At 69.5% G+C, this 57,671-nt stretch carries 47 protein-coding genes and 2 pseudogenes (1 of these 49 running past the window's edge); 28 read left to right on the forward strand and 21 right to left on the reverse strand.

The window, feature by feature from the left end; genetic code table 11:
* On the reverse strand, positions 1 to 520 hold a 520-nt coding region (locus I004_RS0127795; RefSeq protein ID WP_037978254.1), incomplete at its 3' end, for a hypothetical protein.
* 719 nt (positions 521 to 1,239) lie between these two features.
* On the opposite strand from I004_RS0127795, the gene I004_RS0127800 reads away from it, so the two are divergent.
* Positions 1,240 to 2,862, forward strand: a complete 1,623-nt coding sequence (locus tag I004_RS0127800) for a protein kinase domain-containing protein (protein WP_486580495.1) — start codon at positions 1,240 to 1,242, stop codon at positions 2,860 to 2,862.
* Between the two features lie 21 nt (positions 2,863 to 2,883).
* On the opposite strand, the pseudogene I004_RS38665 reads toward I004_RS0127800, so the two are convergent.
* The 4 genes and pseudogenes from I004_RS38665 to I004_RS0127820 all read right to left on the reverse strand — a co-directional run.
* Positions 2,884 to 3,164, reverse strand: a pseudogene (locus tag I004_RS38665) (DUF4246 family protein); the annotation flags it as partial.
* A 271-nt stretch (positions 3,165 to 3,435) separates the two neighbouring features.
* Entirely contained in the window at positions 3,436 to 3,939 is a 504-nt protein-coding gene (locus I004_RS0127810; RefSeq protein WP_028438162.1) for a roadblock/LC7 domain-containing protein, read from the reverse strand.
* Positions 3,940 to 4,282: 343 nt separating this feature from the next.
* Entirely contained in the window at positions 4,283 to 5,749 is a 1,467-nt protein-coding gene (locus I004_RS0127815; RefSeq protein WP_051345519.1) for an integrin alpha, read from the reverse strand.
* Between the two features lie 273 nt (positions 5,750 to 6,022).
* On the reverse strand, positions 6,023 to 7,348 hold the full coding sequence (locus I004_RS0127820; RefSeq protein WP_051345520.1) for a dGTP triphosphohydrolase: 1,326 nt from the start codon (positions 7,346 to 7,348) through the stop codon (positions 6,023 to 6,025).
* Between the two features lie 135 nt (positions 7,349 to 7,483).
* Between I004_RS0127820 and I004_RS0127825 the strand changes: the two genes are divergently transcribed.
* Positions 7,484 to 7,672, forward strand: a complete 189-nt coding sequence (locus tag I004_RS0127825; RefSeq protein WP_028438165.1) for a hypothetical protein — start codon at positions 7,484 to 7,486, stop codon at positions 7,670 to 7,672.
* Positions 7,673 to 7,976: 304 nt separating this feature from the next.
* Here the strand turns inward: I004_RS0127825 and I004_RS0127830 are convergent, their stop codons facing one another.
* On the reverse strand, positions 7,977 to 9,791 hold the full coding sequence (locus I004_RS0127830) for a GAF domain-containing protein (protein ID WP_028438166.1): 1,815 nt from the start codon (positions 9,789 to 9,791) through the stop codon (positions 7,977 to 7,979).
* 351 nt (positions 9,792 to 10,142) lie between these two features.
* Here I004_RS0127830 and I004_RS0127840 point away from each other — a divergent pair, with 351 nt between their 5' ends.
* Both I004_RS0127840 and I004_RS0127845 read left to right on the forward strand, forming a co-directional pair.
* Positions 10,143 to 11,528, forward strand: a complete 1,386-nt coding sequence (locus tag I004_RS0127840; protein ID WP_028438167.1) for an MFS transporter — start codon at positions 10,143 to 10,145, stop codon at positions 11,526 to 11,528.
* 44 nt (positions 11,529 to 11,572) lie between these two features.
* Positions 11,573 to 13,066, forward strand: a complete 1,494-nt coding sequence (locus I004_RS0127845) for an AMP-binding protein (RefSeq protein WP_028438168.1) — start codon at positions 11,573 to 11,575, stop codon at positions 13,064 to 13,066.
* 105 nt (positions 13,067 to 13,171) lie between these two features.
* On the opposite strand, the gene I004_RS0127850 is transcribed toward I004_RS0127845, so the two are convergent.
* The 3 genes from I004_RS0127850 to I004_RS36560 form a co-directional block, all read right to left on the reverse strand.
* Complete coding sequence (locus I004_RS0127850) at positions 13,172 to 13,465, reverse strand: GYD domain-containing protein (RefSeq protein ID WP_028438169.1); 294 nt, start codon at positions 13,463 to 13,465, stop codon at positions 13,172 to 13,174.
* Between the two features lie 264 nt (positions 13,466 to 13,729).
* Positions 13,730 to 14,260, reverse strand: coding sequence for a hypothetical protein (locus tag I004_RS37780; RefSeq protein ID WP_051345521.1), 531 nt, complete (start codon positions 14,258 to 14,260; stop codon positions 13,730 to 13,732).
* A gap of 416 nt (positions 14,261 to 14,676) precedes the next feature.
* Entirely contained in the window at positions 14,677 to 15,495 is an 819-nt protein-coding gene (locus I004_RS36560; RefSeq protein ID WP_051345522.1) for an NAD-dependent epimerase/dehydratase family protein, read from the reverse strand.
* A gap of 330 nt (positions 15,496 to 15,825) precedes the next feature.
* Here I004_RS36560 and I004_RS36565 point away from each other — a divergent pair, with 330 nt between their 5' ends.
* Positions 15,826 to 17,352 (forward strand): MDR family MFS transporter, encoded by a 1,527-nt coding sequence (locus I004_RS36565; protein WP_078511876.1) that lies wholly within the window; start codon positions 15,826 to 15,828, stop codon positions 17,350 to 17,352.
* A gap of 24 nt (positions 17,353 to 17,376) precedes the next feature.
* A complete protein-coding gene (locus I004_RS0127870; RefSeq protein WP_028438170.1) occupies positions 17,377 to 17,853 on the forward strand; it encodes a hypothetical protein in 477 nt (158 codons plus the stop codon).
* Positions 17,854 to 17,901: 48 nt separating this feature from the next.
* Here I004_RS0127870 and I004_RS0127875 read toward each other — a convergent pair whose 3' ends face one another.
* Together I004_RS0127875 and I004_RS0127880 are read right to left on the reverse strand one after the other, a co-directional pair.
* Positions 17,902 to 19,653 carry a SpoIIE family protein phosphatase gene (locus I004_RS0127875; RefSeq protein WP_051345523.1) on the reverse strand — a complete coding sequence of 584 codons (1,752 nt, stop codon included), beginning with the start codon at positions 19,651 to 19,653 and terminating at the stop codon, positions 17,902 to 17,904.
* A 395-nt stretch (positions 19,654 to 20,048) separates the two neighbouring features.
* Positions 20,049 to 22,481, reverse strand: a complete 2,433-nt coding sequence (locus I004_RS0127880) for a SpoIIE family protein phosphatase (RefSeq protein WP_028438172.1) — start codon at positions 22,479 to 22,481, stop codon at positions 20,049 to 20,051.
* A 429-nt stretch (positions 22,482 to 22,910) separates the two neighbouring features.
* On the opposite strand from I004_RS0127880, the gene I004_RS0127885 reads away from it, so the two are divergent.
* The 3 genes from I004_RS0127885 (at position 22,911) to I004_RS0127895 (ending at position 25,650) form a co-directional block, all read left to right on the forward strand.
* On the forward strand, positions 22,911 to 23,726 hold the full coding sequence (locus I004_RS0127885; protein WP_028438173.1) for an alpha/beta fold hydrolase: 816 nt from the start codon (positions 22,911 to 22,913) through the stop codon (positions 23,724 to 23,726).
* 476 nt (positions 23,727 to 24,202) lie between these two features.
* Positions 24,203 to 24,964, forward strand: a complete 762-nt coding sequence (locus I004_RS0127890; protein ID WP_158677132.1) for a S1 family serine peptidase — start codon at positions 24,203 to 24,205, stop codon at positions 24,962 to 24,964.
* A 125-nt stretch (positions 24,965 to 25,089) separates the two neighbouring features.
* Entirely contained in the window at positions 25,090 to 25,650 is a 561-nt protein-coding gene (locus tag I004_RS0127895) for a DinB family protein (RefSeq protein WP_028438175.1), read from the forward strand.
* A 44-nt stretch (positions 25,651 to 25,694) separates the two neighbouring features.
* Here the strand turns inward: I004_RS0127895 and I004_RS0127900 are convergent, their stop codons facing one another.
* Both I004_RS0127900 and I004_RS37785 read right to left on the reverse strand, forming a co-directional pair.
* The gene (locus tag I004_RS0127900) at positions 25,695 to 26,312 is read right to left on the reverse strand and encodes a TOPRIM nucleotidyl transferase/hydrolase domain-containing protein (RefSeq protein WP_028438176.1); all 618 of its coding nucleotides are present in this window, start codon (positions 26,310 to 26,312) and stop codon (positions 25,695 to 25,697) included.
* A 163-nt stretch (positions 26,313 to 26,475) separates the two neighbouring features.
* Entirely contained in the window at positions 26,476 to 27,402 is a 927-nt protein-coding gene (locus I004_RS37785; protein ID WP_051345524.1) for an alpha/beta fold hydrolase, read from the reverse strand.
* A 174-nt stretch (positions 27,403 to 27,576) separates the two neighbouring features.
* Between I004_RS37785 and I004_RS0127910 the strand changes: the two genes are divergently transcribed.
* Entirely contained in the window at positions 27,577 to 28,161 is a 585-nt protein-coding gene (locus tag I004_RS0127910) for a TetR/AcrR family transcriptional regulator (RefSeq protein WP_028438177.1), read from the forward strand.
* Positions 28,161 to 28,991: an alpha/beta fold hydrolase gene (locus I004_RS0127915; RefSeq protein ID WP_028438178.1), complete on the forward strand. Its 831-nt coding sequence runs from the start codon at positions 28,161 to 28,163 to the stop codon at positions 28,989 to 28,991. The genes I004_RS0127910 and I004_RS0127915 overlap by 1 nt, the downstream gene beginning before the upstream one ends.
* Positions 28,992 to 29,116: 125 nt before the next feature.
* On the opposite strand, the gene I004_RS0127920 is transcribed toward I004_RS0127915, so the two are convergent.
* Positions 29,117 to 29,482: an MmcQ/YjbR family DNA-binding protein gene (locus tag I004_RS0127920; protein WP_028438179.1), complete on the reverse strand. Its 366-nt coding sequence runs from the start codon at positions 29,480 to 29,482 to the stop codon at positions 29,117 to 29,119.
* A 202-nt stretch (positions 29,483 to 29,684) separates the two neighbouring features.
* Between I004_RS0127920 and I004_RS0127925 the strand changes: the two genes are divergently transcribed.
* The 6 genes and pseudogenes from I004_RS0127925 to I004_RS0127950 all read left to right on the forward strand — a co-directional run bounded on the left by I004_RS0127925 (position 29,685) and on the right by I004_RS0127950 (position 38,105).
* Entirely contained in the window at positions 29,685 to 31,745 is a 2,061-nt protein-coding gene (locus tag I004_RS0127925; RefSeq protein WP_028438180.1) for a phosphocholine-specific phospholipase C, read from the forward strand.
* A gap of 817 nt (positions 31,746 to 32,562) precedes the next feature.
* Positions 32,563 to 34,164, forward strand: a complete 1,602-nt coding sequence (locus tag I004_RS0127930; protein WP_028438181.1) for an ABC transporter substrate-binding protein — start codon at positions 32,563 to 32,565, stop codon at positions 34,162 to 34,164.
* A gap of 545 nt (positions 34,165 to 34,709) precedes the next feature.
* A complete protein-coding gene (locus I004_RS0127935; protein WP_028438182.1) occupies positions 34,710 to 35,096 on the forward strand; it encodes a GntR family transcriptional regulator in 387 nt (128 codons plus the stop codon).
* 134 nt (positions 35,097 to 35,230) lie between these two features.
* Positions 35,231 to 35,953: pseudogene (locus I004_RS39240) on the forward strand (ABC transporter ATP-binding protein); the annotation flags it as partial.
* A 395-nt stretch (positions 35,954 to 36,348) separates the two neighbouring features.
* A complete protein-coding gene (locus I004_RS0127945; protein ID WP_051345525.1) occupies positions 36,349 to 37,308 on the forward strand; it encodes an ABC transporter permease in 960 nt (319 codons plus the stop codon).
* A gap of 299 nt (positions 37,309 to 37,607) precedes the next feature.
* Positions 37,608 to 38,105 (forward strand): GNAT family N-acetyltransferase, encoded by a 498-nt coding sequence (locus tag I004_RS0127950; protein WP_028438184.1) that lies wholly within the window; start codon positions 37,608 to 37,610, stop codon positions 38,103 to 38,105.
* A 205-nt stretch (positions 38,106 to 38,310) separates the two neighbouring features.
* Here the strand turns inward: I004_RS0127950 and I004_RS36580 are convergent, their stop codons facing one another.
* Complete coding sequence (locus tag I004_RS36580; protein ID WP_078511878.1) at positions 38,311 to 38,931, reverse strand: LURP-one-related family protein; 621 nt, start codon at positions 38,929 to 38,931, stop codon at positions 38,311 to 38,313.
* Between the two features lie 236 nt (positions 38,932 to 39,167).
* Positions 39,168 to 39,644: a nucleoside deaminase gene (locus I004_RS0127960; protein ID WP_028438185.1), complete on the reverse strand. Its 477-nt coding sequence runs from the start codon at positions 39,642 to 39,644 to the stop codon at positions 39,168 to 39,170.
* A gap of 175 nt (positions 39,645 to 39,819) precedes the next feature.
* Between I004_RS0127960 and I004_RS0127965 the strand changes: the two genes are divergently transcribed.
* The 6 genes from I004_RS0127965 (at position 39,820) to I004_RS0127990 (ending at position 45,584) form a co-directional block, all read left to right on the forward strand.
* Entirely contained in the window at positions 39,820 to 40,380 is a 561-nt protein-coding gene (locus I004_RS0127965) for a snapalysin family zinc-dependent metalloprotease (RefSeq protein WP_028438186.1), read from the forward strand.
* 277 nt (positions 40,381 to 40,657) lie between these two features.
* Complete coding sequence (locus I004_RS0127970; RefSeq protein WP_486580508.1) at positions 40,658 to 42,061, forward strand: MFS transporter; 1,404 nt, start codon at positions 40,658 to 40,660, stop codon at positions 42,059 to 42,061.
* Between the two features lie 184 nt (positions 42,062 to 42,245).
* On the forward strand, positions 42,246 to 43,115 hold the full coding sequence (locus tag I004_RS0127975) for an MBL fold metallo-hydrolase (protein WP_028438188.1): 870 nt from the start codon (positions 42,246 to 42,248) through the stop codon (positions 43,113 to 43,115).
* A gap of 338 nt (positions 43,116 to 43,453) precedes the next feature.
* On the forward strand, positions 43,454 to 44,281 hold the full coding sequence (locus I004_RS0127980) for a hypothetical protein (protein WP_158677133.1): 828 nt from the start codon (positions 43,454 to 43,456) through the stop codon (positions 44,279 to 44,281).
* Positions 44,278 to 45,033, forward strand: coding sequence for a hypothetical protein (locus tag I004_RS0127985; RefSeq protein WP_028438190.1), 756 nt, complete (start codon positions 44,278 to 44,280; stop codon positions 45,031 to 45,033). Before I004_RS0127980 ends, I004_RS0127985 begins: the two co-directional genes overlap by 4 nt.
* A 188-nt stretch (positions 45,034 to 45,221) precedes the next feature.
* Positions 45,222 to 45,584, forward strand: a complete 363-nt coding sequence (locus I004_RS0127990) for a DUF5335 family protein (protein ID WP_028438191.1) — start codon at positions 45,222 to 45,224, stop codon at positions 45,582 to 45,584.
* A gap of 182 nt (positions 45,585 to 45,766) precedes the next feature.
* On the opposite strand, the gene I004_RS37790 is transcribed toward I004_RS0127990, so the two are convergent.
* Both I004_RS37790 and I004_RS0128000 read right to left on the reverse strand, forming a co-directional pair.
* Positions 45,767 to 46,735: a helix-turn-helix domain-containing protein gene (locus I004_RS37790; RefSeq protein WP_158677134.1), complete on the reverse strand. Its 969-nt coding sequence runs from the start codon at positions 46,733 to 46,735 to the stop codon at positions 45,767 to 45,769.
* A gap of 383 nt (positions 46,736 to 47,118) precedes the next feature.
* Complete coding sequence (locus I004_RS0128000; RefSeq protein ID WP_028438192.1) at positions 47,119 to 47,538, reverse strand: hypothetical protein; 420 nt, start codon at positions 47,536 to 47,538, stop codon at positions 47,119 to 47,121.
* Positions 47,539 to 47,733: 195 nt separating this feature from the next.
* Here I004_RS0128000 and I004_RS0128005 point away from each other — a divergent pair, with 195 nt between their 5' ends.
* From I004_RS0128005 to I004_RS0128025, 5 genes are all read left to right on the forward strand, one after another.
* The gene (locus tag I004_RS0128005; protein WP_028438193.1) at positions 47,734 to 48,273 is read left to right on the forward strand and encodes a hypothetical protein; all 540 of its coding nucleotides are present in this window, start codon (positions 47,734 to 47,736) and stop codon (positions 48,271 to 48,273) included.
* Between the two features lie 53 nt (positions 48,274 to 48,326).
* On the forward strand, positions 48,327 to 48,797 hold the full coding sequence (locus I004_RS36595; protein ID WP_051345527.1) for a hypothetical protein: 471 nt from the start codon (positions 48,327 to 48,329) through the stop codon (positions 48,795 to 48,797).
* Between the two features lie 210 nt (positions 48,798 to 49,007).
* Positions 49,008 to 49,700: a DUF4232 domain-containing protein gene (locus I004_RS0128015; protein ID WP_028438194.1), complete on the forward strand. Its 693-nt coding sequence runs from the start codon at positions 49,008 to 49,010 to the stop codon at positions 49,698 to 49,700.
* A gap of 282 nt (positions 49,701 to 49,982) precedes the next feature.
* Positions 49,983 to 51,854 (forward strand): TIGR03767 family metallophosphoesterase, encoded by a 1,872-nt coding sequence (locus I004_RS36600; RefSeq protein ID WP_051345528.1) that lies wholly within the window; start codon positions 49,983 to 49,985, stop codon positions 51,852 to 51,854.
* Between the two features lie 30 nt (positions 51,855 to 51,884).
* Positions 51,885 to 54,566 carry a helix-turn-helix transcriptional regulator gene (locus I004_RS0128025; RefSeq protein WP_486580512.1) on the forward strand — a complete coding sequence of 894 codons (2,682 nt, stop codon included), beginning with the start codon at positions 51,885 to 51,887 and terminating at the stop codon, positions 54,564 to 54,566.
* A gap of 54 nt (positions 54,567 to 54,620) precedes the next feature.
* Here I004_RS0128025 and I004_RS0128030 read toward each other — a convergent pair whose 3' ends face one another.
* The 3 genes from I004_RS0128030 to I004_RS0128040 form a co-directional block, all read right to left on the reverse strand.
* Positions 54,621 to 55,394 carry a class I SAM-dependent methyltransferase gene (locus I004_RS0128030; RefSeq protein WP_028438196.1) on the reverse strand — a complete coding sequence of 258 codons (774 nt, stop codon included), beginning with the start codon at positions 55,392 to 55,394 and terminating at the stop codon, positions 54,621 to 54,623.
* A gap of 37 nt (positions 55,395 to 55,431) precedes the next feature.
* Positions 55,432 to 56,364, reverse strand: coding sequence for an ABC transporter permease (locus tag I004_RS0128035; protein ID WP_028438197.1), 933 nt, complete (start codon positions 56,362 to 56,364; stop codon positions 55,432 to 55,434).
* 178 nt (positions 56,365 to 56,542) lie between these two features.
* Positions 56,543 to 57,671, reverse strand: the 3' end of a protein-coding gene (locus tag I004_RS0128040; protein ID WP_051345529.1) for a SpoIIE family protein phosphatase/ATP-binding protein. The gene runs 1,568 nt beyond the window's last position; only the last 1,129 of its 2,697 coding nucleotides appear in the window; its start codon lies off the right edge, out of view — the gene reads right to left on this strand; its stop codon occupies positions 56,543 to 56,545.

Consider the following 57,671-nt stretch of genomic DNA (forward strand, 5'->3'; position numbering starts at 1 on the left):
CCCCGCACAGCCCGATGAGCAGGACGAATGCTCCGTACCGCGCGGTGGGACCCTCTGCTGTCAGGGCGCCGACTCCCAGCACCATCGCACCCACGAACGTGGCAACCGCGAACACGGCACGCGGCAGGCCGAGCACGGTGCGCCAGCCGGGCCGGATCGGGTGTGCCGCCCGTCGCGGCAACGTCGCGGCGGCCCGCCGGTCGACCCGCCGCACCCGCCGCTCCAGCAGCGACTGAGCCAGCACCAAGCCCCCCACCACGGCGGTCACGACCAGCAGCGACCAGTGCCGGTACGCCCCGGACCCGTCAACCGTGGGACCGGGAGGCCGGGTGAAGCTGTAGATGAGGGCGACCGCGATGATGAAGGCGGCCAGCAGGACACTCGAGGCCAGACGCGCACCTCGCCGGGCTGCCAGACGCGTGGCCAGCAACGGTGTCGGCCGGACGTCGGTCAGGCCGTGCACGGCCAACCACACGCTGGCCCCTTTCAAGTCCGCCGGACGCACCGACTGGTCAGTCATCCGCCGACCTCCTTCACCATGAGGCTTCATGTCGCAACTCTTGTCTCAGCATGCTGCGTCAAGAGTTGCGACAAGTCAACGGGCAACAGGTACATGGCAGGCGGCGTCGATCCCACGCCGACCCGTCGGAAGTCGATCAGCAACAGAGGTCCGCAGCACCGTTACGGGGACTCGCAACTACCCGAGGGCTCAGGAACGAAGGGAACTCCGAAGCCGCTGCAGTACAGCAGCGATGTACAGCAACCACCGCACCTCTGCCGGACTTGCGGAGCTGTGGCGGCCCGCCGCGATTCCCACGGCACTGTCGGGTGATCTCGCGTCCTTGTCGCAGAAGAGCGTTTCCTACCGGGTGGACGGCGCGACGTGGTTCGCGTGGAACGACAGTGGTGGCCAGTCCGTCCAGTGGTACGTCACCGACGGCGGCCGGGCACTGCCAGGGCGCGACCCGCGCGGACGCCACCGGACGCACGCGGAGGAGTACGCGTCCGCAGCCTGCTCCATCGCGACCTCTCCGAACAGGCAGCGCAGCAACGCTTGTTGGAGAGCAGCGGAGAGCAGCAGACAGGCTCTTCGGCGCCTCGAACCAGCCATACGGCCAACGTTAGGCTGCTTGTACGGTCAGGACGTGGAAGCCTGATCAGGGGCGCGCGATGCCAGGAGGTTTTGCAGTGAGGGCCTTGGAGCCGGGGGATCCACGTTCCGTTGGCGATTACCGGTTATTGAGCCGCCTGGGCGCAGGCGGCATGGGCCAGGTCTTCCTCGGGATGTCCCCAGGTGGGCGGCGGGTCGCGGTCAAGGTGGTGCATCCCGAGCTGGTTCAGCAGTCGGAGTTCCACTCCCGGTTCCGCCGGGAGGTTCTGGCCAACCGGCTGGTGAGCGGGGCATACACCGCCCCGGTGGTCGATTCGGACCCCTACGCGCCTACCCCGTGGCTGGTGACCAGCTATGTTCCCGGACCATCACTGCGGCAAGCCGTTTCCGACCTCGGGCCGTTCCCTCCGGCGACGGTGCTGGCCCTTGCGGCGGCACTGGCCGAGGCCCTGACCTCGATCCACGACGCGGGCCTTGTGCACCGCGATCTCAAGCCCTCCAACGTGCTGCTCGCCGAGGACGGACCGCGGGTCATCGACTTCGGTATCGCGCGTATCAACGAGGCCAGCAGGATCACCAGAACGGGCATGATGATCGGCTCCCCGGGCTTCATGTCTCCCGAACAGGTCAACGGCGCAGAGATCACCCCGGCCAGCGACGTCTTCTCCCTTGGCACGGTTCTGGCCTTTGCGGCGACCGGCATCAATCCGTTCGGGGAAGGCCCGGCCCACGCGATGGGCTACCGAGCCGTCTACACGGAACCCGACCTCGAAGCCGTCAGTCCACCCGACCTGCGCAGTCTCATCGCCGACTGCCTGGCCAAGACCCCCGAAGAGCGCCCCGCCCCCAAGGACATCCTCATACGCGCCGGCTTCGCCCCGGGACTCACGACACTCCTCGACAACGAGGCCTGGCTGCCCGCCGCCAACCGCGTCCGCATCTCCGATCAGGCGGTAGCAGACGCCGACACCGTCACCAGAAACACCCCTGAGTCCTCCCTCGATGCTCCGGCGACTACAACGCCCCCGGCCAAGCCAGGTCCGGAGCCGCGACGCGGCCCCACTCGCCGCGCCGCACTGCTTTCCGCCTTTGGCCTCGTCGTCGCCGCTGGTATCCCCACCGGCCTCTACCTCACTCGCGAGCAGGGGCCCGAACCGATCGGGGCCTGGCCGCTCGACGAACGGTCAAAGGAGGCCGACAGCATCGGCGGCAACGACGGAAAGGTGTACGGGGTGCGCTGGGGAGAAGGGGACGGTGGGGCCCCGCTGTTCGACGGCCGGAGTGACATCGTCATCCCGGACAGGGTTGTCAGTACCGGGCCGGGCAAGGAATTCAGCGTCTCCGCGTGGGTGTACCTCAGCAAGACACTCGGCTCGTCCGCCACCGCTGTCAGCCAGTCCGCCGGCGACACCAACAACTTCTTTCTGCGATATTCGCCCGCAGCCGGCCGCTGGGCCTTCGCAGACAGGGATGGCGGTGCGACGTCCCGCGACCATCCCGAGATCTCGACCTGGACCCACCTCGTCGGCGTGCGTAAGGGCGACGAGTTGCACCTCTACGTCAACGGGGTCGAGCAGCGGTCCCACAAGGCGGCCACTCCCGCCGTCGGCACCCCCGCCGACAAGCTGTTCATCGGCCGCGCCCGTGGTGCCGACGGAAAAGCCACCGATTGGTTTCCCGGCAGCATCAAAGACGTCCAAGTCTTCAACAAGGCGCTCTCCCCCGACCAGATCAAGATTCTGGCGAAGTGAGTACGACAACCCGGCTCCGGTGTACCACCCGTAAGGATCGGCCTCGATCCGCAGGGGCCGCGGATGGCGCAGATCGGTGGCACGTTCTCCAGCAGCGGGCGCATGCGCGCGAGCAAGTCCGGCAGGACGGAGGCTGGTTCGCGATGTTTCTCGGGGTGGACGTTGTTGACGTACGAACGGAAGGCGACCTCGCCGTCGTCACTGACGTCGACGTCCGTGGGCAGCCACTGGAACTTCTCCGAGAACTCGTATTTCGAGTAGCGGTCCGTCGGGTTCCGCCAAGCCCGCTCGGGTGCCCCGCTGGCACGGCCCGGCTTCCGGTCGTCAGTTCGGGCAGCGCAGCACTCCAGGCGATGCGTACTGGGGAAACTTTCTCTGCATGTACACAGAAGTGCGGGAGCGAGCCGCCAACCTAGTGTGGGCGGCACATGTCGCTGAGCTGGGGGATCGCTCAGCGGCTGGATGGTGCCGCTGGCCAGTGTGCGACGCGTCCATCAGCCGACGTTGTTGCGCCAATCAGCCGGCCAGCGGTCCCATCACCCATCGGAACGCCCCTGATGGCGCACCTGGAGTTCAGTGATCCCCCTGCATGCGCTGGCGCAATTCATCACGCAGCTCTGGTGTGAGCGCGTGGCCGGCCCTCCCGACGAACCGAGCCATCTGGTAGCCGATCATTCCGGGGTCGGATTCCGGACTCGCAAAGGCCCCGAGCAGCGAACCGTCGCTGATGGACATCACGAAGAGGCTGCCTTCGGCCATGGTGATCACGGTTTGCCTGACGGTGCCGCCGTTCACCAACTCGGCAGCGCCGTCGGTGAGAGCCCCGAGGCCGGCAACGATGGCGCCCAGGTCTGTGGAGAGTTTCCGGTTCGCCCGACGTTCGTCGCCGGGCGGGACGTCCGCGTCACCGGAGTCGGAGGCCAGCAACGCCATCCCGTCCGACGCGACAACAACCACGGACAGGATGCCCGGCACCCCGTCGGCCAGGTGGCTCAACAGCCAGTGCAGATCACAGGCGTTCTTGCTCGCCTGGCCCGCAGCGCCGTCGGCTTGGCCGGAGTTGGTGTACGAGTTCAACGACCCGCTCCTCCTCTTGGGTTCTCGATCGCCATGTGCCCACTGGTTTCAGTCGTGCGGCTGTCCGCGAAGTGCCCCGGGCCGGGCCAACGCCCGCCGGGGCTGAGCCGGCCCTGAGTGTGGGGACCTCCGAACCCGCCCCTTCCGCCAACATGACCGACAACATCCGGAATTCTTGGTTCCGCACTCTGACGAGACGCCAACGACGTGAAGATCGGTTCCAGTTGAGCGAAACGATGACGGCGCACCAGAATCCCCGCTGTGCCGGCTCGCCCGGCACAAAGCCCCGGACCAGAGGCCCGGGGCTTCTTCGGAGGGCAGGCTCAACCCCCGCGGGGCGCACTCAGCGGAGGTTCAGCGGCTTGCCGTACTTGTGAGCCGTGGACAGGTACGGGAGGCCGAGCGTGCGGGGCGAGAAGGCCGCAGAGCCGGCGGCCGAGCCTTGGGGGAGGCGCCATACGGCGCCAAGGGAGGCGTTCTCGCCAGGGGATCCGACCGCGACGTCCGGTACACCGTCGCCGTTGCCGTCACCCGAGGCGACCGCCGCGCCGAAGGCGTCGCCCGCCTCGGCCACGCCCGGGACGCCGGACGTGTCCTGGTTCCACGTCACGGATGTGGCAGCGCCGTTGGTGTCGAGCAGCCCCAGAGCGCCGCCGCGGAGCAGCCAGGCGGCGCCCGCCCCCGCTCTGCTTCCGATGGCCTCACCGGGAGCGCCCGCGATCAGGTCGTCGCGGCCATCACGGTTCACGTCGGCGACGGCGAGGGCGGCGCCGAAGCGGTCGCCGTTCTCGGCCACGCCCGGGACGCCCGCCGTGTCCTGGTTGAGGGTCTCGGCGGGGCTGCCGAACGAGCCGTTCGCGCTTCCGTAGTGGACGTGGACGCTGCCTCCCTTGGCGACGTTCTCGGGGCCGCAGGGGTCGTCGATGTTCTCGTCGGCGATCTCACGGCACTCGCCGAGGGCCAGGTCGTCGTTGCCGTCGCCGTCGAAGTCGCCGGCGGCCAGGGCGGTCACGCCGGCATTGTCCGTGTTCCAGAAGTTGGCCATCTCGGACTGTTCGGCGTCCCACTTCCACAGGCGCACGTGGGACTGCGTGAAGGGCTCGTCCACGGTCCAGTACCCCACGGCCAGGTCCGCCGTGCCGTCGCTGTCGAAGTCGCCGGTGGTCAGGACGGGGGCACGGTCGCCCATGTGGTCGGTGACGACGGTCGTGATCATGCTGTCCTCACCCTGGATGACACGGGCGACGACCTTGTCCGTGCCGCCCACCACGATCTCCTTGTTGTCGTCGCCGGTCATCTCGGCCGCCACGACCGACTTGCCGTACGCGGCCGACGGCGACGGCCCGGTCATGGTCGTCGAGCCCGGTCCGGGCCCGTCCGTCGAGCCGCCTACGACGGTGACCATGCCTGCGTCCGTACCGCGGTCGGTGACGTCCTCACCGGGGGCACCGGCGAGCAGTTCCGCGATGCCGTCGCCGTTGAGGTCCACCAGGGCCACGGATGCGCCGAAGCGGTCGCCCGCCTCCGGGGTGCCGGGAACCTCGGAAGTGGCCTGGGTGACACGGATGCTTCCGTGCGCGCCGTCGCCCTTCGGGCCGCCCAGGACGACGTTCACGTACCCGGCCTTGGCCTTGCCGCCGACGGTCCCGTCCGGGACGCCGACGGCGACGTCCACGTAGCCGTCGCCGTTGAAGTCGCTCGGCGTGGTACCGGGTGCGGCAGCGGTGGCGCCGGACGGCAACACGAACCCGGCGGTGGCCGCAACGGCGGCTGCGACGGCATACGTCAGGATGCGGCGGCTGTGTGACACGGAGACTCCCCCTCGGTCGACGGTGTGGGGGGTTGTCAGGTGTGACCGTCGAAGGGCGTAGCTGGTTGTACGGAGTTCACCGGTGGTTGGCGCCGGGTTCAACGTTGGGCGGGCGCGGCCTCGATGTTGCGTGCGCCCGGGACCACGACGCGGTCGTCGCCGGGCCGGCCCTGCCCCGGAAGTCCGTGGTCGTGACCACTGACTCCTTTGGGACGCGATCGCCGTGCCGGCGACGGCTCCGGGAAGGTGCTGTCGACCGCACCTCCGTGGCCGTCACAGCCACATTGCGTCGCTCACGGATCCCAGGCTGGTGCCGGACAGGCGGCGGTGCAGGGTCATGGCCTGGTCCTCGGTCAGGGATGCGACGTGGTCGGCCGCGGCACGCAGAGGGTCGCCGTGGAGGTCGAGTTCCTCGGCCCTGTCGGTGGGCAGCAGACGGGGGGATTCGTAGGTCCAGCGGAGCAGTTCCGAGACGATGCGCTGCTTTCCGTGCTGTTGGGTGGCGAGTGCCGGGCGGTCGATGACGTAGCACCAGACCAGTTCCTTGAGCAGGTCGCAAGCGGCCCGGCGTTCGGCTGGGACGACGAGCCTGGCGCCGTAGCGGATCGCTGCCGGGCCTTCGACCGCCAGCTCTATGTCGCGGGTGAAGTGGTCGATCAAGTTGGCGGTCCGGGCGTTGACGGCGACATCGTCGTCATGGCGGCCGGCGTACGGACCCGGGACCGACAGCGCTTTGGCGATGTCGGCCAGCAGGTGCAGCGCCCCGTCCCGGTCGAAGGCGTCACCGGCGCGGCGGCGCTTGGCTTCCACGTAGTCCAGGAAGCGTTGCGTCTCACGCTCGGTGTCGCCGCCCGCGGCTCCCGGGGGCGGGAGGAGCGCGGCCAGCGGGATCAACCCGGTGCGGTAGAAGTCCTCCACGTCGTGGCAGGCGTATGTGACGTCGTCGGCCCAGTCCATCAACTGCTCCTCCACCGGCACCGCGTCGTCGCTGCGGCCCGCCCTCACCCACGCGAATGCCTGGCGGTCGACCGCGTAGACACCCCACTTGGTGTGGCGCGCGGGATCGCCGTCGCGCGGAGCGCGTTCCCAGGGGTACTTCGTCGCGGCGTCCAGGCAGGCCCGGGTCAGGTGCAGCCCGCGGTGCCCGGGGTACTTGTGGGCAGCGAGGAACGTGAGGATGTGCAGGGTCTGGGCGTTGCCCTCGAAGCTGTCGAGCACACCGCCCGCAAAGTGGAGTTCGTCCATCGTCGCCCGCAGCGCGGTCTCGCCGGCGTGGCCGAAGGGCGGGTGTCCGATGTCGTGGGCCATGCAGGCCGCCTCGACCAGCGCCGGGTTCGGGCCGCCGTAGCGGCGCTCCAGGCGCTCGGCCATCCGCCGGCCCAGCTGGGCGACCTTCATCGAGTGGGTCAGCCTGGTGTGATAGGCGCCGAGTTCACCGCTGGCGACGACCTGGCTCTTACCCGCGAGGGCGCGCCACTGCGTGGAGTACAGGATCCGGTCCACGTCGTGCTCGAATCCCGAGCGCTGTCCGTCGTCCGCGACCCGTCGGCGCAGGGAGTGCTGTTCCAGGTCGTCGTCGCTGTAGTGAGTCGGTCGCATGCCGGGATGGTAGTGCCGTACTCAAGGGCATTCAGCTGATCATGCGCCGACTCGGGCCGAGGCCGGCACCGGCCGACCGTTCCACCGACCTGCGAGGACCCGTTACGGTGCGGCCAACACGAGGGAAAGGGCGCAATGGCCGACTACGCAACGCACGTGCACAAGGCCGAGGAGCTGATCGCTGCCTTGAAGGGGGACAAGGAGTTGAGAGGCAGCATCCGCGGCCTGACGGGCGATCACATCGTCGGCGTCGCTCAAGTCGAAGCACTGCTGGCGCTCGCTGCCGCGATCAACGCCGGAAATGAGCGCCGCGACGAGGCGTGACGTCCGGGCCGTGGAAGGTCCGGTCATCGCCGAGAACGCCTTGGCCGGCTGTTGCCCGCGCCGGGATACTTCACGGATGGACAGGGACCGGACCGCCGACCTGGTTGTTGTTCCCGACGTCGTGGGAATGACGGTCGATGGCGGCGGACAGGCTGCTCACGAGGCCGGCTCGGGGCTGGCTCAACCGGACCCCGACGGGCCTCCGTTGGCGGCGCTGACAGTGACTGGCCTCGGGACGTCGCGGTTGTCGCCTTGCCGGTGGACGCGAAGAGCTGCGAAGCAAGTTCGTCTCCGTTGCTCCGACTCAACCCACGGCGCCGGAGCCGCTCCCTTCGAACGCCACCCGCAATTCACGGAGGCGGACCGCCAGGTGGAGACGCAGGGCGGAGTCCGGGGAGCGCCAGTCGTCGCCGAGCAGGGCCCCGATCCGGTCCAGGCGCTTGAGCAAGGTGTTCATGTGCACGTGCAGGGAGCGCGCGGTCCGGCTCAGGTTCCCGGAGTTGGCGAAGTAGGCGGCCGTCGTGGTGACCAGGTCGGTCGAGCGCCGCTGGTCGTACTCCAGGAGCGGCCCGAGGGAGTCGGTGAGGAACCGGTCCAGGTCGTGCGAGCGTTCAGGGTCGAAGACGAGTGCGTACATCGCGTGCTGCTGGGTGGTCGAGCCCCGGTCGGTCTCTCCCAGGGAGCGCATCACCTCGAGGCAGCGCTGTGTCAGCGTGAACGAGCGGGACCGCTCCTGCCCCTGGATGCGGTCGGCAACCACGAGTACGGGCGTGCCGAGCGTGTGCCGCAGTCGGTGGTGGATCGCGCCGGCCACGTCGTCCACGTCGTCGGCGCGCAACAGCATCGTGGCCCGGCCGAGGTACTCGCCCGCCAGTCCGGACCACTCGGGCGAGAGGGCATTCAGCTGCCGCACGACGTCGCTCGTGGACTTCCCGGGGCTGTCGGCCACCACGAGGACATTGAGGTGATCGACCTCGACTCCACGGGCGATTGCCCTGTCGCGCTGAGCAGGGTGGAGCGGCGGGCGTGACAGCAGTTCCAAGAGCAGCTCGCCACGGACCCGCTCCTCTGCCTCGACGCGGGCATCACGCATGAGGATCAATAGGCCCATGATCTGGGCCGAGCGCTCGAGCATGCGGATGTCCGGCGGCTCCGGCGCAGCGTGACGCGTCAGGGACAGTGAACCGAGGTGGCTGCCGCCGGCCTGGATGACCGCCACGCTGCGGACGGCCCCGTCGTCACCCTGCGCGGTGGCGCACCGCCCGGTCCTGCGCGCCGCCTCTAGCAGCTCCGGTGCCGGTTCCCGGCCGGTCTCCACCACGTCTCCTCCGGAGGAGCGGCTGGCGACGACTCTGTCGTCCCGGTCCAGGACGGTCACCATGCCCTGCAGGTGCTCGACCAGCACCTGCGCCAGGTCCCCGGGCCCGCCACCCGTCAGCACCACGTGAGTGAGTGCCTCGTGAACGGCCGCCGCCCGCTCCATCGTGGTGACCTGGTCCTCGATCGTGCGGTTCGCCTCCTGGAGCCGCTGCACCGAGACACGGCTCTCCTCGTAGAGCCGCGCGTTGTTGAGTGCGATCGCGGCGTGGTCGGCGAAGGCGCTGAAGAGGGCGACCTCGTCGTTCTCGAAGGGTCGTTCGGTGCGGTCGGCGGCGAAGAGGACTCCCACCGCGCGCTCGCCCACCAGCAGGGGTACGCCGAGCAGGGCCATGAGCCCCTCGCCGGCCACGAGCTGGTCGAACGTGGCGTTGTGGCGGAGGGTGCGGGCCTCACGGTAGTTGCTGACCCAGAAGGGGGCCTTGGACTCGATCACTCGCCCGCCCAGACCGGCCCCCGGAGGCATGCGCGCCGAGGAGAACTCCGGCGAGATGGTGCCTGCCGACGCGCTGAGGGTGAGGTTCCCCTCCGCGTCCAGGAGTGAGAGGTAGGCGAAGTCGCTGCCGATCAACTCGTGTGCGTGTCTGACGATCGACGGGAGGACCTCGTCGACCTCGCCGAGGGCGGCCAGCGACCGGGCCGTCGCGTACAGGCTGCTGAGCTCACGCTCGCGCCGCAGCCGGTACGAAGCCAGCTCGTCGTTGTCGGTGGCGCCCCGCGCGCCGGATTCCATGCGTGCCATCGATGCCCCCACGAAGGACCGGAGTGGAATATTCATACACCTTGGGGTCGCCAGGAGTGTATCCACTTTCCATCTCATGGAGCGCTTCCGCGGCCCTAGTCTCACCCCACGCCACACGGTCGTGATGCGCGTCGCAGGCGCCTGTCACACGGGCAGTGACGACGTACGAGGGAGAGGCGGGCCAGGCGGAGTTCGGTTCCCGCGACGAATTCGCGATGGTCACCGGCTCCGCGGGCGGACCCCTGGCGATCCCACGTCCGCTCCTCCGCCGGTAACGGCCGCTCGATACCCGAAGAGGCCGGCCGGCCGACGTCCGCCCATCAACTCCTCCCCAACTCCTAGGGACACCGCATGACTTCATCCGCGCAAGCGCACGTCGACGGCGGCGGCGCTGCTCCCGCCCCGGCTGCCGAGCGTCGCGCCTCCCGGAAACTCCTCGCCGCCGGGCTGATCGGCAGCTCGATCGAGTGGTACGACTTCTTCCTGTACGGCATGGCGGCGGCACTGGCCTTCCCGCACGTCTTCTTTCCCGACTCGTCCCCCCTCATGGGCACCTTGCTGTCCTTCAGCACGTTCTGGGCCGGTTTCGTGGCCAGGCCCCTCGGCGGGCTCCTCGCGGGTCACTTCGGTGACAAGTACGGCCGCAAGCCCACGGTCGTGGTCTGCCTCGTCGGAATGACGGCCGCGACCTTCCTCATCGGCTGCCTGCCGAGCGCCGCGACCATCGGCGTACTCGCTCCGACCCTGCTGGTGGTGCTGCGCTTCCTCCAGGGGATCGCGGCGGGCGGCCAGTGGGGCGGAATCGCGCTTCTCCTCACGGAGTCGGCCGCTCCGAAACGTCGCGGGTTCGCGGGCACTTTCGGTCAGACGAGCGTCCCGGTAGCCGTCATCATCGCCAACCTGGTCCTCATCGCGGCCAGCACCCTCGTGCCGAGCGATGCCTTCCTGAGCTGGGGCTGGCGCATCCCGTTCCTGCTCAGCGCCGTGATGTTCCCCGTTGTTCTCTACATTCAGACGAAGGTCGAGGACACCCCGGACTTCCGGAAGCTGCAGGACGAGGCGGCGCGGAAGCAGCAGGCGACCGTGGTGCGGGCACCCCTGAACGAGGCCGTACGCCGGAACTGGGGCCGCATCCTTCTCGGCTGCGGCACCCTTTCGGCCACGAACAGCCTCTTCTACGTCAGCATCACCGGCCTGCTGAGCTACGGCACGACCACGCTCCACATGGAGCGGAACTCGCTGCTGATGGTCACCCTGCTGAGCTCCGCGCTGATGACGGTGGTCCTCCCCATCTCGGGACACCTGTCGGACAAGTTCGGCCGACGGATCTTGATCCTCGTGGGCGGACTCGGCGTAGCAGCCTGGGCGTTCCCCTACTTCGCGCTGGTGGGGACGAAGTCGGCACCGTTGATCTTCGTCGCGGTCGCCGTCGGGTTCCTCTTCCAGGGACTGACCTACGGCCCGGCGGCCGCCTTCCTCGGTGAGCTCTTCGCGCCGAACGTCCGGTACTCCGGCGCCTCCCTCGCCTACCAGCTCTCGGCCATCGTCGTCAGCGGCGGCACACCGATCCTGATGACCGCCGTCATCGCGGAGACCGGGACGACCACTCTGGTCGCGGTCTACATCGCTCTCATGGGCCTCATCACCTTCGTCAGCGCCTGGTTCCTGCCCGAGACGAACCCTGTGGAGGTGCGCCGGGACCCCGACGCCCTTCCCGGAGCGCACCTCTACCGCTGACCGGTCGGCTGGCCCACACCACGAACGATGAAGAGGGACTGCACATGTTCACTCCGGAAGTTGGATTCCCACTCGGCGACATCCCCGGGACGTATGCGGCCGAACGCCCGGACGCCGTCGCGGTGCGCGCGGACGACGAGGAGCTGACCTGGGGACAGCTGTACCGGGCGAGCAATTCCGTCGCGCACGGTCTCAAGCTGTCCGGTGTCGAGCGGGGACGCATCGTCGCGCTGATGTTGCCGAACGGCCTGGACGTCGTGGTGGCGGCCTTCGCCTGTCTCAAGATCGGCGCCCTCCCGCAGCCGCTCTCGACCGCTCTCGCACCCGCCGAGGAGCGGGCGATCCTCGAGCTGTCCGATCCCGCGGCCGTGGTCGGTCTCGAGGACGGTGTGCCACTGGGTGACGGCCGATTCCGGTCCACGACCGTCGCGAGGCTGCGCCAAGTCGGCGGCGCGGTCGCGGAGTTCGCAACGGAGATCGGTCCGTCGTGGAAGGCGCCGACCTCGGGAGGATCCACCGGCAGGCCGAAGATCATCCTTTCGGGTTCGCCAGGTACGTTCAACGCCTTCGATACGGAGGCCTGGGGCTTGAGGAGCGGTGAGCAGGCACTCATCACGGCGCCGGTCCACCACAACGCGCCGTTCTCGACGGCCATGACGACCCTCTACAACGGCGGCACGGTCACCCTCCTGGGCAAGTTCGACGCCGAGCGGGTACTGGCCGAGATCGATCGGCACGCGATCACCTGGGTGTACCTGGTGCCGACCATGATGCGTCGCATCCTGGCGCTGCCCGAGCAGACCCGGGAAAGCTACGACCTCTCCTCGCTGGTGTCGGTCTGGCACTGCGCGGAACCGTGTCCGCCCGCGATCAAGCAGGCGTGGATCGACTGGCTGGGGGCGGAGAAGATCTGGGAGCTCTACGCCGGAACCGAGGCCCAGGCCGGGTGCACCATCTCGGGCACGGAATGGCTCCGGCACCGCGGCTCGGTGGGCAGCGTGACCTGGGGTGAAATCAAGATCGTGGCGCTCGACGGCACGCCCGTCACCGAGCCCGGAGTCACCGGTGAGGTCTTCATGCGTGTCGTTCCGGGCAACCCGCCCACCTTCCGCTACATCGGTGCCGAGCTGAAGGAGATCGACGGATGGTCGACCCTCGGCGACATCGGCGAGTTCGACGAGGACGGTTACCTCTACCTGCACGACCGCCGCTCGGACATGCTTCTGGTCGGCGGCGTCAACGTCTATCCCGCCGAGATCGAGAGTGCACTCGCCGAGCACCCCGACGTCCTGTCCAGTGCGGTCATCGGGCTGCCGGACGCCGACCGCGGCAACCGGATCCACGCCATCGTGCAGATCGAACCAGGGGGCACGACCACGGCCGAGGAGATCAACTCCTTCCTCACCACCAGGTTGTCGCCCCACAAGCGGCCCAGGTCGGTCGAGCTCGTCGACACCCCGCTGCGCAGCGCGGCAGGCAAGGTGAGGCGCTCCGCGCTACGAGCCGAGCGCCTGGCCGACGCCGGGGCGGCGCGCTGACCGGCCGGCGCCGGCTCCCTCAGCGGGCCGGCGCCGACTCGGACCGCTCCACTACCAAGGCCCAGGTCACAGATCCGGAGGCTCACTTGGAGCGAAGGGAGGCCGTCAGCCGACCTTGCCGATGATGCGTTCCATTTCTTCACGCCCAAAGGCCCGCAGAGTCGTCGTACGGACGTTGCCCACTCCGCCGAGCTGCAGGAACAACGCGGTGGCCGTTTCGTCGTCGGGAGCCTCGACGACGGCCACGAGGTCGTACGGGCCGACGGTCCAGTAGATGTCCAGGAGCTTCGCCCCGAGCTTCTGTGCTGCTGCGCCGAATGCCTCCGCCCTCTTCGCGGTGTCCTTGTAATTCCCGATCCCTTGGTCGGTCCAGTTCAGCAAAGTGACAAACTTCGGCATGCACTTTCCCTTTCGCGAGGGAACACATCACGAGGACAATCCTGGCCGTCGGAACTCGAGCCTGCATGAGGTACGCGCCCGAACGAGGAATACGGGCGGCCACAGATGGTTGATCAGAAAAGTCGGAACGGAAACCGTCCGACACGACGGAGGAACGCGGGGCCGATCCGTCCCCGGCACGCAAAAACGGCCCCCTTGGCGCAGGGGGCCGTTTTTGCTGTTGTGGGCTCGATATGACCACAGCCGGTTTCCGGTGATCGACCGTTACCGGCGTCGCTCTTCGGTGTACGACGCAACGACGTGGAAGCCGCGGTCCGCCAGCACTCCGTCCGAGTTGTACGTCTGAATGAACAGACAGTTCCTGGTGTCGGCGCGGCCCACGACGGTGATCTCACCGGGATCCGAGTCCCCCACGTTGCCGGGAAGCCCGATGCTCGCGACGTAGGTGCCGTTCGTGATCGGCACCTTGAAGCAGACCTGGTAGGTACCGATGAGCTGGTTGACCCTGGTGGCCGACGCGGCACCGAAGCTCTGGCCCCTTACGAGGCTCGCGTTGTCCCTCACGACGGCCCGCACGACCTTCTGGTGCTTCCTCTTTTCCTGCCCGCTGAGCCCCTTGGCGGGCGTCTTCGCGGCATTCGAGGTCTTCGTGTTCGCCGAGTTCGCCGAGTTCGGCGGGACCGGCTTCACCGGGCCGGCTGATTTCACCGAGTCCGCAGCGGAGTCGGCGGGAGTGCTTCCCTGGGCGGCCGCGGGCGAAGCGATGAGAAGGCCGGTGATCAAGGTTCCGGCCACTGTCGAAACACCTCTTGCGGCCCAAGTGATGCGCTTGGACCGGCCATTGAAGCGTCGTGGAGTCCTGACGTCGAATCCCATTCCTGCGCTCCTGCTCTATCGAGTGCGAATGTCACCCAGAAAAGGCGAGGGTGGCTTGCTTCCAGGCCGCCTTCGGCACGAACCTCATGTATGAGATTTCCCGGCGAACAGATCTTTGGGAGTCACTCGGGATTGGTTGACGACCCCCAACCGATGGGGCGCAGCGACCTGTTTCTGATTTGACAAATTCCGCGAGTGCTGTATTCGATATCAGAAAATCTGAGTTATCACCCGCGCGGGCCCTTGAACTACCCCGGATGGGCAGCGCGGCCGGCTCTCTCCACAGCCCGGCTCCAGAGCCGTGAGCGCAGACTGAACAGGCGCGCCGCCGTCCGCTATGTGTCTCGCCGACGCGAGCGCGGCGACCAACCGATCACGCGTTGGGCGCGAGAGCAGTCGAAGCCTCCAGCGTGACCGGTGACGGGTGCCCGCAGCCCGGTGCCGGGGCTGTACTCGGCGAGGAGCTGTTCGGTCGGGCGCGTGACGAGGGTGTCGTTCGCGGTGATGAGCAGGGTCTGGTACGCGTCGTACCCGTCCCGTGGCTCCAGGGCGAGCAGGCAGGCACGGGCAGCGTCCTCAAGGTCGACGTAGCCCCAGAGATTCCGCGCTCCTTCCTCCTCCGAGATGCCGTCGACGAGTCGGCGCACCTCGGCACGGGTGAGGATCCAGTGGAAGCGCAGAGCGGTCACGGTCATGCCGCGGCGGGCGTACATCTGACCCATCCGTTCCATGAAGTCCTTGGTCAACGCGTAAGGGTCGACGTACTGCAGGGGACTGTCCTCGTCCACGGGGACGTAGGGCTGCGTCAGCGGCTCCGGTGACCACGCCGTCCCGTAGATCGACCCGCTCGAAGCCAGAACCGCCGTGCGGACCCCGGCGGTCCACGCTTCCTCCAACGCATTGAAGGTGGACATGGTGTTGGCATGCACCAGATCCGCAGGCACGACCCCTTCCGGACTCGGGATCCCGGCGCAGTGGATGATCGCGTCGGCCGATTCCAGGGACCGGGCCACCGCGTGCCGGTCGAGCAGATCGACCGAACCGCCCGCCCCACCCGCGACATCGGCCTCGACGACGTCATGACCTGCGGCCGACAACTGCCGGCAGACCTCGGCACCGAGCCTGCCACGCGCCCCGCTCACCCACACGCGCATGCGGGCAGACTAGGGGCTCAGGCCCCACCTCTTGCCCGTTCAACCGGCTTTTCGCCAACTCGGCCTTCCCTGGCGCCCGTTCCGATGCCGGCAGCTTCAGCCAGCCACAGTTCCTTGTCGGCCGCGGACAACCGGTGGCTCTGAGGCGTGGGTCTCGTCCCGTCGAGCGGACGAGAATTCGGAGGAGATCCGCGCAGCGATGCGGAACACTCAGGCTGACCGATGAGTTCTGCCAGGCATGCCGGTCTTCACCGGTGTCCACAACCACGTTCGTACCGACGGCCCCTGGCCGCGAAACGACTGTGACCTGAACCACGACGAGGTGCTTCCATGTCAGCTGCGATCCAGGAAAGACCGGCCGTGCGGGCGGGCCGCACACCGACGGTGGTGCGGCTGCTGGTACTGGCCACGTTCGTGGTGATCCTCAACGAGACCATCATGATCAACGCGATTCCGCGACTGATGGATTCGTTGCACATCACCGAACAGTCGGCGCAGTGGTTGACCACCGCGTTCATGCTCACCATGGCCGGTGTGATTCCGATCACCGGCTGGTTCCTGCAACGGGTCACCACGCGCCAGGCCTACGCGATAGCGATGGGCGTGTTCCTCGCGGGTACCGCCCTGTCGGCCGCCGCGCCGTCCTTCGAGGTGCTGCTGCTGGGCCGGATCGTGCAGGCCGCGGGCACAGCCGTGATGATGCCCCTGCTGATGACCTCATTGATGATCGTGGTGCCGGAGCAGGACCGCGGCCGGGTGATGGGCAACGTCACCCTGGCGATCTCGGTGGCGCCCGCGCTCGGCCCCGCCGTGTCCGGGCTGATCCTGCAGGTCGGCTCCTGGCGGATGCTGTTCCTGGTCGTCCTGCCGATCGCGGCTCTGGTGACCTTCTTCGGTCTGCGCAAGGTGGAGAACATCAGCGACCCGCAGGTGAGCTCCATCGACTGGCTCAGCGTGGGCGTGGCGGCACTCGGCTTCGGCGGCCTGGTGTACGGCCTGAGCCTCTTCGGTGACAGCGACGGCAGAGTCGGGCTCGGCATCGGCATCGTCAGCGCCGGGGCCGCGACGATCGCGGTCTTCGTGATCCGCCAGCTCAAGCTGCAACGGACCGGTACGCCTCTGATGGACCTGCGCATCCTCGGGCACCGCACGTACACCCTGTCCCTGGTCCTCATGTCCATCGGGTTCATGGCGATGCTCGGATCGATGATCCTGTTGCCGCTGTACCTGCAGAACCTGCGCGGGCTGACCCCGCTGGAGACCGGCATGCTGGTCATGCCGGGCGGTCTGGCCATGGGACTCCTGGGGCCGACCGTCGGAAAGCTCTTCGACCGATTCGGCAGCCGGCCGCTGGTTCTGCCGGGCTCGGTCGCCATGCTGCTCGCCCTCGCCGGGTTCACCCAGGTCTCGATGACGATGCCGTACTGGCAGGTGCTGGGGCTGCACGCGCTGCTGATGGTGAGCCTGGCGGCGACGTTCACCCCGGTCTTCACGCTTGGCCTGGGCGGACTTCCCCCGCACCTGTACTCGCACGGCAGCTCCATGCTCGGCACGCTGCAGCAGGTCGCCGCGGCGTTCGGGACCGCGCTTGTGGTGACTTTGATGTCCGCTCGCACCAGCCACCTGGTCGCCGACGGCGTCGCCGCCGTGCCGGCGCAGGTGAGCGGGATGAAGCTGGCCTTCGGCGTCGCGACTGCCTTCGCCCTGGTGACGATCTTCCTCGCGGTAAAGCTGCCTCACCGCGTCCCGGGCGCCGGCACCGAGGACCACGGCAGCGCCGAAACGGTCCCTCCCGCCGATAAGGCTGCCGTCCAGGAGCAGGGTGTAACGACGGTGAAGGCCGATGAGGGTGCCTGATGGGCCGCCGACAGGTTCCGGGCAATGACTGAGGACTGGCGAAAAGACCGGATCGGCAGCGCTCTTCGGGGTGAGAACCCCACGGTCCTGCGGCGCCTTACGGCAGGATTCGCGGTGATCGGCGACGTCCAGTTCCTACCGGGGTACTCGGTTCTCCTGGTGGACGACCCAGCCGTTGAACGGCTCTCGGACCTGCCGAGGCAGAAGCGTCTGACCTTCCTGTCCGACATGGACAACCTCGGCGAAGCCATCGAGCGAGCGTGCCGGCGCACGGATCCGGCGTTCCGGCGAGTCAACCTGGAGATCCTGGGCAACACCGACGGCTTCCTGCACGCACATGTCTGGCCGCGATTCGACTGGGAACCAAGCGAGTTGGTGGGGGTGCCCGTCTGGCTCTACCCCGGAGACCGGTGGAGCGACGAGCGATTCCGGCTCGGCCCTGAGCAGGACGGTCTCCGCGAGGCGATCGGCCAAGAGCTGGACCAGCTGTACGTCCAGTGAGCCGCGGACGTGCCACGGCCCCGGCGGACCGTGCCGGGGCCGGTCGGCTCAACGACTCAGCGCGTGGCCAGGTTCACGTCGGGCGGGTCCGGGTGTGCGCAGGGCCAGGACGGCGACGTCGTCGTCGTTGTCGTCGGGGCGGACCCGGTCCAGCAGGGCGTCGCTGAAGGAGTCCAGGGGCCGGTGGGCGAGGGAGGCGGCGTGCCGGCGCAGCTGGTTCAGTCCGTGATCGATGGGGTGGCGGGGGGATTCGACCAGGCCGTCGGTGTACAGCAGGAGTGTGGCCCTGGCCGGCAGAAGTGTGACCGCGTCGGGCCGGGGCCCTGTGAAGCCCGTTCCGAGCAGGATGCCGTGAGGATCGCTGAGGTATTCGGCCTGGCCGTCATGGGTGATCACCAATGGTGGTGGGTGGCCGGCGTTGGTCCAGTGCAGCTGCCAGAGCCCGTCGCCCCCGACGCTGATCTTGGCCAGGAGCATGGTGGCCATGGTCACCTCGACTATGTGCATCATGGCATCGTCCAGCCGCGTGACGACATCGCTGGGTGACTCCTGCTGGGACCAGGCGAAGGCCCGCAGCATGTTGCGGACCTGGGCCATGCCGGCGGCGGCATCGAGGTCGTGACCGACGACGTCGCCGATGGCCAGCGCGTGGGCGCCGTCGGCCAGGGCGAAGACGTCGTACCAGTCCCCGCCGACGTAGGACGCGTGCGGAGCCGGCAGATACCGGGCGGTCATCTCCAGCCCGGGCACCTTGGGCAGTTGGGGCAGCAGGTGGCGCTGCATCGTCTCGGCGACCGTGCGCTGGCGCTGGTACAGCCGCGCGTTGTCCAGCGCCAGACCTGCCCGCCTGGTGATGTCCTCCAGCAGTGGCAGGTCGCCGAGAGCGAAGGCGTCTTCCCGCTGGGAGCGGCCCAGCGTCAGGGCGCCGAGCACGTCGCGCAGTCCGCGTATGGGAGAGATGGCAGCGGAGTGCATGGCCGTCTCGGCGAACAAGCGGCGCTGCTCGATCGCGATGCCCGAATCGGGTGGTCCCTGGTATGTGGAGGGGCCGGCGAGGCTGGATGAGGCGCCGCGCAGAGCCCGCGACAGGGGCATCGGGGATTCCTCGGGCACCGGCGGCATGGGCCCCTTCAGGTCATGGCGCTCGACCAGAACCCCTTGCTCGTGAGACATGACCAGAGAACGCCGGACCTCGTCGTTCTCGGTGAGCAGGTCGACGACGGCCCAGTCCGCCAGCTGAGGCACGGCCAGGGCCGCCAACCGGTGCAGAGCCTCGTCGACATCCAGGGTCGACGTGAGCTGTGTTGTCGTCTCCGCCAGGAGGGTCAGCCGTTCGAGTTCCGTGAGCGGTTCGCGTGCCCCGTCCTCGTCCGGTTGCGGGCCGCGCGGCTTCAGCTCGTACAACAGGACCAGAGCGCCAGGTGCTCCGTGGCCGACGGTGCAGGGAGTGATCAGCCAGGCCAGCTGCAGAAGAGTGCCGTCTCCTCGGACGAACCATCCCGCGTCGCTGTGCCTGGTGTTCCCCGTGAGCAGTGCTTCCCTCAACTGGCAGCGGGTGCGGGGCAAGGGGTGCCCATGGCTGTCGCGGTGCAGCAGGTCGTGAGCGTCCTGGCCCATGAGTTCGCCGGAACGTCTTCGCAGTATGGTCCTGGCTGCGCTGTTGGTGGCGACGATGAGACCGTCGCGGTCCACCACGAGGCCGGAGGTCTGCAGATCTTCGAGCGTTCCGTCGACCGGGGAAGCCGACCGTGCCTGGGAACCGATCACGGGCGGAGCAACCGTACCGGGTTCGGTGTTCATGTCCCTCCTCAGCTGGTCGACTCTGGCTTCCCGCTTGGGATCATTGCATGCAGGACCTACCCCGTGGCCGTCTGCCGAGAACCGCGCGGGGGCGGCCGCGGGAGTGCCGGTGAACCGCGGTCGACGGTCGCCCGTTGAGGTCCCTGGCCGGAGAGCCGATGGGCGCGTTTGCCTTGGTCGGCGCCCCCGGCCACTGGGCCGGACATGGTGATTCCCCTGCTCACAACGCGGGTTCGATTCCCGTCGACCGCTCCATCGCCAGGTCCCAGGGGGCCTTCGCCCCGAGAGGGGAGTGCCCCAACTCCCTTCTGGCGGCGTCCTGTTGGAGCCGACCGCGGCTCGGGCTACACCCTGTGGCGTCGAGCCGCTCGGGAACCGCTTCGCCGTCGGGTCGGCTACATCATCGACGCGGAGGAGTTCAGCGGCTGCTCGGCCCAGATGGTCTTGCCCTCGTGCACGTAGCGAGTGCCCCATCGCTGGGCGAGTTGAGCCACGAGGAAGAGTCCGCGGCCGCCCTCGTCCGTGCCCCGGGCCCGGCGCATGCGGGGGGAGGTGCCGCTGGTGTCGGAGACTTCGCAGATGAGGTCGCGGTCACGGATGAGGCGCAGGGTCATCGGCCCGTCGGCGTAGCGGTAGGCGTTGGTGACCAGCTCGCTGACGATGAGCTCGGTCGTGACGCTCAACTCCTCCAGCCCCCACTCGGCGAGTTGACGTGTCGTCCGCGTTCGCGCCTCCGCCGCCGCAGTGGGCTCCGCGGGCAGCTCCCAGGTGGCCACCTTCTCCGCCGTCAGGGCCCTGGTGCGGGCGATGAGCAACGCCACGTCGTCGGCGGGCCGTTCGGGCAGCAGCGCATCCTCCACCGCGGTGCACGTCTCCTCCAGCGTGCGGCCGGCTCCGGACAGCGCTCCGCGCAGACGCGCCAACCCGTCGTCGAGGTCCCGCCGACGGGCCTCGAGGAGGCCGTCGGTGTACAGGGTCAGCAGGCTGCCGTCGTCCAGTTCCAGCTCGGTGGTCTCGTACGGCAGCCCGCCCAGGCCGAGCGGCGGGCCCGCGGGAACGTCGGGGATGCTCACCTCTCCGTCCGGGGTGACGACGGCGGGCGGCAGATGCCCCGCACGGGCCAGGGTGCAGATCCGGGAGACCGGATCGTAGACCGCGTAGAGGCAGGTCGCGCCGATGAGTTGCGGTGAATAGGCGTCGTCCTTCTCCTGCTCCGAGGCCAGGCGCCCGACGAGGTCGTCCAGGTGGGCGAGTACCTCGTCCGGAGTGAGGTCGAGGTTGGCCAGCGTGTGCACGGCGGTGCGCAGCCGTCCCATGGTGGCCGCGGCGTGGGTGCCGTGTCCGACCACGTCACCGACCACGAGGGCGATGCGGAGTCCGGACAGCGGGATCACGTCGAACCAGTCGCCGCCGACACCGGTGGTCGGGTCGGCCGGCCGGTAGCGGTGGGCGATCTCGGCCGCGGGGTGTCCGGGGACTTCGTGCGGCAGCAGGCTGTGCTGGAGGGTGAGTGCCGCCTGGTGCTGCTGGGTGTAGCGGCGCGCGTTGTCGATGCACAGCGCGGCGCGGGAGGCGATCTCCTCCGCGAGCGTGAGGTCGTCCTCCTCGAACGGCGCCGGCCGTCGCGACCTCCACAGGCCGAGGGTGCCCAGCACGATCCCGCGCGCGGCCAACGGCACCACCATCAAGGAGTGGACGCCCAGCTCGATCGCGCGCTCGGCCGGCTCCGGGCCGCCGGACGACCACGGATGGCGGCCGTCCAGTTGCGTTTCGAGGATCGGACGCTGCTCGATCACGCACCGGAAGTGCGGAGAATCCGGGGGAAAGGACGTCACGTCGCCGACGGGAACCATGACCTGCGACATCTCCGGCGGAACACAGTGCACGGCCATCCTGCGCGCCGGTCCGGACGCCCCCGGCATCGGCTCGTCGCCGCGGATCACCGGCTGCAGCAGGTCCACGGAGGCGCAGTCGGCCAGGTCGGGCACCACCGCCTCGGCCAGTTCGCGAGCGGTCTTCGCCACGTTCAGGGTGGTGCCGACGCGGCCGCTGGCCTCGTTGAGCAGCGCCAGCCGATGACGGGCCCGGTAGCGGTCGGTCACGTCCTCGACCATCTGCGCCACCCCGAAGACCCGCCCGGCAGGGTCCTGCATCCGGAAGGCGGAGACCGACACGATCATCTCCCGGGCCGGGTCCAGAGTGGTCCGGCAGAGCTGCTCGGCGAAGAGCGAGGACCTCCCCGTCTCCAATACCTCCCGTAGTTGCGCGTCCACCGCGTCCGCATCCGGCGGCAGCAGGAAGTCGCCCACCCGCCGGCCGCTGTGTTCCTCCGCCGGGAAGTCACTGAACTTCGCGATCGCCCGGTTCACCCGCAGGATGCTCAGGTCCGGAGCGAACACCGCGAGTCCGATCGGGCACTTGCGGAACAGCCCGTACAGGAGAGAGCGCTCCGTCTCCCAGCGGTCCACGTCTTCGGCCGGGGCGCCGACGAGGATCCACTCGCAGCTGGAATCCGGCCTGACGACAGCCCTGGCCCGGCACCCCAGCTCCACGCGGTGCCCGCGGCGGTGCCGCACGGGCACGACGCCGAACCGTCCCCGGTCCTCCCGGCATGCCGCCACCGATTCCATGACCGCATCGCGGTCACCGGGGTCCAGCAGGACGTCACCGGCCGGCCGGCCGAGCACCTCTTCGGGCGAATAGCCGAGCAGCTCCTCGGCCCGCTCGCTCCAGCCCACGACCGTTCCGTGATCGTCGAGTACGAGCGAGGCCGCGGGGCCCACCGCGAATGGGTCCTCCGGCCCCTCGCCGAACAACGACGCGTCCATCACCACCACCTCGTGCCTTCCCAGCGGGACCACGCGGGAGCACCGCTCGAGAGTGGCTCCTCACCGTGACCCGATGGCAGCACCTCCGATGCTGAACCCAGTATCGGCCCCGGGCGCGATCCTCGCGTGCTCGCCGTCGCACGCCGCGGGGTCACCCGGTTGCCGCGGGCGGGCAGCGGTACGCGCCGGCCGAACTCACTGCGAGGCCCGAGCACTGCCCGGAGACGACGGCAAGAGCGCAAGCCGGGTCGGGACGTCTCGGCGCCGCGCCTGCCCGCGTTCATGGATGACCAGTGCGAACCGCCGCCGCACCCTTGTCAACACCTGCTTTCCGTTGAGACGTTGCGCGCACCCTGCGCCGAGAAGTCGCTCGTCCCGCGTACGAAGCGAGCGCCGCTCGTGATCCGGCAACAGATGCTTGGAGAAGCCATGCCCACCCTGACCCGCGGTGCCGCTCTGATCCACTACACCGATACCGGCGCCCCGCCGGAGAAGCCGGACGCCCCGACGATCGTCTTCGGGCACGGTCTGCTGTTCAGCGGCTGGATGTTCGAGCCACAGGTGAAGGCGCTGGCGCACGAGTTCCGTTGTGTGACGGTCGACTGGCGGGGGCAGGGCGAGTCGAACGCACCGGCGGGCAAGTTCGACATGGACACCCTCAGCCTCGACGCCATCGCGCTCATCGAGCATCTGGACGTGGGTGCCGTGCACTATGCCGGGCTCTCCATGGGAGGTTTCGTCGGCATGCGGATCGCCGCGCGCCGCCCCGAACTGCTCCGCTCACTCACCCTGCTCGACACGAGCGCGGGTCCCGAGGACCCCGACAAGGTGTCCCGCTACCGCCTGCTCGCACGCGTCTACCGGCTCATCGGCATCAAGCCGGTCAAGAAGCAGGTGCTGCCGATCATGTTCGCGCCGAGCTCCCTGGCCGACCCCGCCTTCGCGGCGGTCGTCGACGAATGGGTGGCGCGCCTGGCAAAGGCCAAGCGGTCGGGAATGACCAAGGCGATCCACGGTGTCACCGACCGCGAGCCGATCGAGGGCGAGCTCGGCGCCGTCACCGCGCCGACGCTCGTCATAGTGGGCCAACAGGATGCGGCGACCCCGGTGCACAAGGCCGAACTCATCGCCGCACGGATCGACCGTGCCCGCCTCGAGATCGTCGAGGCGTGCGGACATTCGAGCAGCGTGGAACAACCGGCTCGGATCAGCCAGTTGATCGGGGATTTCGTCCGCGACCACTGAGCGGTTCTCCGGGCGCGGGGGGCGCTCCCCGGCGCCCGGGCGACTTGGGGTAGTCGTCGCCGTTGCTGGCCGAGCAGGGGCGGCAGGCCCAGCAGGCCGCAGCAGACGCAGCCCGCCAAGGGTCAAGCCGGGCTTGTGTCTTGACCAGTGTGCTCGCGTCGGGCGGGCCCTCTCTCCCGGCCCGGACCCGCGCGAGCGGCGCGTACCGCCGCGAAATCCCCGACATCACAGCTGAATCCCTGACGTCACTCCTGAAGCCGGTGCGGCCCCGCGCTCAAGAAGCCTGTCGAGTACCGACCGGTCGCTCAAGCGTGCTCGGAGACAGCGGGTGAAGCACGCGGTCACGGGACATCTGGTGCCCAGGCCACCGTTCTCACACAATGGGCACGCTCGGACAGACCGTCCGATGACGGGCTCAACACGCGAGCTGTGGCGGGCAGTTCAGCCGCAGCGCATCCATCCAGGAGGACTCGACGATGAGATCACGAAGATCCCGAAGACCGGACGCAGCCCCGCGTGCGGTGTCGCGCCGCCGCCTTGCCACAGGTGGTGCCTTACTCGCCGTACTGCTTCTCGGTTCACTGCCCGCACAGGCAGCACACGCAACGGCGAGCGCGGACGCGTCAGTCGCGGCGAGCACGGACGCGCAGCAGAACCGGCTCCCCGCGACCCAGCAGGTGACCGTCCGAGGCGGCGACTCCGTCTACGCAGCGGGGCGCGTGTGCACGGTGAGCTTCAACGCCACCGACGGAACCAACGACTACGCCATCAGCCCGGGTCACTGCGTGGAGGGCGCGACCACTTGGTACGCCGACCCCGCCTTGACCGTCGTCGTCGGCACGACGACCGGCTCATCCTTCCCCGGCAACGACTACGGGCTGATCCGCTACACCAACCCCGACGTCTCCCGCCCGGGCGAGGTCAACACCGGCAGCGGCGGCACGGTCGACATCACCCGCGCCGCCTCTCCCACCGTCGGCCGGTCGATGTGCCATGTGGGACGCGTCAGCGGCTTCCAGTGCGGCACCGTCACGGCGGTCAACGTCTCGATCAGCTACCCGGAAGGCACGGTCTACGGCCTCTTCCAGTCAACCGCCCACTCGGAGCCGGGCGACCAAGGCGGCCCCGCCTTCTCCGGTGGCACCGCCCTCGGCTTCATCGTCGGGGCCAGTGCCGGTTCGACCTTCTACCAGCCCATCACGGAAGTCCTCTCCATGTACGGCCTGAGCCTCTCCTGATCCGCGCGTACACCGCTCATACGGCCGCCGCCCGGTGTGCAAGGCCGGCGGCGGCCGTCCGCCGGGCGCCGGCACGTGTGAATACTCGCTTGCACCGCGGGCCACAGCTCAGCATCGTCAAGAGGGTGAGCGACGTACCCGAGCGGTGGAGCCAGGCCGACGTCTACCCGGACATGTGGGCGGACCCCGACGAGGATCCGCGCAACAAGGAAGGCGCCAGCCCTGACGGCGAGTTGGCGACGCTGCAGGACTTCCTCAGCGACTATCGACTGACCCTGAAGATGAAGTGCGAGGGGCTGGATCCGGAGCAGCTGGCCCGCCGGTCGGTGCCGCCGTCGACCATGTCGTTGCTGGGCCTGGTCCGCCACCTCGCCGAGGTGGAACGGGACTGGCGCAACTGGCTCCTCCCGGACGACCCGGCACCGAAGCTGTACGGCGCGGGTGACGGCGACTTCGAGGGTGCCGTTGCCGAACAGGCAGTGGTTCAGGGCGCGTTCGCCGACCTTGCTCGCGAACAGGCGGCAACCGATGCGGTGCTGGCCGAACACTCGGATCTGGGCGCGCGGGTGTGCCAGGACGGCACCGCTGCCCGGGAGTTGTGGGTCCACCGGGTCGAGGAGTACGCCCGCCACTGCGGGCACGCTGATCTGCTGCGCGAATGCGTCGACGGCCGGGTAGGGCAGTAACACACTCTCGGCCCGCGGGACTTGCTCGCATCACCCAGCGGCGGTCAGAGGCTGGTCAGCAGTCCGTCGAGTGGGGCGGGTGCGCGGTCGGGTTCGAGGGCCTCGGCGAGGACGCGTCCGTAGCGGATCTTGCGCCCCTTCTTCGTGCCGAGGAAACGCCGCAGCTGCTGCTGCGCGGTGCGGCCGCGCTGTGCGGGCTGGCGCAGGAAGGTCTGCAGTGCGCGCAGGTCGCCCTCCGCCCGGACGAGCTCCTCCACCCGTGGAGGTCCCAGGGCACGGATGAGTTCGTCCTCCAGGTCCGCCGCGCAGACGAAGAACCCTCGCTGTGCCGCGCCGGCCTGCTCCAATCCGCGGACGTAGTAGCGCCGTTCCGCCTCGTCGCACAGTCCCGTGAGGCGAAGGCCCAGGCCGGACGGCCCGAGGAGGCGCGTGAAGCGCCCGACGCTCATCGCCCCGCCCATCGGCAGGACGCAGACTCCTTCGGCGGCCAGGTTCCGGCCGCGGCCCGCGGCGAGCGCGCTGACCGCTGCGACGTCGCTCGGCCCCTCGACCAGGACTACCGTCCGGACGGGCATTCGCGCGGCCAGCTCCCGCGCGGGGTCGCCGGGGCCACCGGCCGCCCACGCGGTGACCGCCTCCCGGAACGCCCCCATGTCAGACATGGGACGAGTCTCCGTCCTTGCCGTCCGCCGCGGTACGGAATTTCCGCCGGCGGGGCGATGGTCGGCGGTGCGCCCGGGGCCCCCTCGGGCCCGTCCTCGCTCGCCCCCCGCGCACGTCACCGGCTTCGCTCGTGCGTGGTTGCGGCCGTGCCGCCTGCCGGGCCTACGGCAGGAGGAATTCCCGTCCGAGAACGCCTACTTCCTTCGGTGCCTGAAGATGCAGCATGTGTCCGGCCTCCGGCACCTGTGTGACGCGCAGGCCCGGACGGGCGTCCCTCCGCAGCGCTTCGAGCTCGTTGCGCACTCCCGCCACCAGCGCCTCGTTCAGCTCCCGGAGCTGTTCGGGCAGTCGGGTCAGATCCGGTGACTGCCCACCGTGCACGAGGAGCGTGGGGCAGACCACTTCGCGTGCGACGGTGAAGGCGTTCCAGCCCTCGAGCGGTTCCATCAAGGCGGCTTGGGCCGATGCCGCGGGCCTGCGCCTGTGGAGCCCGTCCTTCAGCGGCTGGAGCGAACGCCGGGCGCCGGCTTCCTCCAGCGCCGCGTCCAAGCCGTACACGGCGGCTGTCCGACGGGCCCGCTCGACGGCGAGTTCGGCCTGCGCGGAATCGAGGACGTCCGGTGCGAGTGCCGCTGACTGTGCCGCGAGTTGCCGGGCGCACCGCTCTGCGACGGCCTCGGCGTCCAGGCCCGGGTACAGCTTCGGACAGCCGCCACCGAGGCCGTCGAGGTCGACGACACCCGGGCAGTCGGGCCGCCGTCGGCCGTGGCACAGAGCGATCATGCCGCCGAGGGAGTGCCCGATCACGCGCGGGTTGTCCAGCGCGAGGGCATCGGTGACCGCGTCCAGGTCGGCGAGGTGGGCGGACCAGCCGTAGTCGTCGTCGGCCGGGACGTCGGACCGTCCGTGGCCACGGAGGTCGTACGCGACCAGCCGCATGCCCGTCAGGTGCGGTCGTAACGGCTCCCAGTCGAGAAGCGTTCGGTTCGCTCCGTGACAGAGCACGACGTCCGGGCCGTCACCACCGTGGTCCGCGACGGCTATGTCCCCTGCCGGTCCGGCAATGAGTTTGTGCGGTACTTGCGACACGGACTCTCCTTCGTCTCGGCCGGTGCTCGGCCACGCCGCGCCGGGCGGCTCCCCTGCAACTTCTGCCGCGCCTGCACGGCTCACGCCGGCGCAGCACTTCCTAGGTAAGCTAGCCTAAAACCTAGGACCCCTAGTAATGAATTCGAATCGTGGACGCGGGGATGGAGGTGCGAGATGGTGCGTGCAGGGCTGACGGCGGCCAAAGTGACGGAGGCTGCCGCGGAGTTCGCGGACGAGGTCGGGGCCGACGGGCTCTCGGTGTCCGCACTGGCGAGGCGCCTGGGCGTCAGGGACGCCAGCCTCTACTCACATGTGAAGAGCCTGCGGGACCTGCGCGTGCGCATCGCCCTGCTGACGGGCGTCGAGATGAGCGACCGCATCGGCACCGCCGTGGCAGGGCGGGCGGGCAAGGACGCGCTCATCGCCTTCGCCGACGCCTATCGGCAGTACGCGCTCGACCACCCCGGCCGCTACATCGTGAGCCAGATGGGGTTCTCTCCCGAGGAGGTCGCCGACTCCGCGGGGCTCGTGCGCAGCGTCGAGTTGACGTACGGCATGCTCCGCGCCTACGGCCTCAGCGACCCCGACCTGACCGACGCGGCCCGGCTCCTGCGCAGCACCTTCCACGGCTACATCCACCTGGAACTCAGCGGTGGCTTCGGACACCCCCGTGCCGTACAGGAGTCCTGGAGGCGCTCACTCGAGGCTCTCCACGTGCTCCTGGAGAACTGGCCCTCCCAGCCGGATCGGAGCGAATGATGCACTCACCCACGACCGGGGCACTCGAGGTGCCCGGCGCCACCCTGCACTACGAAAGACGCGGCAGCGGCCCCATGTTGCTGCTCATCCCGGGCGGCGCGGCCGACGCCGGCGTGTACGAAGGCATGGCACCGCACCTCGCCGCCCACTACACCCTGGTGTCGTACGACCCGCGCGGACTCTCTCGCAGTTCCCTCGAAGAACCGCTGTCCGACCAGCGGGTGGAGGTCTGGAGCGACGACGCACACCGGCTGCTCTCCCTGGTCTCGCCAGGAAGGGACGCCTGCGTCTTCGGCAGCAGCTCGGGCGCGATCGTCGCCCTCGACCTGCTGGCCCGGCACCCCGAGCGGCTGCGCCGGGTGGTCGCCCACGAGCCGCCGCTGGTGGAGCTCCTGGACGATCCCGCCCCGCACCGCGCTCTCTTCTCCGAAGTGCGCGAGACCTTCCGTTCGCACGGACCCGGGCCGGCAATGGCCCGGTTCAGTGAGGGCCTTGGGGGCCGGTCCACCGGGACGGCGACGCAACTGCCGCCCGCGATCCAGGAGATGGCTGCCCGGATGCACGCCAATCTCCCGGTCTTTCTGGAACACATGCTGTGCCCGTTCACCGCGACCGCACCGGACATCCCCGCGCTACGCGCCGCCGCCCGCAAACTGGTGGTCGCGGTGGGGCGGGAGTCCCGTACCCAGGAACCACTGCACGGCCCGGCCTCCCGGCTGGCGGAACTGCTGGACCGGCAGCTGGACGAATTCCCGGGTGGTCACGTCGGATGCACCGAGTATCCGCAGGAGTTCGCCGAACAGCTGATAGCCGTGCTCGACCGGAACTAGTCAGAGTTCCTTCGTCATGAACACCCTGCTCGTGCCGGGCGGCAGGCACGGAATCGCTCCGAAGACGGGCCAGCCTGCCGTCCCCGAGCCTCGGGTTGACCGGGGCGTACCGGGAAGGCTGCGGCTCAGCGCGTGTCCGGCCCTTCATCGGCACCAGGGTCGAAGGCGTCCAGCAGACGAACCGGAGCAGCCTGCCTCCACGAATCGGCAAGGATGTCGCGCATTTCGTCACGGTCATCCAGAGCAGCGATACGCACGCGCACCCATGGCGTACCCGCTTCGTGCGGTGGAACCCAGAACTTCTCCGGCTCCGCCGCGATCAGTTCGCCCCGCTCGTGCCTGGGACAACGCACGGCGAACGACGTCTCGTCATCGGGGACCGTGATGAACATCTTGCCGGCGACGCGGAACGTGGGCATGTTCCACGCCTCCTTCTCCACTGTCTCCGGGAATGACAGCGCGATGCGGCGGACGTCCTCTGAGTCGAGCATGGCACCAACCTATGGCGACCCGAGGGCGCCGCTCCCTCACAGCGAGCTTCGCCGTGTCATCCGCCGACGCCGCCTCGCATCACCCGCCCGCGGACGGCCTGTCCTGACGTCGACGGTTGTTCATCCAGGCGTCCCCATGGCACGCGCTCCTCCTGAAAGAATCTTCGGGCCCGCTCCCCACACCCCGCGAGGTCGCAGACTCATGCCAGGACTCGATCGACGCCGCTTCCTCCAGATCGCAGGCGCGACAGCGGGCTTCACCGCCCTGTCGAGCAGCATCGAGCGCGCCGCCGCGATCCCCGCGGCGCGCCGTTCGGGCACCATCCAGGACGTCGAGCACATCGTTGTGCTGATGCAGGAGAACCGGTCCTTCGACCACTACTTCGGTGCCCTCAGGGGAGTACGCGGGTTCGGCGACCCTCGCCCTGCGTCACCCGGCGGAAGCAAGACGGTCTGGCACCAGTCGGACGGCACCAAGGACGTACTGCCCTATCACCCGGACGCCGAGAACCTCGGCATGCAGTTCATCGAGGGCCTCAACCATGACTGGCCGGGCGGCCAACAGGCCTGGCACGAGGGCAAGTACGACCAGTGGATCCCCGCGAAGGGCACCGGGACGATGGCGTATCTGACGCGCCAGGACATCCCGTTCCACTACGCGCTCGCCGACAACTTCACCATCTGCGACGCCTACCACTGCTCGATGATCGGAGCCACCGACCCGAACCGCTTCTACATGTGGACGGGTTACACGGGCAACGACGGCAAGGGCGGCGGCCCCGTACTCGGCAACGAGGAGGCCGGGTACGGCTGGACGACGTATCCCGAGCGCCTGGAGAAGGCCGGGATCTCGTGGAAGATCTACCAGGACATCGGCGACGGCCTGGACGAAGAGGGCTCCTGGGGCTGGATCGACGACGCCTACCGGGGCAACTACGGCGACAACTCGCTGCTCTGGTTCAACAGTTACCGCAGCGCCCAGCCTGGCAACCCCCTCTACGACAAGGCCCGCACCGGCACCGACGCCAAGAAGGGCGACGGCTACTTCGACGTCCTCAAGGCCGACGTGCAGGCCGGCAGACTTCCGCGGATCTCCTGGATAGCCGCGCCCGAGGCCTTCTCTGAGCACCCCAACTTCCCCGCGAACTACGGCGCCTGGTACATCTCCCAGGTCCTGGACGCCCTCACGTCCGACCCGGACGTGTGGAGCCGTACGGCGCTCTTCATCACCTACGACGAGAACGACGGCTACTTCGACCACGTCGTCCCGCCGTTCCCCCCGGCCTCCGCCGCTCAGGGAGCCAGCACCGTCGACACCGCTCCCGACCGCTACACGGGCGGCGTCAGCGGCTACGCCCCAGGCCCGTACGGACTCGGTCAGCGCGTGCCCATGCTCGTCATCTCCCCCTGGAGCACGGGGGGTTACGTCTGCTCGGAGCTTCTCGACCACACCTCCATCCTCCGCTTCATGGAGCGCCGCTTCGGCGTACGGGAGCCGAACATCTCGCCCTGGCGGCGCGCGATCTGCGGCGATCTCACGTCGGCGTTCGACTTCGCCCTCAAGGACACCGGCCCCGCCTCGCTCCCGGACACCGACGCGTACGAGCCTCCGGACAAGGAGCGGCACGAGAGCTACATACCGAAGCCGCCCGCCAACCCGTCCCTGCCCAAGCAGGAGGCGGGTTCGCGGCCCACGCGCCCGCTGCCGTACGCCCCGCGCGTCGACGGGGCGGCCGCGTCCGAGGAGGGCACGTTCACGCTCACCTTCAGCGGCGGCGATGCGGCGGGTGCCTGCTTCCTGGTCACGTCGGCAAACCGTGCGGACGGCCCCTGGACCTACACCGCGGAAGCCGGCAAGGAGCTCTCCGACACGTGGAACACGGCCCACTCGGGGGGCACTTACGACCTCTCGGTCCACGGGCCGAACGGATTTCTGCGCGTCTTCAAGGGCCCCGGCGGCACCCGGGGGCCCGAGGTGACCGGCCGCCATCTCCCGGCGAGCGGCGACGTCGAACTGACCATGACGAACCGGGGTGACGCCGACTGCCACCTCACGCTGACGAACGCGTACAGCGGATCGAAGGAGACCTTCGCCGTGCGCGCCGGCGGCCGCACGGTGCACCGGGTGAGCCTGCGGGCGAGCAAGCGCTGGTACGACCTGTCCGTGTCCTCCGAGACGGACGAGTCGTGGCGGCGCCGCCTCGCGGGCCATGTGGAGACGGGCGCCCCCGGCGTCAGCGACCCGGCGACGATGACGGCGTGAGCCGGCGGGGTACATCACCGTGTCGCCGGGCCGCAGCCGGACCCCAGCCCGCGTCCGAACGCCAGGTTGGTCCTCCGTCTGCTCCACCGGTACCGGTTCCTCGGGCGTCCGACGCTTCCACGGCCGTTCACCGAACGGCGGAATGCCGACAGCGCTCTTCTTTCGACGCTACTCCTCGGTCCGCGACGGGAGAGACAGTTCGCACAAATGCGCACTGTGCATATTTTGGCTCACATCACATGACATGGGCATCCGAATCAATTGATCACCCCTGAGCGGTGAGGGGGAATCCGAGGTTCGGTCGGGGACACATCTCGCGCGATTCGGATTGAGCCACGGATCAGAATGCGCCACGTCGCGCCGCTCATGGCTTGTGCTTTCGCATGGTCCTGCAGGGCCTGCTGTTTCTGGACAATGACGCAACGATCCGGAAATCGCGAACAAAGCTTGTCCGAGGGTCGCACGTCGCGCATGTTTCCTGTTGCTCGCCGATGCCCGTTGAAGAAGCGAACTCGCCTGCACGGTACGGGAGTTGGCACCGTGACGTTTGTCACTGAGCGAGCCATCGACAAGTTCCCCGCCCATGTGGTTGAAGTCGAGCCAAACGGGCATCCCACGAACCATTGTGCCCACATTGGTTCACTGACGTGCGATACGTTCCCGCGTCCGTATTGCGAACCGGTCGATCCCTTATCGGGTCGGGGGGTAGCCATTCCCTGCTGCCCTGCATCAGATTGTGACTGCGGAAGTATTAGCGTCTCCCCGCGCCATTCGCCTGTGCGACAACCTCTGGCCGGACAAAGGAGGGCGCCGACCCATGAACCGCAGGACTCTTACGTCACCCGCCCTGGCCGGGCTGCTTGTCTCCGCCCTCGTCGCGTGCAGCGCCGCGGTGGACGGAAAAGAAGACCAGGGAAAGACCATCGTGGTGGGTACGACGGCGAGAGTCGCGGTCACCAAGGACGCTCCCGCGCCCTTCGACCCGGCCGCCTCCTACGACATCAGCTCCTGGAACATCATGCGCAACACGTTCCAGACGCTGCTGCGGCCGCCCCGCTCGGGCACGGAACCTGTGACGGACGCGGCCAAGAAGTGCGGCTTCACCGAAAAACGCAACGATCAGTACAGCTGCACTCTGCGGGACGGGCTGACCTTCTCCAACGGCAACGAACTCAAGGCCGGGGACGTCGAGTTCTCCATCAAGCGCCTGCTCCGCATCAACCACAAGGCCGGTCCGGCCTCACTGCTGAGCAACGTCGGCAAGGTCGAGGCGCGAGGCGACAGCAAGGTCGTCTTCCAGCTGAAGAAGCCTGACGCCACCTTCCCGTACAAGCTCGCCACGCCTGCCGCCTCGATCGTCGACAGCCGGACGTATCCCGCCGACCGCCTCGTCAAGGGCTTCAAGGGAACCGGCTCGGGCCCGTACGCCATCGACGACTTCGACCCCAAGGCCCGCAAGCTTGTCCTGAGCGGGAACGAGGACTACCAGGGCGGTTCCGAGGCGAAGAGCGACAAGGTCGAGCTGCGCTTCTTCACCACCGCGGCCTCCCTTCAGAAGGCGATGGACGCCGGCGACATCGACGTGATGAACCGCGGTATCACCTCCCGGTACGTCCAGCGGCTGGAGGCGGACCGGGACGATCACATCAGGCTCGTCGAGCAGCCGGGACAGGGTGTGCGCTACCTCGTCTTCGACACGGAGGACAAGACGGTGGGACGGCGTGCGGTGCGGCAGGCCTTCGCCCAGGTCGTCGACCGCAAGCAGCTGGTCGGTGACGTCTACTCGCGTACCGCGGAGCCGCTGTACTCCATCGTCCCCGGCGGCCTGTTGGGGCACACGAACTCCTTCTTCAACGAGTACGGGGAACCCGACGTGAAGGCCGCGAAGCGCACCCTGCGCAAGTCCAAGGTGAAGACCCCGGTGAAGATCTCCCTTCACTACCCGCGGACCGGCCGGGGCAGCTCGTCCGCCAACGAGTTCGCGGTGCTCGAGAAGCAGCTGAACGAGAGCGGGATCTTCGACGCAACCGTCAAGCCCGAGGCCCCGAATTCCTACAGCTCCGCGGCGTTCGAGGGGAAGTACCAGGTCTACGGGTTCGGCTGGCTCCCGGACTTCCCGGACGCGGACAACTTCATCGCACCCTTCCTCCAGAAGAACAACGTCCTGAACTCCCCTTACGCCAACAAGGAGATCCGGGACGAACTGATACCGCGGACCCGGCGTGAGCCCAACCGCGCGGACGCCACGAAGAGCTTCGCGCGCGCCCAGAACATCGTTGCCGGCGACGTCCCGGTGCTGCCGCTGTGGCAGGGCAAGCAGTACGTCGCGGCCCACGACGACATCACAGGCGTGGAGTGGGCACTCAACTCCTCGTCGCTGCTTCAGCTTTGGGAGCTCGACCGCGGGGTGAGCAGCTGACACGTGCGGCGCACCCGGCCCGCGACGTCGGCCGGGACGGATCGACGGCCCCCGGGGCCGGCACAGGACGAGACTCCGTGCCGGCCCCGGGGCTTCTTTTGCCGCCCCGACTGTTCCGGCGTTCCCGAGCCTCGTGCGCTGGTCACGCGCCGCATCCTCACCGCAGACCGGCCTGTGCAGTTCAGAACCCAACACCCCTGACCAGGACACAGGAACGCAATGAACGGATGCGTCGCACGCGGCCACCGATCCGGGCGCCGCGTTCACACCTCGCGACGGTTCAGGAGTTCGGAGTCCTCCGCTGCGGCAGCCTGACGGTGCACCGAGGCCGCCGCGCAACGGGGCCCTCCCGGGGACTCTCCGTGGAGAGGCCGCCTTGGCCACGACGAAGGCCCAGGCAATGGACCTGGGCCTTCGTCGGCCCGACGTGCCGTCCGGGCCCTTCCGACCGTTCCCCAACTGACTGGCAGCCACGGAAGGTTGACAGCAGAGGCGTCTCCCACCACCCTTTCACTACTTGATTAGTGAAAGGGTGGTGGCGGTGCGTGCTCACGTTCCGGATCGACCGGCGCAGCGGAGTGGCCACGTACCTCCAGATCGTCCAGCAGACCAGGCAGGCACTCCGGCTCGGTCTGCTGGAACCGGGCGACCGGCTGCCCACCGCCCGCGAGGTCGTCGAGGCGACCGCCGTCAATCCGAACACCGTGCTCAAGGCGTACCGCGAGCTCGAACGCGAGGGGCTCGTGGAGGCGCGCCGCGGCCTCGGCACGTTCGTACGGAGATCACTGGACGGCGCGTCCGCCGGCTCGCCTCTCGGCACAGAGCTGGCCGACTGGCTGAAACGCGCACGTGAGGCGGGACTTGACCGCGACGTCGTCACGGCGTTGTTCAATTCCGCATTGGACCAGGAGTTTCCCGAGGGGGATCGATGACTGAGGCCGAAGACGCCGAAGACAACGGGAACAGCGAGGCCGGGCAGACCGCCGGACGGACCGCCGGACAGGCCATCGGGGAAGCCGGGAGCGGCGAGGGGACCACAGCCGCGCTCGAAGCGTTCGGCCTGGGCATGGGCTACGCGCGCAGCCGCCAACACGTGCTGCGCGACTGCACCTTCCGGCTGCCCGCGGGGCGCATCTGCGGGCTCGTCGGGCCGAACGGGGCGGGCAAGTCCACCCTGCTCGCGATAGCGGCCGGGCTGATGCGGCCGACCGAGGGGACCGTACGGCTGCTGGGCACGACCCCGGCAGCGGCGCGTGAGCGCATCGCGTACGTCGCCCAGCACAAGCCGCTCTACCCGCAGTTGACCGTCGAGGCGACGCTGCAGCTCGGCGCCGAACTCAACCCCGGCCGCTGGGACCAGGAGGCCGCCGAGCGCATCGCGTACGGAGGGGACGGGATCATCCCCCGGGCGAAGATCCGGACACTCTCGGGCGGTCTGCGCACCCGGGTCTCGCTCGCCCTCGCGTTCGGCAAGAGTCCCGAACTGCTGCTGCTGGACGAGCCGATGGCCGACATCGACCCGCTCGCACGGCACGAACTGACCGGCGCCCTGATGGCCGACGCGGCCGAGCGCGGCACCACCATCGTGATGTCCTCGCACGTCGTCGCCGAGCTGGAAGGCGCCTGCGACTACCTGCTGCTGCTCGGCTCCGGCCGGATACGGCTGGGCGGCGACTACGACGGCATCCTCGACGCCCACCGGGTGCTGACGGGGCTGGGCGAGGACTTCGGCCCACACGAGGTCGTCGAGGAGTACGAGGCGGGACGCGGTCGTACGGCACTGGTCCGTACGACACCGGCCCGTACGGCACCGGTCCGTACGGACGGCGAACTTGCCGCCGCGGCCGATACGGATGCCGGTGGGCCGCACGACGCTCCCGACCGGGAGCCCGGGCCCGGCGCAGAGCCGGACGCCGAGTCCGACGCGGGGTCCGACTCCGAGTCGGGCTCCGAGCGCCGCGGCGAGTCCGACGCCGCGTCCGACGCCGCGTCCGGCCCCGCATCCGGCTCCGCATCCGGCTCCGAGCCGCGCGACTCGCAGGAGCCGGCCGGCTGGGCCGTGGAGGAGCCCACGCTGGAGGAGTTGCTCCTCGCCTATCTCCGCAACCCGGACGTGCCGGACCTGCTGCTCGCCGACGCGATGCCCGCCGGCGCCGCGTCCGAAGCCCGTCAGGAGGCCGCCGCATGAGCACACCGAACGCCACGCTGATCGAGGCATCACCGGAGCCGGTCGTCCGCCTCAGGCCCCGCGGAGCGGTCTGGGCGGTGCTGCGCGTGCACCGTGTCGCGCTGTGGATGTGGAGCGGGTTCGTGGTCCTCGGCGTCGCCGGGCTCACCTGGCTCCACTTCGCGGGCGTGGAGGTCCACGAAGCGCGGAAGGCCTGCGCGGGGCCGGTACCCCAGGGCATGTGCTCCGAGGCGTCCGCCGTCCTCCCGGGCTGGGACTACACGAGCCTCGTCGATCTGGCGGCCTTCTTGATCGCGGGCGTGCCGTTCGCCGTCGCGGCCTACGCCGGCGGTGTGCTCATCGGGCGCGACGTCGAGACGGGCACCGTCGACCTCGTCTGGACGCAGTCGATCAGCCCGCTCCGCTGGCTCGGCGTCAAGCTCGGCGTCGCGGCACTGCTGATCGCCATCGGCACGACAGCGACGGCAGTCGCCTTCCGCCTGGTGTGGCTCTCGGGCGAGAAGAGTCTGCTCGACCCCTGGTACGCGTCCGACGCCTTCAACGCCATGGGGCCGACCGTCCTCGCCTACTCGATGTTCGGACTGGCCGTCGGTGCGCTCATCGCGTTGCTGACGGGCCGAGCACTGCCGGCTCTGGGCGCGGCCTTCGGGGTCACTCTGCTCGTGCGGCTGCTCGGCGACGTCTTCCGCTCCGAGCTGTGGCCGAAGGTCCGCTGGGAGTGGAAGGGCCGAATGCCGGACGACGCGCAGGAGTTCCTGTACGAGGTGCCGGGCTCGCCGGGCCGCTTCCCGAACGTCCCGTCGTCGGATGCCTCCGGCGCCACGCGCGAGATCATGCAGATCCATCCCGCCTCGCACTTCTGGCCCATCCAGTACGTCGAGGCCGGACTCGTCCTCGGCATGGCGGCGCTCGCGGCCGCCGTCGCGTTCTGGGTGCTGCGGGGCCGACTGCCGTGAGGGTCGATCACCCACCGGGGCCCGGGCTCCGCCGTCAACGGCCCGCATGGCCGCGCCACTTCACGTGACGGCCTGCCGGTTCATGTGACGGCCTGCCGGAGTGCGGACCGGGGTGCGGACCCGGGTGCGGTCAGGACGGGCCCCGGTTCTCCTTGCGGCGGACGAACGTGAGCCCCGACCAGTCCCGCTACCGTTTGCCTCACCCGCGACGGCACTTGCGGGCCGCGGGCGATGCGGCGGCCCGGCCAAGAGGCCGCGTGAGGCCGGGACGGTGCGAAGGGCACGGAAAGGGTGATCGGGTGATCGAGTTCCGTTGCGCCGGCCCGGACGACGGGGACGTGCTCGGCGAGATCCACTCCGCCGCCTGGGAGATGGCCTACGCCCCCTTCTTCGAGCCGGAGTTCGCGGCACGCGCTGTTCGGAGCAGACGTACGCGATGGCACGAGCGGATCGCACAGGGGACCGGCACGATCCTTCTCGCCGAACTCGACGGACGCCCCCTTGCCCTGTCCGTCTTCCTCCCGTCCCCGGCCCGGCCGGGCTTCGCGGAGATCGGCACCTTCTTCAACCACCCCGACGGCTGGGGCCGCGGCGTCGCAGCGGCACTGATGACCGAGACGCTGCGCGGCATGCGGGATGACGGATTCGACCGTGCACACCTGTGGACGCTGCGCGACACCCCGCAGTCGCGCCGCTTCTACGCCAAGTGCGGCTTCGCCGAAACGGGCGCGGCGCGGACCTTCGACTTCGGCGACGGCAACCCGCTCGGTCAGGTCGAGTACGAGCGGTCCTGCTGACCAGGGCAAGCGTGGTGCAGGCCACCCACCCGGTCCCCTCGCCGCGCCCCTCACCGGGACGCCGCCCGCGGACTCCCCGAATCGAGCATTCCGCACGGCTTGCACCCCCGAGTGCTGACGTACGTACGGTCCCCGGCACCGAACGTCCGTCGCTGGACAGGGACTTCGGAAGCCGCCGGTCAGGTGTCCAGGTGTCTCGGACCGGTCAGTTGGAGTCCTGCTTGAGTGCCGTGTCGACGGCGAGCGCGGTCGCGACGATCAGGCTGCGCAGAGGCTCCTCGGACTGACGGTGGACCTCGAGGACGTAGTTGTCCGCGGTGGTGAACGCCGCCTTGGCCAGTCCGGCCCACTTCTTGGTGATGCGGGCTACCTCGGTGCCGCTCCTGTCCGTGATGGAGAAGTTCCAGGCGCGCCAGTTCTCGGCCTTCAGAGTGCCGATCTGCTGACCGCCCGCCTCCATCGAGAAGTTGATCTTCCCGAAGACGTTCTGCTGCACGATCTCGCCGACCTGTGCTCCGTCGGGACGCTCGACGATCATGCGGGACTTCACGATCTTCCGCGGCCGGGTGAGGACGAGCTGCAGGGCTCCGTGGGCGTCCCGTACCTCGAGGCGGTGCGTGAGGAACTGGTCGGCGTCGGTGAGGAACCGGACCACCTTCTTCGCCTTGCTCTGGCCCGCCTGAACGACGGATCCCAGAACCCGGCCCTCCCCGTCGAACACCCGGTATTCATTGGTGAGTTCGACCAGCTTGCCCTTCTGATTCACCACGACGACCGGTGAGTCGAAGAGAGTGTGGCCGCTCGGCGCTGTGTGCTGCGTTGTCATGACCAGGAACCTAGGCCCGGTTGCGCCCGGGATCCCTGAGTAAGCGCTACTTGTGACGCGTGGCACATCGAGAGCGGCCGGCGCCGCCGGAGGAGGAGAGCGGTCCGGCCGACAAGAGCGGCACGTGGCAACTGCCCCGTGCGGCAACTCCCTGTGCACCGGCGGGTGTTGGGGCGCTCGGCCCTGCTTGCGCCCCCCATGACCCCGCCGAACCGGGCCGGGCTCCCGTGCCGTTCTCAGGATGTGCCGTGGAGGCGGCGGTGCAGGTCGCGGACCTGGTCGGCCAGGCCCGGGACCGGACCCTCCACCACGGCTCCCGGGACGACCTCCTGGATCGGGAGGGTCCGCACGGGAGGCGCGGGTACCCCCAATTCCGCGAGCCAGCCCGCGAGTTGCTCGGAGGAACTCACATAGACGATGCGCCCCAGCCCGACCCAGCCGTGCGCGGCGGCGCACATCGGGCAATGCTCGCCCGAGGTGAAGACGGTCGCCGCCGCCCGCTCGCCGGGAGTCATGTGCGCGGCGGCCCAGCGTGCCAGCTCGAACTCCGGGTGGCGGGTCCGGTCGCCGAGGGCCACGCGGTTGCGGTCCTCGGCGAGGGCCGTTCCGTCAGCGGCGGCGAGTACGGAGCCGAACGGCTCGTCGCCGGCCTCCAGGGCCTCGGTCGCCAGTTCCACACAGCGGCGCAGGTGCCGCAGATCGACGTCATCCATCGTGCTGCCCCCAGGGTGCGATCGTCCGCGGATGCTAGGTCCTCGGTCCCCTCGGCGCACGCGAATTGGGGCCTGCTCGATAATCAGCCGCTTTGTGTTCCGCAGGAATCCGCCGCGCCATATGGGGGCATGTTCACGCCAACATCTGAGTTCTGTCCCCCACCAGGAGGCTGATGTGTTGGTCCGAAATGTCGTCAGAGCGATCCTCGCCGGGACGCTGACGGTTGTTGCCCTGCTGGGCGGCCAGGCGGTGGCCGCCCCGGCGGACTCGCCCCGCGCCGCCGCACCGAGGGTCCTCACCTACGACTCCAGCGGGTCCGCCGAGTTCGCCGACGCGGTGGACGCCGGCGTGCAGGTGTGGAACGAGAGCGTCACGTCCGTCCGTCTCGAGAAGGCCGGGAGCGGCGAGCAGGCCAATGTGCGCATCATCGCCGACGACGGCTGGCCGCGCGCCGTCACCACCAGCCTCGGCAACGGCACCGTCTACTTCGGCCGTGAGGCAGTGCAGCAGGGTTACGACACCACCCGCATCGCATCGCACGAACTCGGGCACATCCTCGGTCTGCCGGACATGAAGCCGGGTCCGTGCTCCAGCCTGATGTCCGGGTCCAGCGCCGGGGTCTCGTGCACCAACCCCAACCCCGACGCGGCGGAGAAGGCCGAGGTCGAGGACAACTTCGGCAACGGCGCCGCCGGCGCGGCCGACCGTCGGGGCACCCTGGTCTTCCAGGACTGACGGCCGAGCAGCAGCTGACCGAGGCCGCGGTGGACCGTGCTCGTCCGGCGGTTCACCGCTGCCTCGCGTCGTCCCGCCGCCCTCCGGCATGCCCCAGGCGGGCCCGTCGGGGCTTCTCCTGCGTCGAAGCCTCGACGTGAACCGAACTGCCTTCCCCGACGCGGGGCTTGCGCCCCGTAATGTTCCCTTCGTGTGAGGTCTCCACGGACGGGACGGAGTCGGGACGTGACCTTCGTGGAGCCGGCCCGCCGTGGACGGCCGGTCATGAGTGACGGCCGTGAGTGAGCCCGTGGGATCTCCCGTGCCGGCCCCGGAGCCCGGGCGGCGGTCGTCGGCGCCGCTGCTCGCGGTGTGCGCCGGGTACTTCATGGTGATCCTGGACGTGACGGTCATCAACGTGGCCGTCCCGGTGATCGGCAGGGAACTGTCCGCCTCACTGACCGGTATCCAGTGGATCACCGACGGATACACCCTGGTCTTCGCCGGGTTCCTGCTGACCGGTGGGGCGCTCGGCGACCGGCTGGGCAACCGCTGGATCTTCTGCTGCGGCGTGGCGGTGTTCACGGTGTCCTCGGGCGCGTGCGCGCTCTCGCCGAGCGCACCCTTCCTGATCGTGGCCCGGCTGGTGGAGGGGCTCGGCGCGGCGCTGATCGTGCCCGGCTCCCTGGCGCTGCTCCAGCAGGCCTACCCGGCGGGGGCCGAACGCTCGCGGGCCTTCGGGCTGTGGGGTTCGATGGCGGGCCTCGCGGCTTCTGCCGGGCCGCTGCTGGGCGGACTGCTGGTCACCACGGTGGGCTGGCGGTGGGTGTTCCTCATCAACCTGCCCGTCGGCGTGGCCTGCCTGTTCCTGACGCTGCGGAACGTGGTGCGCTCGCCGCGCCGTGCGAGCCGGGCACTGGACTGGCCGGCGCAGGTCGCGGTCGTGGCGGCTGTGGCGCTGCTGACGGCGGCGCTCAACGAGGCCGGACGGCAGGGCTGGTCCCATCCCGCCGTCCTCGCCGGTGCCGGCCTGTCCGTGCTGGCCGCAGCGTCGTTCGCGGTGCGCGAGCGCCTGGCCCGGGCTCCCACGCTCCCCCTCGGACTGCTGCGTTCGCGTGCGATGAGCGGCGGAGCGGTGATCGGCCTGCTGTTCAACTTCGCCTTCTACGGCATGATCTTCACCGCGAGCCTGGAGTTCCAGCACGAGCGCGGCTACAGCGCCCTCGGCGCCGGGGCGGCCCTGTTCCCGGCGGTGGCGATGACCATGTTCGCGTCCGTACTGTCCGGGCGTCTCAGCCGGCGGACCGGCGACCGCCCACTGGTGGTCTCCGGCATGCTCCTCGCCGGCCTGGGGCTCGCCGGGTGGGCCGCCGCGGGAACCGATCCCGCGTACCCGCTGCTGGTGGCTCCGATGATGGCCGCCGGGTTCGGCACGTCGTTCGCGCTCACCGGCTCGACCGCATCGGTGATGGGTGCCGCACCGCCGGAGTACTCGGGTGCCGCCTCCGGCCTGTTCAACACCACCCGCCAGATCGGCAGCGCCACCGGCGTGGCGCTCGGCGGCAGCCTCCTCGCCACGGCCGCCGCTGCGGGCAGCGGGCTGCGCACCAGCATGGCCATCGGCGCCCTCGCCTACCTGATCGCCGCGGGCCTCGCATGGCTGTGCGTGCCCGCGAAGCCCGAAAGGACGAAGGGTTCTTGAGGCCGCCCGACGGACGGAGACAGGCTGCGCCTCAGCCGCCAGAGGGGATCGCCCGGCGGCAGAGAGATGGGATCCGGGCCCGGAATACAAGATCGTCAGGGCCTTCCGGTTCCGTCCGCGCGCGGGCTATCCCTGAACGGACGCCCGTGGACCCTGGCGTCATCCGCAGGGAAGGGGACCTGTCATGGACGGCTGGTACGTGGACGACCGCTGCACCAACTGCGACGCCGCCCGTCAGCTCGCGCCCGGACTCATCGGTGAGCGAGCCGGGAAGTCCGAGATCCTGCGCCCGCCGCGCGACGAGGGGGAGTTGCGGCGGTTGCACGCCGCCGCGTTCGCCTGCCCCACGCGCTCAATCCGCCCCCTGTCCGGTCGGCCCGACGATGCGCTCGACCCGTTCCCCATGGCTCTCGATGACAAGGTGCTGATCTGCGGGCACAACTCCGGGCGAACCGCGGGGGCCAACTCGTATCTGCTCGTGCGGGCGTCGGGTGCGGTGATGATGGTCGACACCCCGCGCTGGAGCCCCGAACTGGCCGGGCGTTACGCGACGTCGGGCCGTGTCACCGATGTGCTGCTCACCCACCGCGACCACGCCGCGCACGGCCGCCGCTACGCCGACCACTTCGGAGCCAGGCTGTGGATCCACGAGGGTGACCTCGACGCGGCACCGGACGCGGATCGTGTGATCCGTGGCCGCGAGCGCGTGGAGATCGGTGAGGGAGTCACCGCCCTTCCGCTGCCCGGGCACACCGAGGGCAGCGTGCTCTACCTCGCGGACGACCGGTACTGCTTCAGCGGAGACAGCTTCTACTGGTCGCGCTCGACCGGCGATCTGGAGGTGGCGGAGAGCGTGACCTGGTTCTCCATCGAGGAGCTGGCCGCGTCGCTGACCAGAGCGGCCGGACAGGTGCGCTTCGAGTGGGTCCTCCCCGGACACGGCGACCGGCGCCATCTCGCCGCGGGTGAGATGTCCCGGCGGCTGCAGGCCCTCGCGGAACGGACAGGGCGGCTGCGGCCCCGACCCGTCGACTTCACTGCCGTCAGGTGGTGACGGCGCGGGCCCGTCCTGCTGTGTCGAAACACGGCCGCCGGCGGCGAAGAGCCTGCCGTCGTCCGGGCCGTCCGGGAGCAGGGCGTCGCCCGTCCGCACCAGCGCGCCGCCGGTGAACCCGAGGGCCCGGCGCGGCACCCCGAAGTGAAAATGCCAGGCCAGGGGGTTGCCGGACGGCGATCCGAGCCCGCGCGCGTCGCGGCTGCCGGTGCTGTACTGGCCGGGTGAAGCGCAAGCACACATCGGCGTCTTCCTCGAGCACCGGGCAGTCCGGCAAGGCGGCTTCCGAGGCCGGCCGGGCCCCGCAGACCGAGGAACAGCGCCGCAGGGTTCGGCTCATGATCGAGATCACCGCTCGGGCAGGGGCGTACCGGAAGGGGCTGGTGACGGCCGTCGGCCGCCTCAGCCCGGAGGAGGCGTCGATCCTCGCCGATCTGGAGCGGAACGGGCTTCAGGTGCCGCAACTGCACGACGTGCTGTGCGGCGGCCATGTGCTGGTGGACGATCCGCGGCTGTACGAGGACTGGCGGTCCGCCAAGGGCAGCCGGGCGCGGCTCTCCAGCCACCACCGGGACATCGACAAGGAGCGCTATCCCGACATCGGGATGCGCGGACAGGTCGTACGGGAGAAGCTGCACGGCCGCACGGCGCAGGGCACCTGGGTGCAGCTGGAGAAGACTCCGGCCGCGTTCGGCAAGAGCAAGCTGCCCAGCCTGAACGACCTCCGGCACCTCGCGGACTACGTGGTGTACCGGGTCACCCGCAGCAATGTGGGGCCCTGGGGCCTGTCGCGGATGACGGAGCGGTACCCGATGTACCTGTCGCCGGTCCTGGCAGTGCCCACGTCCCTCACGCCTCCGGTCGCGCGGTCCCTGACCCGGGCACTGCGCCGGATCGAGACGGATGACGATGTGACCGCCGTTTCCCAGGACCTTGCGTCCCGATTCCCCCCGCCCGACCGGGAGGACCTCTCCGGCGAGCTGGGGCAATCGCTGTCCGGCAGGGCCGGAAGGGGCCTGTTCGGCAGTTCCGAGGTGTGGGTCACCGAGACGCCGTCGCGCAGCGCCGCCGACGTTCTGCGGGAGGAACCCCCACCGCCCAGAACGGCCCGTGCCTGGCTGGAGCGGCCGGAGAGACGGGACGGACCGGAGAGAGGGGCAGCATGAGCGACGCGGAACGCGACGGGTCTTCACCGGAGCCGGAGATCGGCGATGCGTCGGTCCCCGAGGGACTGGTCTCGGCCGTGCTGCACCTGGTGGACACCGGGCCGGTACTGCTCGGTGCGTACACGATCGCGGAGCTCACGGCCGTTGACGCGATCGTCGACTTTCTCGAGGCCCGTCCGTCGGACGAGGTGCTCGCCGAGGCCGTCCGGTCGCTCGCAGCACGCCAGTTGCTCGTGGCGGGATCCGACGGCGAGCAGGTCCAGGTCAGAGGAGACCTGGGCATCACCGTGGCGTTCCAGCGGCGGGCCCGGATGGTGCTCGACGCCCGTACGACGGGCACGGGCCCGGGGGAGCCGTGGCGGATCCTGCTGCTCCCCCAGCCCGAGCAGATCTGCCTGATGGTCCGTATCGACGCGCTCGGCGTCCACCAGATCGGCCTGTACAAGCTCGAGGAAGCGCTCCGCGTGCTCACCGACTGGCTGCCACGGGGCCACCTGGCCGACCCCGACCAGCCCATGGACACCGATGCCGTGCTCGCCGCGTCGGAGCGTTCCGCGCTGGTCACCATCACCCACTACACCGCGCAGGGATCGGCCGAGGTCGCGTCCGACAGCACCGATCTGATCCTCGCCCGCAACGACGGACGGCTCCATGTCCTCTCCCGGGACCCTCGCGACCGGGAGACCCTGGTACCGGACAGGGCGGACGGCAGGGACGGCGTGCGCGACAGGCTCGTCGGCCTGCTGACATAGCGGCGACGCAGTCCGGTCTCCCCGCCGGGCGGACGGCCACCCCGGACCGGTCGGTCCCGGGGCCTGGGCCCACCGGGGCAGGCGCCGCCCGGGCCGTTCGACCTGCTGGGCCATGGCCCGGGGCGGCGGCGACGGGCACCGTTGGGAGCGATCCAGTCAACCGGAATCAGCTCGTCGGGAGGACCGCCATGGCTTCCAGCGAAACGCTCCACCGCAAGGACTGGCGGACCGCACTCGATGACCTCAACGCCGAGCACAAGGGAGAACTGGTCACCATCGAGGTGCTGGACCCGTCGGTGGGGCACCAGTACGTGGCAGAGCGCCTGCCGTTCTCCTCACTCGGATACGACCCGAGGGACGACGCGGTGATCGTCGCCGTCGGCGGGGTTCCGCCGCGGTACCCGGTCGTCCTGCGGCACATGGTGCCGCACCCCAAGGGGGTCGAGGTCGCGACGCGGGACATCCCGGAGCCCGCGGTCCGGCTCGTCGATCCGGACGGGAGCATCACCTTGATCACCTTCTACCCGGCGGAATCCGGGAAGCGAGCCTGAACTCGCCCCGGCCGGCTCACCGCCCCTCAGGCCGGTCCGGGGCGTCCCCTGTGGCGGCGCGGCGTCTGCGCGTGAGCCGAAAAGAACGCCCCTCCGGTCGGAGGGGCGTTTCGCGTCCGGTCGGCGGCTTCGGGCCACGAGACGTCAGGCTGTCCGGCCGCCGGTGGTCAGGTGCCCGGTGGTCAGGTGCGCAGGGTGTGGCTGGGCAGCTGACCGAAGACGTCCTGGTAGGCGGCCGAGAACTTCGCGGGGTTGGGGAAGCCCCAGCGGGCGGCGACGGAGTCGACCTTCGCGCCGGAGGTGGGATCGGCGAACTGGAGGTCACGACGCGCGCGTTCGAGGCGGACGCGACGCAGATACCCCAGCGGACTCGTTCCGTACTGGCGGACGAAGCCGTGCTGCAACGAGCGCGGGGACACGGACACGGCCGCGGCGATGTCGGTCAGCGTGAGGGGCCGGTCGGCGTTCATCTCGATGAACGCGACCGCCCGGCGCAGCACCGCAGGCGCTATCTTGCCGGGACCTGGCTGGTAGTCGGCCGTCATCGTGCTGTTCGGGAACGTCTTCACCGCCGCCGTGCCGAGCAGATTGAGGGTCCGTGAGTAGACCAGCGGCTCGGACAGAGGGCTGTCGGGGGACTCCAGCTGACTGGCGACGAAGCCGACCGTGGAGCGCCAGAACCTGTCCATCGCCGGGGAGACCGGTGTCGTTCCGACGAAGCCGAATCCACCTTGCGCGCCGTACTCGGCTGCCGCCTCCTCGGCGGCCTGGAGGGGCACCGAGATGACTTCCTTGTTGAGCCGGTCCCAGCTGATCGTCAGGGGAGCGCCGATGGGACAGACCGCGGTGTCCCCCATGCGGAGCCTGGTCTCCGTGTCACCACCGGCGAAGGTGAGGGTGCCTCCCCGGACGAAGACGAACATCAGGTAGTTGATAGGAGCGCATTCGATGCTCATGGCCGAGTGCGTGAGATGGTCCAGGCTCATCTGTCCGGCGGTCGTACGCCGGCCGTCGAACGTGAATTCATCGGTCTGCCCGTACTGCGGATGGAAGGCGCCGTACATCTCGGCGCTCAGAACTTCCGCCGCTCCGGGATCCGTCGTACGGAACTCGGACTGCTCGACCGGCAGCCGCTCGATATCCACCGACATGGTCGCCTCCCCGCTCAGCACGGGCTGCACCTGTTTCAGGCCTTCTCATTCGACGGTACTCCTCACCGCGCCGGGCACGGACCGACAGCGGAAGGGCGAGGAGCGGCCACCGCTTCCAGTTCCGTAATGCCTGCTCAGTGGGCATGCGCTCACAGACGGAGGTCCGTGGACACAGGCTGTTCGGCCCGGTCGATCGGCGCCGGAACAGGCGCCGGGGGCGGTGCCAGGGACGGGCGGTGCCGGGCGCCGTCGGCGGGACGGACAGCTCCACGGCCGCGGAGCGGGCGTGGCGGGGCCGCCGCGCCGGTCGGGGCGGGCTTCCGGCTCACCCGGTCCGGTCGCCTGCGATCCCCCACGGATCCTCCGGCACCCCCGCCCGCTGGTCACCGGTACGTGCGCGCGCGCTCCCCGCAGTGCGGGCAGTCCGGATCGCCGTCCGCCCAGTGCCAGCAGAAGAGGACTTCCGCCCCGGTCTCCACCGCGAGGCGGTCCGCGAGCACGCGGCCACGCTCCTGATGGGCCTCGCGGTCCGCGTCCGTCGCCGGGTGGCGGCCGGACCACTCGCTGTGGGCATCGATCCACGTCGACCACGCGAGCAGATCCGCGGCCAGTCCCGTGGAGATCCCCAGGTGCACGGGGTTCAGCATGCCGTGCAGCTCACGCCGGGGACGGTCACGGACGGACGGCGCGGTGAACCTCCCCCACACCGGGAAGGCCCCGTAGTCGTGGAACACGTCCAGCCGGAGCGTGCCGTCGGGCCGGGCCTGCGGACACGTGTAGTGGTGACGCCGGAACTCCTCCATGACCGCCTCCCCGTTCCCGCCGCGCAGGCTCCTTCCAGTTGCGCAGGATCCGGGCGCCCACCCTAAGCACGGCCGCCACGTACGGGCGCCCCGTACGACGGAAGAGGCCGGCGGGGACGCGTCGTGGAGCGGCACCGGGCGGGCGGCAGGCGAGCATGTCGGGACCTGGAACTCCTCCCGCACCGAGGCGATCTGATGCCCGACCACGACAGGCCCGCCCCGTCCTCCGCCGACGCGGCACTCACGTGGATCCGGCGGCACCGGCCGCACGAACACGCGTTGTTCGGGGTCACGTACGGACTCGTACTGGCCAGCGCGCTCGTCGCGGCGGTGGAGAATCCGGGGGAGAACCCCGATCCGGTGGCGGATCTGCTGTGGGTGCTGCTCACCGCTGTGGCGACGGCGGCCGCCCACGGCTATGCGCACGCGGTCGCCCACCGCGCCGCCGAACGCCGGACCACCACGACGAGTGCTGTGGGGACGGTGCTTGCCGAGTGGCCGCTGGTCGCCGCCGTGCTGCCCACGGTCGTGCTGATCTGCTTCGCCGTCGCGGGGTGGTGGGGCGAGGCCGAGGCAGTGGAGGCGGCGCTGTGGTTCAACGCCGTCGCCCTCTTCGCGTGGGGCACCTGGGCCGCCCGCATCGCGGGGCGCGGATGGCCGGCGTCGTTCCGTTCCGGCGGCGTGGACCTCGCGATCGGACTCGTCATCATCTTCGCGAACTCCCTGATCCACTAGGCCCTGTCCCAGGTCATTGACTTCAACGAAGGTTCAAGTTGAAGACTCGCGCCATGGAGACCACAACCGAAGTGCCCCCGAGCGGGGCCGTCCTCATGCACAACACGATGAAGATCACCGAGGGGCATCTGGAGGGTTTCAGGGAGGCCATCCGGCGTGCGGTCGCCTTCGTCGAGGAACACGGGCCGCAGCTCATGGTCAGGGTGTTCGTCGAGGAGTCCGAAATGCGGGCCCACAGTTTCCAGTTGTACGGGGACTCCGAGGCGATCCGGACCCACTGGAAGCTGTCCGACCCCTATATCGCCGGGGTGATGGAGCACTGCTCCGTCGAACGGCTGGACCTCTACGGAGACCCGGACGAGGACGTGCGGGCCGCGCTCGCGCCGGGAGCCGCGGGCCCCTTCCCCGTGAGCATCACTCCGCTCTTCACGGGATTCCTCCGCCTGGACGCGGCCGGGAACGCAAGCACGGACGGGAGCACGGACGGGACCACGGACGGGGCATCACACACCGCCGCCCGATAGATCCGGAGCGGCTCGTACCGCCGTGACCTGCACATCTGGTGACGTTCACTCCGCTTCGGGGAGATCCCGGAGCGGAGTTACGCATGAGTAGCACTTACTCACGAATACCTCCTCGGCACGTGTTGGGCTCGGGCACTGCGGAGGCACGGCTGCGATCCATGACGGCCGCGCCGCCGCGTACCAATGACCGATCAAGTGCTGAGGAAAACCATGCGCAACCGTCTCCGGCTCCACGCCGTAAGTACGACAGTCCTGGCCGCCTGCTGTCTGGTGATCACCGGCTGCGGGCCCGAGGACAAGTCCGGCGCCCCCGCCACGTCCACCAGCTCCACGGCCAGCCCCGGCAAGGGGTCCCCGGACGGAGCCGGGAGCACCGGCAAGGACAACCAGGGCTCCGGTGAAGGGGGTTCGGCAGGCGGGGAGGCCGGGGACGGCGGCATCGGCAACCACAAGCCGGACCCGAAGGCCTGCACCTCGAAGAACTCCTCGATCACCATCAGAACGTCCGTCGGCTCGGGCAAGGGTGCGATACAGCTGATCAACAACAGCGGCAAGGAGTGCTCCGTCTACGGTGCGCCGAACCTGGTGCTGAAGTCCTCCGGCGGCGTCGTCCTCAACGACGATCCCCGTACCGACGAGACCAAGGAGGCGCCCCTCGTCGCCGTCCCGGCCAACGGCGGCGTCGTCAGTGCCGATCTGACCTACGAGAGCGGCCCGGTGAGCGAAGGCGGCTCCCAGGACGGCGTCTCCTGCGGCGACCCGGCCGCCTCGGCGGAGGTCTCCAACCAGGACGCGACCTGGCAGGCGGAGATCCGCGCCAACGAGGCCGGGAACGCCGACCCGGTCGAGGACGGGATGATCGTCTGCGGTCCGAAGACCACCGTGGGGCCGTTCCAGGAGTGAGCACGAGGTGTGACAACGGCAGCGCCGGCGCCGGGGGATCCGGTTCCACAATCGCCCGGACCGGCCGCCGTCCACCGTCCGCATGCCTTTCCCGGCTACCGGGCCTTCGCAGGGGAGTAGTGATTACTCATGCGTATCTCCCCGTTCCGTTCAAGAATCCTGGCTGTCGCACGGACCCCGTACGACGGGCCCCTCGCGTGACCGGCGGGGGGCGCTTCTTCCAATGACCGTCCCCCGCGGCCCCCCCACTGTCGCGGGCGCCGGTTCGAGCGAGGAATGGGGATGGGCCAGGTGCCGGTTTCACGTCGCAAGATGCTGACCTTCGCCGCAGCGGGTGTGGCTGCGGCAGCCATCGACGCGGGCGGCGGGGGCCGTGCCGCGCTTGCCGTATCGGAGCTGTTCTCCTCGGGCACCCCACTGCCCAGGAAGGGAGCCGGCACCACGCTCAACAGCACGGTTCTGCCCGGGCCGCCGGACGGGAAGGGCTTCAGGAAGCTCGTCGAAGGCGGGGGCGAGAAGCATCTGCTGCGCACGGACATCACGTCCGTACGGGCGGAGAAGCTGAAGCCGCTCGTGGCGTTCGGGCACCTGAGCGATCTGCACATCGTCGACGACCAGTCGCCGTCCCGGGTGGAGTTCCTCGACCGCTACAACGACGACCCGGACTCGGGCTATCCCTTCTCGGCCGGCTACCGCGCGCACGAGTTCCTGTCGCTGCACCTCGTCGACGCCATGTGCCGTTCGCTCAGACAGCTCGGCGAGGGCCCGAGAACGGGACTCCCCCTCTCCTTCACGGTGGTGACGGGTGACGCCGTCGACAACGCCCAGCTGAACGAGACCCGTTGGTACATCGACCTGCTCGACGGAGGGAAGTCCGTCCAGGCGAACTCCGGTTCACCCAGCAAGGACGAGAGCGTCGCGAACGGGACCTTCGGCCGCAACGATCACTACTGGCGGCCCGAGGACCCGGCGGACCCCGCGAACCGCTACGGCAGCCGCGGATTCCCCCAGATCCAGGGCCTGCTGGGCGCCGCGCGCAAGCCCTTCACCGGCGGCGGCCTGGGGATGCCCTGGTACGCCGTCTACGGGAACCACGACGTGATGGCGCAGGGCAACCTGCCCATCGACACCGACCTGCCGTTCTTCCACTCGCTCAAGTACCACACCGTCAACGGCTCCAAGTGGACCGAAGGCCCCGAACTCCCGGGCAAGTTGGAGGACGTGGACCTCTTCGACGTGATCAAGGCCGTCTTCGACGGCGTCGAGTCCGAGGACGTCACGGCCGATCCGGCCAGGCGCCTGCTGAGCCCCGGGGAGTTCGTCGAGGAGCATCACCGCACGAGCGGCCTGCCGCAGGGCCACGGATTCGAGGCCGGGAGCGAGAAGGCCTACTACGCGATACCGGCCGGCGAGAACGACGTCATCCAGTACATAACCCTGGACTCGACCAACCCCGGCGGGCTCGACAACATCACGCACAACGCGAACGGCGGGATCGACGAGGACCAGTTCAACTGGCTCGAGGAGCGGCTGAAGGAGTCCAGCAGCACCTACTTCGACGCCTCGGGCAAAGCCGTCACGCAGCAGGGGGTACGGGACAGGCTCATCGTCGTCTTCTGTCACCACCCGATTCACACGATGACGAACCTCGAGAACGACTACCGCTCGGGCGAGGAAGTGGAAGCCCTGCTGCTGCGCTTCCCCAACGTCGTCCTGATGGCGAACGGTCACACTCACCGCAACGAGATCAGGCCGCACGCACGGCCCGCGGGCCACGCCAAGCCGGGCGGGTTCTGGGAGGTCTCGGCGGCCGCGCACATCGACTGGCCCGTCCAGAGCCGTGTCATCGAGATCGCCGCAGGTCAGGACAGTGCGGGCAAGGAGTCGATCTCGGTCTTCACCACCGTGCTCGACATCGACGCACCCCTGTCCAACGGCGGCGACCTGAGCAACCCGCGTGCGCTGGCGTCCCTGGCACGGGAGTTGTCGGTCAACGACATCCAGGTCGACGAGAGCCACCGCGGCGGCGAGAAGGACCGCAATGCCGAGTTGCTCCTGCCTGCTCCGTTCCCCGTATCCGGAATGAAATCGCCGCGCAAGGGCTCTGTCGCGCGCCGCTCCGGAGCTCGCGAAGAGCCTGTGCAGACCGGCTGACGCGGGCGTTTCCGTGCGTAGAGTTGCGCCATGGAGGACTCTCGTATGCCGGCGTCAGGGGCGGGCTGGCCCCTGTACGGACGGGACGAGGAGCTCGGCCGACTCACAGGGGCACTGACCGCCAACCGCTTCTCCGGGCTCATCGTCTTCGGCCGGGCCGGCGTGGGCAAGTCGCGCCTGGCCGAAGAGTGCCTGGCGGTGGCGGCGCGGGCCGGTTTCCGTACCGGGCGGGCCGTGGCGAGCAACGCCGCCGCGGCCGTGCCCCTCGGTGCCATCGCGCACCTTCTGCCGACCGGGGTTGACCTCTCCGACCCGGTGAGAGGCTTCGCCGCGGTGGCCGAGGCCATCCGGGGCGGCCGTGATCCGCGGGAGCGGCACGCGGTGTTCGTCGACGACATCCATCTGCTCGACGCGACGTCGGCGATGCTGCTGCGCCAACTGATGGACGCGGGCGTGATCACGCTCATCGCGACGATCCGCACGGGGGAGCACGCCACCGAGGCCGTGCAGGCGCTGACCTCGGGCGAGGCGATTCTCCACGTTGGGCTCGACGCGTTCGACCTTCAGCGGACCGAAGGGCTGCTCCAGGAGGCGCTGGACGGGCCGGTCGCCCGCAGCACCGTGCGCGACCTGCACGAGGCCTCCGGCGGGAACGTGCTCTTCCTGCGCGAACTCGTACGGGGAGCGCTGGAGAACGACACGCTCACCAGCGACGGCGAGGTCTGGGAGGCCGTCCCGGGCGACTGGACGACGGTGCGGCTGGCCGAACTGATACGCGTGAAGGTGGACGCCGTCGCCGGGCCCGGCCGTGACGCTCTCGAACTCCTCGCCAGCTGCGGGTCACTGCCCCTGGCGGCTCTCGAGGCGGACGTACCGCAGCACGTGCTGACGGAGCTCGAACGCAAGGGCCTCATACGCTTCGGCACGGACGGGCGCCGCACACGCGTCTCGCTGGCACACCCGCTCTACGAGGAGGTCCTGCGTACCGCTGTTCCGAACCTGCGGCACAGGGCGATCCAGCTCGAACAGGCCGACAGGATCGAGGCGTTCGGGGCACGCAGACGCGGTGACGCGCTCCGCATCGCCACGTGGCGGCTCGACGCCACCGGCAAGGCCGATCCCGCTCTCCTGCTGCGCGCCGCCCGACTCGCCCACTACGCGCACGACCACCCGCGGACCCTCGCCTTCCTCAACGCGCTGCCGGAGTCGCACCACGACACCGCGACCCGGCTCATGCTGGGCGAGGCGTACTTCATCACGGGCAGCTGGGACCTCGCCGACGCCGTTCTCGCGCAGGCGGCCGAGTCCGCGAGCGACGAGGCCGAACGCATAGCGATCACCGTGACCAGGACGACGAACCTCCTGGTGAGCAACACACCTCTCGACGAGATCCTCGAGGTCAACGAGGCCGTGCGTAATGCGGCCTCCCATGAACTCCTCCGCGAACCACTCCTGGTCAACGAGGGGTTCCTCAGACTCGCCAGCGGTCAGCCCGTCGCGGGCCTGGAGTTGCTGGACCGGCTCGACCCGCACGCCGACCTGTCCATCGACAGACGGATGTGGCTGTGCGGGGCGGCGGTTCGAACCCTTGGGCTCGCCTTCGTGGGCCGCGTGAAGGAGGCCGTGGACTGGGCGGAAGGCGCGTACGCCGCACATGTTCTGACGGACGAGGAGGCACGCCCCGCGCACCCGGCCGTACAGCAGGGGACCATGGTCCTCGCACTCGCGGAGGACGGGCGGCTCGGGGAGGCCGCGGCGCTCTGCGAGAGCGTGAGCGTCGATCTCGCCATCCACAGCCCTCTGTTGAGGATCTTCCCGGCGCTGCTGAGCGCGCGAACGCAGTGGCTTGCCGGTCATCCCGCGACGGCCCGCCGCATGTACGCCGAACTGGCCGCGCTCGCCCGCCGGGAACACCAGGTCAAGGTGCTGCGCTTCGCCCTGAGCGGGCTCGCCGCCTGCGCGGCCGTCCTCGGGGACACCGAAGCGGCGGGGAACGCGCTCACCGAGCTGAACTCCATGGCCGGAGGAGCCCCCGGCTACTTCTCCGTCGGGGAGGAACAGCTCGGCGAGGCCTGGCTGCTGGCCGCGGGCGGTCATTACAGCAGGGCACGAGGCGTGCTGATGAAGGCGGCGGACGCGGCGCGCGCCACCGGCCATCTCGCGTCCGAGGGGCTGCTGCTGACCGATGTCGCACGCCTGGGCGGTGCGGACGCCGTCGCGGCGCGCCTCGACGGGATCGCTGAGCGGTGCGACGGTGAACTGGCGGCGGTGCGTGCCCGGCTGGCCGCGTCGCTCTCGGCAGGTGACCCCGATCAACTCCTCAAAGTCACTGATGAGTTGGAGGCCCTGGGTGCTCATCTTCCGGCCGCGGAGGCCGCCGCCGCTGCCGCCGGCATCTGGCGCCGCCGTGGTGAGAGGCGTCAGGCGACGGCCGCGTCGGTGCGCTCCGGCGCCATCACGGAGGCGCACTGCGAGGGGGCCAGGACCTTCCTGCTCGACACGGTGCGGGCCGCGACTCCCCTGACCGACAGGGAACGTGAGATCGCGACACTGGCTGCCGCGGGTGAACCGAGCAAGGAGATAGCGGCGGCGCTGACCCTGTCCGTGCGTACCGTCGACAACCATCTGCAGAAGGCCTATGCCAAGCTCGGCATCGCCACCCGCCGCGAACTCGCCGCCCACCTGGGGCACTTCGGGTCCGCCGGACCCTGAGCGGCCTTCTCCGGGCCCGGTCCGGCTCCGGCTCCGCTCGTGATCCGCGACTGGCTAGCCGTCCGAGCCGGTGGCCGGCTCCGGTACCTCGACGACGAAGAACAGGAAGCACGTCTTGGTCGAAAGGTCGTGGAAGTCGTCGGGGAACAGGTCACGGGCGGCCGGGTCGGGCTGCGGCTCGCTGATGGCGGTAAGGCGGAAGCCGGCGGTGGTGAAGGCGTCGGTCATCGCGTGGATCGGCTTGCGCCAGAACCTCATCGGGACGGACCGCCCGTTGAACGTCCAGTCGAAGGTGTAGCTGGTGGTCGCGAAGTAGTCGGGCCGGGGGTCCTGGAACGTGTAGGCCACGAACGGGTGCTCCACCGACGCGATCAGCCGGCCGCCGGGCCTGAGTACTCGCCGCAACTCGGCCAGCGTCGGCCCCCAGTCCTCCAGGTAGTGCAGCACCAGCGACGCGACCACGTCGTCGAACGCACCGTCGGCGAACGGCAGTCGGTCGCTCAGGTGGACCACGTGCAGGGCCACGTCGTCGCCGAGCCGCCGCCTGGCCAGGGCCAGCATCCCGGCGCTGGCGTCGATGCCGGTGACGACCGCACCGCGGTCGCGCAGCGCGGCGGACAGCGGGCCCGATCCGCAGCCGGCGTCCAGGATCCGGCGGCCGGCCACGTCTCCGGCGAGGGCCAGCATCGCGGGACGCTCGTAGTAGGCGTTCACGAGGCTGTTCTCGTTCTCCGCCGAGTACGCCTCGGCGAAGCTGTCGTAGTCGTTCGCCCGGTCCCGCGCCGCGGACGGGATTGAGTTCTCGGGCACGTCGGTCACGCGACCCATCGTCTCAGCCCATAGGCCCTGATCCGCCCGAAAGGCCCTAACCGCGACCGTACTTCGCCTCGGCCTTCCAGAAGAAGACGAACCCGCCGGCACCGAGAAGAACGGCCCAGAGGGCAGCAGCGAGCCACACGTGCGGCGGCAGGTTGGACGAGGAGTATCCGTCGATCAAGGCGAACCGGATCAGGTCCATGTAGATCGCCGCAGGGTTCCATTGGAGCAAGTCGATGACCCAGCCCGGCACGCCCTTTCGCCCTTCCAGCATCAGCGGGATGCTGAACATCACGCCGGACGCATACATCCACGTGCGAAGAATGAAGGGCATCAACTGCGCCAGGTCCGGTGTCTTGCTGCCCAGTCGTGCCAGGACCATCGCCAGCCCGGTGTTGAAGACGAACTGGAGCACCAGGGCAGGAATCACCAGCAGCCAGGAGAGTCTCGGGTAACTGCCGAAGGACACGACGAACGCGAGCACGACGATCATCGAGAAGAGCAGTTGCTGGAGCTGCTGCAACGACAACGAGATCGGCAGCGAGGCGCGGGGGAAATGCAGGGCCCGAACCAGGCCGAGGTTTCCTGAAACCGCTCTGACGCCGGACAGGGCGGAGCTCTGGGTGAAGGTGAACACGAATACGCCGGTCACCAGGAACGGTATGTAGACCTCCGTCGCCATTCCTCGGCCCGTCTCCAGGATCAGCCCGAAGATGACGTAGTAGACACCGGCGTTGAGAACCGGCGTCACCACCTGCCACAGCTGCCCCAGCTTGGCCTGGCTGTACTGTGCCCGCAGTTTCGACCGCGAGAAGGTCAGAATGAAGTGGCGCCGATGCCAGAGTTGCCGCACGTACCCGGGCAGGGTCGGGCGGGCTCCGCTGACCGTCAGCCCGTACTTCTCCGCCAGCTGGGCCGGAGTGAGTCCGGCGTCTTCTGGATTTCCGGGAGGTCTTGTCGTCGAACTCTGAGTGACAGTCATCAAAAGGTCCTGGAGCCCCGTTTTCGCCTGGTATGTACGTGGTCGCGAGGCGGTGGCCCGACGGCCGCCGCCTCAATTGCGATACTCCCCCTCGTCGCACGGATTCGCCACCGCATCGGGAAGTCGAGGACGCGGGCCTTCCCGTGCGGCCCGGTGCGCGTGGGCGTTCGGAGGTGTCCTACGAGGCCCCGGGAAGTATCTGCTCCGTCCAGATGACCTTGCCGTCCTTGGTGTAGCGGGTGCCCCAGCGGTCGGCGAACTGCGCGACGAGGAAGAGGCCCCGTCCGCCCTCGTCCGTCGTTGCGGCGTAACGCAGATGGGGCGAGGTGCTGCTGTGGTCGGAGACCTCACAGATGAGGGCACGGTCGCGCAGCAGGCGCACCTTGATCGGCCCGGCGGCGTACCGGATCGAGTTGGTGATCAGTTCGCTGAGGATCAGCTCGGTGATGAAGCCCTGTTCCTCCAGACCCCACTGGGCGAGCTGGGAGGAGACTGCGGCGCGCACGCCGGCGACGGCCGACGGGTCCGACTCCACACTCCACTCCGCGACCTGGCCGGGATCCAGCACCCGCGTACGGGCGACGAGCAGGGCGATGTCGTCGCCCTGGCGGTCGGGGAGGAGCGCGTCGAGCACCGCGTCGCAGCTCTCCTCGGGCGACTGGTCCACGTGCGCCACGGCATCGCGCATCAGCTGGAGCCCGATGTCGATGTCCTTGTCGCGGCGTTCGACGAGACCGTCCGTGTAGAGCACGAGCCTGCTGCCCTCCGGAAGCCGCAACTCGGCGGTCTCGAAGGGTAGTCCGCCTATGCCGAGGGGCAGTCCCGGCGGTACGTCGGGGAACTCCACGGTGCCGTCGGGGAGTGCCAGCGCGGGCGTCGGGTGTCCCGCCCTCGCCATCACGCACGTGCGGGCGACCGGATCGTAGACCGCGTACAGGCAGGTGGCGCCCGTTATCGCCGTCTCGTCGCCCGCGTCGATCGCGTCCTTGTCGATGCGGGCGGCCAACTCGTCGAGGTGACCGAGGATTTCGTCCGGCGGCAGATCGAGGGCGGAGAAGTTGTGCACGGCTGTGCGCAGGCGGCCCATGGTGGCGGCCGCGTGCAGGCCGTGCCCGACGACGTCGCCGACGGCGAGCGCGACGCGTGCGCCCGGCAGCGGGATGACGTCGAACCAGTCACCGCCGACTCCCGCCTGAGCGGGCAGATACCGGGAGGCCACCTCGACGGCACTGTGCTCCGGCAGGGCACGCGGCAGCAGGCTCCGCTGCAGGGCGACGGCCATGCCGTGTTCGCGCGTGTACCGGCGC

This window comes from Streptomyces sp. TAA486, assembly GCF_000426165.1.

Excerpts from the sequence above, each read along its gene's own strand:
- I004_RS0127820 (WP_051345520.1), bottom strand. The coding sequence starts at position 7,348 with ATGCGACCGACTCACTACAGCGACGACGACCTGGAACAGCACTCCCTG.
- I004_RS0127825 (WP_028438165.1), top strand. The coding sequence starts at position 7,484 with ATGGCCGACTACGCAACGCACGTGCACAAGGCCGAGGAGCTGATCGCT.
- I004_RS0127830 (WP_028438166.1), bottom strand. The coding sequence starts at position 9,791 with ATGGCACGCATGGAATCCGGCGCGCGGGGCGCCACCGACAACGACGAG.
- I004_RS0127840 (WP_028438167.1), top strand. The coding sequence starts at position 10,143 with ATGACTTCATCCGCGCAAGCGCACGTCGACGGCGGCGGCGCTGCTCCC.
- I004_RS0127845 (WP_028438168.1), top strand. The coding sequence starts at position 11,573 with ATGTTCACTCCGGAAGTTGGATTCCCACTCGGCGACATCCCCGGGACG.
- I004_RS0127850 (WP_028438169.1), bottom strand. The coding sequence starts at position 13,465 with ATGCCGAAGTTTGTCACTTTGCTGAACTGGACCGACCAAGGGATCGGG.
- I004_RS36560 (WP_051345522.1), bottom strand. The coding sequence starts at position 15,495 with ATGCGCGTGTGGGTGAGCGGGGCGCGTGGCAGGCTCGGTGCCGAGGTC.
- I004_RS36565 (WP_078511876.1), top strand. The coding sequence starts at position 15,826 with ATGTCAGCTGCGATCCAGGAAAGACCGGCCGTGCGGGCGGGCCGCACA.
- I004_RS0127870 (WP_028438170.1), top strand. The coding sequence starts at position 17,377 with ATGACTGAGGACTGGCGAAAAGACCGGATCGGCAGCGCTCTTCGGGGT.
- I004_RS0127875 (WP_051345523.1), bottom strand. The coding sequence starts at position 19,653 with ATGAACACCGAACCCGGTACGGTTGCTCCGCCCGTGATCGGTTCCCAG.
- I004_RS0127880 (WP_028438172.1), bottom strand. The coding sequence starts at position 22,481 with ATGGACGCGTCGTTGTTCGGCGAGGGGCCGGAGGACCCATTCGCGGTG.
- I004_RS0127885 (WP_028438173.1), top strand. The coding sequence starts at position 22,911 with ATGCCCACCCTGACCCGCGGTGCCGCTCTGATCCACTACACCGATACC.
- I004_RS0127890 (WP_158677132.1), top strand. The coding sequence starts at position 24,203 with ATGAGATCACGAAGATCCCGAAGACCGGACGCAGCCCCGCGTGCGGTG.
- I004_RS0127900 (WP_028438176.1), bottom strand. The coding sequence starts at position 26,312 with ATGTCTGACATGGGGGCGTTCCGGGAGGCGGTCACCGCGTGGGCGGCC.
- I004_RS0127910 (WP_028438177.1), top strand. The coding sequence starts at position 27,577 with ATGGTGCGTGCAGGGCTGACGGCGGCCAAAGTGACGGAGGCTGCCGCG.
- I004_RS0127915 (WP_028438178.1), top strand. The coding sequence starts at position 28,161 with ATGCACTCACCCACGACCGGGGCACTCGAGGTGCCCGGCGCCACCCTG.
- I004_RS0127920 (WP_028438179.1), bottom strand. The coding sequence starts at position 29,482 with ATGCTCGACTCAGAGGACGTCCGCCGCATCGCGCTGTCATTCCCGGAG.
- I004_RS0127925 (WP_028438180.1), top strand. The coding sequence starts at position 29,685 with ATGCCAGGACTCGATCGACGCCGCTTCCTCCAGATCGCAGGCGCGACA.
- I004_RS0127930 (WP_028438181.1), top strand. The coding sequence starts at position 32,563 with ATGAACCGCAGGACTCTTACGTCACCCGCCCTGGCCGGGCTGCTTGTC.
- I004_RS0127945 (WP_051345525.1), top strand. The coding sequence starts at position 36,349 with ATGAGCACACCGAACGCCACGCTGATCGAGGCATCACCGGAGCCGGTC.
- I004_RS36580 (WP_078511878.1), bottom strand. The coding sequence starts at position 38,931 with ATGACAACGCAGCACACAGCGCCGAGCGGCCACACTCTCTTCGACTCA.
- I004_RS0127960 (WP_028438185.1), bottom strand. The coding sequence starts at position 39,644 with ATGGATGACGTCGATCTGCGGCACCTGCGCCGCTGTGTGGAACTGGCG.
- I004_RS0127975 (WP_028438188.1), top strand. The coding sequence starts at position 42,246 with ATGGACGGCTGGTACGTGGACGACCGCTGCACCAACTGCGACGCCGCC.
- I004_RS0127980 (WP_158677133.1), top strand. The coding sequence starts at position 43,454 with ATGATCGAGATCACCGCTCGGGCAGGGGCGTACCGGAAGGGGCTGGTG.
- I004_RS0127985 (WP_028438190.1), top strand. The coding sequence starts at position 44,278 with ATGAGCGACGCGGAACGCGACGGGTCTTCACCGGAGCCGGAGATCGGC.
- I004_RS0127990 (WP_028438191.1), top strand. The coding sequence starts at position 45,222 with ATGGCTTCCAGCGAAACGCTCCACCGCAAGGACTGGCGGACCGCACTC.
- I004_RS37790 (WP_158677134.1), bottom strand. The coding sequence starts at position 46,735 with ATGTCGGTGGATATCGAGCGGCTGCCGGTCGAGCAGTCCGAGTTCCGT.
- I004_RS0128000 (WP_028438192.1), bottom strand. The coding sequence starts at position 47,538 with ATGGAGGAGTTCCGGCGTCACCACTACACGTGTCCGCAGGCCCGGCCC.
- I004_RS0128005 (WP_028438193.1), top strand. The coding sequence starts at position 47,734 with ATGCCCGACCACGACAGGCCCGCCCCGTCCTCCGCCGACGCGGCACTC.
- I004_RS36595 (WP_051345527.1), top strand. The coding sequence starts at position 48,327 with ATGGAGACCACAACCGAAGTGCCCCCGAGCGGGGCCGTCCTCATGCAC.
- I004_RS0128015 (WP_028438194.1), top strand. The coding sequence starts at position 49,008 with ATGCGCAACCGTCTCCGGCTCCACGCCGTAAGTACGACAGTCCTGGCC.
- I004_RS36600 (WP_051345528.1), top strand. The coding sequence starts at position 49,983 with ATGGGCCAGGTGCCGGTTTCACGTCGCAAGATGCTGACCTTCGCCGCA.
- I004_RS0128025 (WP_486580512.1), top strand. The coding sequence starts at position 51,885 with ATGGAGGACTCTCGTATGCCGGCGTCAGGGGCGGGCTGGCCCCTGTAC.
- I004_RS0128030 (WP_028438196.1), bottom strand. The coding sequence starts at position 55,394 with ATGGGTCGCGTGACCGACGTGCCCGAGAACTCAATCCCGTCCGCGGCG.
- I004_RS0128035 (WP_028438197.1), bottom strand. The coding sequence starts at position 56,364 with ATGACTGTCACTCAGAGTTCGACGACAAGACCTCCCGGAAATCCAGAA.